54 protein-coding genes, 1 tRNA gene and 2 pseudogenes (1 of these 57 cut by a window edge) are annotated in these 57,445 nt (G+C 55.4%); 29 read left to right on the top strand and 28 right to left on the bottom strand.

Features of this window, described 5'->3' with window-relative positions:
• Window positions 1–17: 17 nt before the first annotated feature.
• From ACR3E7_RS00005 to ACR3E7_RS00015, 3 genes are all read right to left on the bottom strand, one after another.
• On the bottom strand, window positions 18–212 hold the full coding sequence (locus ACR3E7_RS00005) for a hypothetical protein (protein WP_237216012.1): 195 nt from the start codon (window positions 210–212) through the stop codon (window positions 18–20).
• A gap of 165 nt (window positions 213–377) precedes the next feature.
• Window positions 378–998, bottom strand: a complete 621-nt coding sequence (locus tag ACR3E7_RS00010; RefSeq protein ID WP_170787817.1) for a hypothetical protein — start codon at window positions 996–998, stop codon at window positions 378–380.
• Window positions 999–1,555: 557 nt separating this feature from the next.
• Entirely contained in the window at window positions 1,556–2,320 is a 765-nt protein-coding gene (locus ACR3E7_RS00015) for a TetR/AcrR family transcriptional regulator (RefSeq protein WP_480719368.1), read from the bottom strand.
• Window positions 2,321–2,423: 103 nt separating this feature from the next.
• Between ACR3E7_RS00015 and ACR3E7_RS00020 the strand changes: the two are divergent.
• The 5 genes and pseudogenes from ACR3E7_RS00020 to ACR3E7_RS00040 all read left to right on the top strand — a co-directional run.
• Window positions 2,424–2,633, top strand: a pseudogene (locus ACR3E7_RS00020) (MBL fold metallo-hydrolase); the annotation flags it as partial.
• A 20-nt stretch (window positions 2,634–2,653) separates the two neighbouring features.
• Window positions 2,654–3,442: a hypothetical protein gene (locus ACR3E7_RS00025; protein ID WP_480719463.1), complete on the top strand. Its 789-nt coding sequence runs from the start codon at window positions 2,654–2,656 to the stop codon at window positions 3,440–3,442.
• 8 nt (window positions 3,443–3,450) lie between these two features.
• Window positions 3,451–4,572, top strand: coding sequence for a hypothetical protein (locus ACR3E7_RS00030; RefSeq protein ID WP_480719370.1), 1,122 nt, complete (start codon window positions 3,451–3,453; stop codon window positions 4,570–4,572).
• 196 nt (window positions 4,573–4,768) lie between these two features.
• On the top strand, window positions 4,769–5,227 hold the full coding sequence (locus ACR3E7_RS00035) for a hypothetical protein (RefSeq protein WP_480719372.1): 459 nt from the start codon (window positions 4,769–4,771) through the stop codon (window positions 5,225–5,227).
• Between the two features lie 84 nt (window positions 5,228–5,311).
• On the top strand, window positions 5,312–6,535 hold the full coding sequence (locus ACR3E7_RS00040) for a HupE/UreJ family protein (RefSeq protein ID WP_480719374.1): 1,224 nt from the start codon (window positions 5,312–5,314) through the stop codon (window positions 6,533–6,535).
• Between the two features lie 581 nt (window positions 6,536–7,116).
• On the opposite strand, the gene ACR3E7_RS00045 is transcribed toward ACR3E7_RS00040, so the two are convergent.
• Window positions 7,117–8,295 carry a DUF6538 domain-containing protein gene (locus ACR3E7_RS00045; RefSeq protein ID WP_480504769.1) on the bottom strand — a complete coding sequence of 393 codons (1,179 nt, stop codon included), beginning with the start codon at window positions 8,293–8,295 and terminating at the stop codon, window positions 7,117–7,119.
• 547 nt (window positions 8,296–8,842) lie between these two features.
• On the opposite strand from ACR3E7_RS00045, the gene ACR3E7_RS00050 reads away from it, so the two are divergent.
• On the top strand, window positions 8,843–9,478 hold the full coding sequence (locus tag ACR3E7_RS00050; RefSeq protein ID WP_480506672.1) for a substrate-binding domain-containing protein: 636 nt from the start codon (window positions 8,843–8,845) through the stop codon (window positions 9,476–9,478).
• A 200-nt stretch (window positions 9,479–9,678) separates the two neighbouring features.
• Here the strand turns inward: ACR3E7_RS00050 and ACR3E7_RS00055 are convergent, their stop codons facing one another.
• From ACR3E7_RS00055 to ACR3E7_RS00085, 7 genes and pseudogenes are all read right to left on the bottom strand, one after another.
• Window positions 9,679–10,773 carry an MBOAT family O-acyltransferase gene (locus ACR3E7_RS00055; protein ID WP_480504767.1) on the bottom strand — a complete coding sequence of 365 codons (1,095 nt, stop codon included), beginning with the start codon at window positions 10,771–10,773 and terminating at the stop codon, window positions 9,679–9,681.
• Complete coding sequence (locus tag ACR3E7_RS00060) at window positions 10,766–11,896, bottom strand: hypothetical protein (RefSeq protein ID WP_480504765.1); 1,131 nt, start codon at window positions 11,894–11,896, stop codon at window positions 10,766–10,768. The genes ACR3E7_RS00055 and ACR3E7_RS00060 overlap by 8 nt, the downstream gene beginning before the upstream one ends.
• Window positions 11,893–13,407 (bottom strand): AMP-binding protein, encoded by a 1,515-nt coding sequence (locus ACR3E7_RS00065; protein ID WP_480504763.1) that lies wholly within the window; start codon window positions 13,405–13,407, stop codon window positions 11,893–11,895. Before ACR3E7_RS00065 ends, ACR3E7_RS00060 begins: the two co-directional genes overlap by 4 nt.
• Window positions 13,407–13,658 (bottom strand): acyl carrier protein, encoded by a 252-nt coding sequence (locus ACR3E7_RS00070; protein WP_480504761.1) that lies wholly within the window; start codon window positions 13,656–13,658, stop codon window positions 13,407–13,409. The genes ACR3E7_RS00065 and ACR3E7_RS00070 overlap by 1 nt, the downstream gene beginning before the upstream one ends.
• A complete protein-coding gene (locus ACR3E7_RS00075; protein ID WP_480504759.1) occupies window positions 13,648–14,253 on the bottom strand; it encodes a hypothetical protein in 606 nt (201 codons plus the stop codon). The genes ACR3E7_RS00070 and ACR3E7_RS00075 overlap by 11 nt, the downstream gene beginning before the upstream one ends.
• 472 nt (window positions 14,254–14,725) lie before the next feature.
• Window positions 14,726–15,784 (bottom strand): hypothetical protein, encoded by a 1,059-nt coding sequence (locus ACR3E7_RS00080; protein ID WP_480504757.1) that lies wholly within the window; start codon window positions 15,782–15,784, stop codon window positions 14,726–14,728.
• Between the two features lie 2,170 nt (window positions 15,785–17,954).
• Window positions 17,955–19,079: pseudogene (locus ACR3E7_RS00085) on the bottom strand (IS3 family transposase).
• Window positions 19,080–19,162: 83 nt separating this feature from the next.
• Between ACR3E7_RS00085 and ACR3E7_RS00090 the strand changes: the two are divergent.
• Window positions 19,163–20,002, top strand: coding sequence for an AAA family ATPase (locus ACR3E7_RS00090; RefSeq protein WP_480719453.1), 840 nt, complete (start codon window positions 19,163–19,165; stop codon window positions 20,000–20,002).
• A 558-nt stretch (window positions 20,003–20,560) separates the two neighbouring features.
• Window positions 20,561–21,007 (top strand): hypothetical protein, encoded by a 447-nt coding sequence (locus ACR3E7_RS00095; RefSeq protein ID WP_480719376.1) that lies wholly within the window; start codon window positions 20,561–20,563, stop codon window positions 21,005–21,007.
• A gap of 55 nt (window positions 21,008–21,062) precedes the next feature.
• On the opposite strand, the gene ACR3E7_RS00100 is transcribed toward ACR3E7_RS00095, so the two are convergent.
• The 6 genes from ACR3E7_RS00100 to ACR3E7_RS00125 all read right to left on the bottom strand — a co-directional run bounded on the left by ACR3E7_RS00100 (window position 21,063) and on the right by ACR3E7_RS00125 (window position 26,268).
• The gene (locus ACR3E7_RS00100; protein ID WP_480505483.1) at window positions 21,063–21,761 is read right to left on the bottom strand and encodes a hypothetical protein; all 699 of its coding nucleotides are present in this window, start codon (window positions 21,759–21,761) and stop codon (window positions 21,063–21,065) included.
• A 551-nt stretch (window positions 21,762–22,312) separates the two neighbouring features.
• The gene (locus ACR3E7_RS00105; RefSeq protein WP_480719378.1) at window positions 22,313–22,528 is read right to left on the bottom strand and encodes a hypothetical protein; all 216 of its coding nucleotides are present in this window, start codon (window positions 22,526–22,528) and stop codon (window positions 22,313–22,315) included.
• Between the two features lie 91 nt (window positions 22,529–22,619).
• Entirely contained in the window at window positions 22,620–23,852 is a 1,233-nt protein-coding gene (locus tag ACR3E7_RS00110) for a COG3904 family protein (protein ID WP_480719381.1), read from the bottom strand.
• Between the two features lie 517 nt (window positions 23,853–24,369).
• Window positions 24,370–24,792, bottom strand: coding sequence for a hypothetical protein (locus ACR3E7_RS00115; protein ID WP_480719383.1), 423 nt, complete (start codon window positions 24,790–24,792; stop codon window positions 24,370–24,372).
• Window positions 24,793–24,853: 61 nt separating this feature from the next.
• Window positions 24,854–25,303, bottom strand: a complete 450-nt coding sequence (locus ACR3E7_RS00120) for a hypothetical protein (RefSeq protein ID WP_171126927.1) — start codon at window positions 25,301–25,303, stop codon at window positions 24,854–24,856.
• An 8-nt stretch (window positions 25,304–25,311) separates the two neighbouring features.
• Complete coding sequence (locus tag ACR3E7_RS00125) at window positions 25,312–26,268, bottom strand: SEL1-like repeat protein (protein WP_171126926.1); 957 nt, start codon at window positions 26,266–26,268, stop codon at window positions 25,312–25,314.
• Between the two features lie 507 nt (window positions 26,269–26,775).
• Here ACR3E7_RS00125 and ACR3E7_RS00130 point away from each other — a divergent pair.
• Together ACR3E7_RS00130 and ACR3E7_RS00135 are read left to right on the top strand one after the other, a co-directional pair.
• A complete protein-coding gene (locus ACR3E7_RS00130) occupies window positions 26,776–27,078 on the top strand; it encodes a hypothetical protein (protein ID WP_170436918.1) in 303 nt (100 codons plus the stop codon).
• A gap of 455 nt (window positions 27,079–27,533) precedes the next feature.
• Window positions 27,534–28,325: a class I SAM-dependent methyltransferase gene (locus ACR3E7_RS00135; protein ID WP_170758886.1), complete on the top strand. Its 792-nt coding sequence runs from the start codon at window positions 27,534–27,536 to the stop codon at window positions 28,323–28,325.
• Between the two features lie 243 nt (window positions 28,326–28,568).
• Here ACR3E7_RS00135 and ACR3E7_RS00140 read toward each other — a convergent pair whose 3' ends face one another.
• Both ACR3E7_RS00140 and ACR3E7_RS00145 read right to left on the bottom strand, forming a co-directional pair.
• Window positions 28,569–30,062, bottom strand: a complete 1,494-nt coding sequence (locus ACR3E7_RS00140; RefSeq protein ID WP_170660758.1) for a DUF1254 domain-containing protein — start codon at window positions 30,060–30,062, stop codon at window positions 28,569–28,571.
• Between the two features lie 48 nt (window positions 30,063–30,110).
• The gene (locus ACR3E7_RS00145) at window positions 30,111–31,607 is read right to left on the bottom strand and encodes a DUF1214 domain-containing protein (protein ID WP_480719385.1); all 1,497 of its coding nucleotides are present in this window, start codon (window positions 31,605–31,607) and stop codon (window positions 30,111–30,113) included.
• 96 nt (window positions 31,608–31,703) lie between these two features.
• Here ACR3E7_RS00145 and ACR3E7_RS00150 point away from each other — a divergent pair, with 96 nt between their 5' ends.
• Both ACR3E7_RS00150 and ACR3E7_RS00155 read left to right on the top strand, forming a co-directional pair.
• Window positions 31,704–32,726, top strand: a complete 1,023-nt coding sequence (locus ACR3E7_RS00150; RefSeq protein ID WP_480505491.1) for a helix-turn-helix domain-containing protein — start codon at window positions 31,704–31,706, stop codon at window positions 32,724–32,726.
• Window positions 32,727–33,639: 913 nt separating this feature from the next.
• Window positions 33,640–34,161 carry a hypothetical protein gene (locus ACR3E7_RS00155; protein ID WP_170660761.1) on the top strand — a complete coding sequence of 174 codons (522 nt, stop codon included), beginning with the start codon at window positions 33,640–33,642 and terminating at the stop codon, window positions 34,159–34,161.
• Between the two features lie 609 nt (window positions 34,162–34,770).
• On the opposite strand, the gene ACR3E7_RS00160 is transcribed toward ACR3E7_RS00155, so the two are convergent.
• Window positions 34,771–35,814 (bottom strand): helix-turn-helix domain-containing protein, encoded by a 1,044-nt coding sequence (locus tag ACR3E7_RS00160; protein ID WP_480505493.1) that lies wholly within the window; start codon window positions 35,812–35,814, stop codon window positions 34,771–34,773.
• A 190-nt stretch (window positions 35,815–36,004) separates the two neighbouring features.
• Here ACR3E7_RS00160 and ACR3E7_RS00165 point away from each other — a divergent pair, with 190 nt between their 5' ends.
• The 6 genes from ACR3E7_RS00165 (at window position 36,005) to ACR3E7_RS00190 (ending at window position 42,415) form a co-directional block, all read left to right on the top strand.
• Complete coding sequence (locus tag ACR3E7_RS00165; protein ID WP_170343540.1) at window positions 36,005–37,522, top strand: metal-dependent hydrolase family protein; 1,518 nt, start codon at window positions 36,005–36,007, stop codon at window positions 37,520–37,522.
• 51 nt (window positions 37,523–37,573) lie between these two features.
• Window positions 37,574–38,959 carry a metal-dependent hydrolase family protein gene (locus ACR3E7_RS00170; protein ID WP_480505495.1) on the top strand — a complete coding sequence of 462 codons (1,386 nt, stop codon included), beginning with the start codon at window positions 37,574–37,576 and terminating at the stop codon, window positions 38,957–38,959.
• Between the two features lie 73 nt (window positions 38,960–39,032).
• On the top strand, window positions 39,033–39,434 hold the full coding sequence (locus ACR3E7_RS00175) for a hypothetical protein (protein WP_170356696.1): 402 nt from the start codon (window positions 39,033–39,035) through the stop codon (window positions 39,432–39,434).
• Window positions 39,435–39,461: 27 nt separating this feature from the next.
• Window positions 39,462–40,634, top strand: coding sequence for a dipeptidase (locus tag ACR3E7_RS00180; RefSeq protein ID WP_480505497.1), 1,173 nt, complete (start codon window positions 39,462–39,464; stop codon window positions 40,632–40,634).
• 121 nt (window positions 40,635–40,755) lie between these two features.
• Window positions 40,756–41,085 (top strand): DoxX family protein, encoded by a 330-nt coding sequence (locus tag ACR3E7_RS00185; protein ID WP_170356698.1) that lies wholly within the window; start codon window positions 40,756–40,758, stop codon window positions 41,083–41,085.
• A 76-nt stretch (window positions 41,086–41,161) separates the two neighbouring features.
• Complete coding sequence (locus ACR3E7_RS00190; RefSeq protein WP_170356699.1) at window positions 41,162–42,415, top strand: carbohydrate porin; 1,254 nt, start codon at window positions 41,162–41,164, stop codon at window positions 42,413–42,415.
• A gap of 632 nt (window positions 42,416–43,047) precedes the next feature.
• Here the strand turns inward: ACR3E7_RS00190 and ACR3E7_RS00195 are convergent.
• Window positions 43,048–43,123: transfer RNA gene (locus ACR3E7_RS00195), tRNA-Ala, on the bottom strand.
• A 141-nt stretch (window positions 43,124–43,264) separates the two neighbouring features.
• Window positions 43,265–43,591, bottom strand: coding sequence for a TIGR02300 family protein (locus tag ACR3E7_RS00200; protein ID WP_170775209.1), 327 nt, complete (start codon window positions 43,589–43,591; stop codon window positions 43,265–43,267).
• A gap of 100 nt (window positions 43,592–43,691) precedes the next feature.
• On the opposite strand from ACR3E7_RS00200, the gene ACR3E7_RS00205 reads away from it, so the two are divergent.
• From ACR3E7_RS00205 to ACR3E7_RS00215, 3 genes are all read left to right on the top strand, one after another.
• Complete coding sequence (locus tag ACR3E7_RS00205; RefSeq protein WP_480505500.1) at window positions 43,692–44,387, top strand: M48 family metallopeptidase; 696 nt, start codon at window positions 43,692–43,694, stop codon at window positions 44,385–44,387.
• Window positions 44,388–44,417: 30 nt separating this feature from the next.
• On the top strand, window positions 44,418–45,065 hold the full coding sequence (locus ACR3E7_RS00210) for a GntR family transcriptional regulator (RefSeq protein ID WP_170775205.1): 648 nt from the start codon (window positions 44,418–44,420) through the stop codon (window positions 45,063–45,065).
• A 111-nt stretch (window positions 45,066–45,176) separates the two neighbouring features.
• Window positions 45,177–46,304 carry a lytic murein transglycosylase gene (locus tag ACR3E7_RS00215; RefSeq protein ID WP_480505503.1) on the top strand — a complete coding sequence of 376 codons (1,128 nt, stop codon included), beginning with the start codon at window positions 45,177–45,179 and terminating at the stop codon, window positions 46,302–46,304.
• A 269-nt stretch (window positions 46,305–46,573) separates the two neighbouring features.
• On the opposite strand, the gene ACR3E7_RS00220 is transcribed toward ACR3E7_RS00215, so the two are convergent.
• Window positions 46,574–47,536: an acetyl-CoA carboxylase carboxyltransferase subunit alpha gene (locus ACR3E7_RS00220; protein ID WP_170775201.1), complete on the bottom strand. Its 963-nt coding sequence runs from the start codon at window positions 47,534–47,536 to the stop codon at window positions 46,574–46,576.
• A gap of 89 nt (window positions 47,537–47,625) precedes the next feature.
• Window positions 47,626–48,222, bottom strand: coding sequence for a LysE family translocator (locus tag ACR3E7_RS00225; RefSeq protein WP_170787112.1), 597 nt, complete (start codon window positions 48,220–48,222; stop codon window positions 47,626–47,628).
• Between the two features lie 72 nt (window positions 48,223–48,294).
• On the opposite strand from ACR3E7_RS00225, the gene ACR3E7_RS00230 reads away from it, so the two are divergent.
• Together ACR3E7_RS00230 and ACR3E7_RS00235 are read left to right on the top strand one after the other, a co-directional pair.
• On the top strand, window positions 48,295–48,747 hold the full coding sequence (locus ACR3E7_RS00230) for an Lrp/AsnC family transcriptional regulator (protein ID WP_170775197.1): 453 nt from the start codon (window positions 48,295–48,297) through the stop codon (window positions 48,745–48,747).
• A gap of 118 nt (window positions 48,748–48,865) precedes the next feature.
• Window positions 48,866–49,444, top strand: coding sequence for a PA14 domain-containing protein (locus tag ACR3E7_RS00235; RefSeq protein ID WP_170775195.1), 579 nt, complete (start codon window positions 48,866–48,868; stop codon window positions 49,442–49,444).
• A gap of 29 nt (window positions 49,445–49,473) precedes the next feature.
• On the opposite strand, the gene ACR3E7_RS00240 is transcribed toward ACR3E7_RS00235, so the two are convergent.
• Window positions 49,474–50,436 (bottom strand): L-malyl-CoA/beta-methylmalyl-CoA lyase, encoded by a 963-nt coding sequence (locus ACR3E7_RS00240; protein WP_480505506.1) that lies wholly within the window; start codon window positions 50,434–50,436, stop codon window positions 49,474–49,476.
• 295 nt (window positions 50,437–50,731) lie between these two features.
• Here ACR3E7_RS00240 and dgcN point away from each other — a divergent pair, with 295 nt between their 5' ends.
• The 3 genes from dgcN (at window position 50,732) to ACR3E7_RS00255 (ending at window position 53,632) form a co-directional block, all read left to right on the top strand.
• Window positions 50,732–51,733 (top strand): N-acetyltransferase DgcN, encoded by a 1,002-nt coding sequence (dgcN, locus tag ACR3E7_RS00245; protein ID WP_480505508.1) that lies wholly within the window; start codon window positions 50,732–50,734, stop codon window positions 51,731–51,733.
• A 62-nt stretch (window positions 51,734–51,795) separates the two neighbouring features.
• Entirely contained in the window at window positions 51,796–52,761 is a 966-nt protein-coding gene (dgcA, locus tag ACR3E7_RS00250) for an N-acetyl-D-Glu racemase DgcA (protein WP_480505510.1), read from the top strand.
• A 10-nt stretch (window positions 52,762–52,771) separates the two neighbouring features.
• Complete coding sequence (locus ACR3E7_RS00255) at window positions 52,772–53,632, top strand: D-amino-acid transaminase (protein WP_480505512.1); 861 nt, start codon at window positions 52,772–52,774, stop codon at window positions 53,630–53,632.
• Window positions 53,633–53,675: 43 nt separating this feature from the next.
• On the opposite strand, the gene ACR3E7_RS00260 is transcribed toward ACR3E7_RS00255, so the two are convergent.
• The 3 genes from ACR3E7_RS00260 to ACR3E7_RS00270 form a co-directional block, all read right to left on the bottom strand.
• Window positions 53,676–53,990, bottom strand: coding sequence for a DUF1244 domain-containing protein (locus tag ACR3E7_RS00260; protein ID WP_480505514.1), 315 nt, complete (start codon window positions 53,988–53,990; stop codon window positions 53,676–53,678).
• A 73-nt stretch (window positions 53,991–54,063) separates the two neighbouring features.
• Window positions 54,064–54,303 (bottom strand): DUF6868 family protein, encoded by a 240-nt coding sequence (locus ACR3E7_RS00265; RefSeq protein WP_480505516.1) that lies wholly within the window; start codon window positions 54,301–54,303, stop codon window positions 54,064–54,066.
• A gap of 59 nt (window positions 54,304–54,362) precedes the next feature.
• On the bottom strand, window positions 54,363–55,100 hold the full coding sequence (locus ACR3E7_RS00270) for an N-formylglutamate amidohydrolase (RefSeq protein ID WP_170356079.1): 738 nt from the start codon (window positions 55,098–55,100) through the stop codon (window positions 54,363–54,365).
• A gap of 133 nt (window positions 55,101–55,233) precedes the next feature.
• On the opposite strand from ACR3E7_RS00270, the gene pyk reads away from it, so the two are divergent.
• The 3 genes from pyk to ACR3E7_RS00285 all read left to right on the top strand — a co-directional run.
• Complete coding sequence (gene pyk / locus ACR3E7_RS00275; RefSeq protein ID WP_480505518.1) at window positions 55,234–56,679, top strand: pyruvate kinase; 1,446 nt, start codon at window positions 55,234–55,236, stop codon at window positions 56,677–56,679.
• A gap of 210 nt (window positions 56,680–56,889) precedes the next feature.
• Window positions 56,890–57,327 carry a universal stress protein gene (locus ACR3E7_RS00280; RefSeq protein ID WP_170775177.1) on the top strand — a complete coding sequence of 146 codons (438 nt, stop codon included), beginning with the start codon at window positions 56,890–56,892 and terminating at the stop codon, window positions 57,325–57,327.
• Between the two features lie 14 nt (window positions 57,328–57,341).
• A protein-coding gene (locus ACR3E7_RS00285; RefSeq protein ID WP_170787128.1) for an alanine/glycine:cation symporter family protein crosses the window boundary here: on the top strand, window positions 57,342–57,445 show its 5' portion. 1,447 nt of this gene lie beyond the right edge of the window; the window shows 104 of its 1,551 coding nt (coding positions 1–104); its start codon is at window positions 57,342–57,344; its stop codon lies off the right edge, out of view.

A 57,445-nucleotide genomic window follows, 5' to 3' on the forward strand; every position in this document is an offset into this window, starting at 1 on the left:
AACCCTGACACGTGTCATTACAATTTGCCAAGAATGACGTCCTGCGTTGCCATCTCGGCTCCTTCCTTCATTGCATCAATCCAATTGTCCAGATCGCGCTTGTCCCAAAGAACTGTGCCGGGCCGCATTTCAATTGGCTGGACGGGGCACGTTGTTTTAAAGAGCTTTGGAGGTAGCCCAGTATAAACCGCCGCCTCAGACTGTTTCAGCATGCGTTTTTCATTAACGTTGATAGTGAGACTAGCGTTAGCCACTGCTAGTGCCTCCCAAGACGCTCGTTGGTCCATGACGTTGACCAGGAGGTCCGATTGGGGTCAATTTACCCCGAGGATCAATTGACGCTGTTATTTCCGGTTGGTTTTTGATTGCGTGAGGCATCACTCAGTCCCAAACTCTGATGCAATAGCCTCTATCTCTCCAAGCGAGATCTGGCGCATGACATGCATGCCTTCCATTTCAAACAATCCGGCAGGCCCTGAATTTGACCACACGGTCGGGTCGTCTTCGAATTCGTTTATTTTCATTTCGGAAAGATGTACCGCTGTAAAATATATTTCTAATCCGGCGTTTTTGAAAATCACATAAGCTGGTTTCTCATGGACGTTAAATTCTAATCCATTGAGTAATATGTCAGATTCAGAATTGGACCGATGCGACAACACGAAATCAAATAAGTAGACAAGGAAGTCTTCCGCAGTGTTTTCTCGCTTGAAATCGAGACGCTGAATGACCTTTGCAGATTCTATATGCTCGAACTCATCATTCCGGAATTGTCGGTAAATCTCAAAAGTATCGACTATACGGTTTGGCGGAGCGCCTGTCATTAGCGCAAGCGTAAGCCTCGCTGCATCACGCGTTGTCATATCCGGTGCGTTCACGCCACGAGCTCCTGTCGTCAGAAAGCCTGCTTCACGGAGCTTCCTTGCAACAAAGTGAACTGTCGCTTGATCGATACCAAGCGCATTCGATATGACTTTTATCAGATGACCAGACTTCATAGTCTAAATGTGCATTACGCACTTAGGCTATGTCAATACACCTTTTGCCCGTCGTCAGAGTATTTTGGAGAACACAGGCTGTATCGTAGCGGAGGCTCTAGTTCGGTTTCTGTTGAAGTTTAGGTGGCAGCGGCTTGGCTCTGCAACTGCCGTTATCGGATTGTCTGCGTCTTGATCTCTCTCTTACCTTCAGGATTTTCGCACCGCGGCCATGATAGACGTCCACTGGTGTCAGAATCACGAGGCTCTCGTGGTAGCGATGGTTGTTGAGTGAGCGACGAAGGCACCGATCTGTCATTCGGGGCCGCCGGGTTTGTAATAGTTTTCCAATAGCACTGGGTTTTCATGGTCTTCTATACGACTGCTTTGGGGTCGGTGCGGTCGTTCGCTGCGATCTGTCTGAGTGACCGCTCTGCGGACTGAAGCGGACCTTGATGGTCACAGACTGAACGTCGGCTTCTGGCATTGTTGCGTGATCTGTTTCTACAGGGCAATTAAAAATTGTCTGTCCGTTTCGAGCAAACTTACAATGCCGGGCAACTTTCTTGTTCTATCTTCTACTTTCCGACAAGAATTGCATGTTCCCGCTCTATAACCTTTTCCCAATCGCCTTGCGCTTTCAGACCTGTCGAAGAGTCTCCCATTAGCGAAGTAACCATCAATCTTCCACGCGCTTTCGCTTCTTCTTTCGAAAACCCGGCCTGTTCAAACATCCACGCGGCGAACTGGAATCGTTTGCCGATTGTTCTTTGATACGCCTCTCTTACATTCTCATCGGTATTCGCCCACACTGAGACAGCGTGATCTGGCAAGGCGGCGTCCTCTTCTATGACCTTTTTCATAAGAAGAAGAATGCGGTCTTCCGGGGGACCGCCAAATGTCTTTGCCTGTGCGATCACTTTGTCAGTCAGTTCCTGCTCCCAATATCTGAGAACCTCATCCAAAAGCTCTCGGACGTTCTTGAAATGCCAGTAAAAGCTACCGCTTGTCAGGTTCAGTCGCTTTGCCATTGGCACGACTTTTATCGCGGAAACGCCACCCTCGTTGAGGACTTTGTAGGCCAGCAATATCCAGTCTTCCTTGGTCGCGGCGTTTTTGGTGAGTTTCGAGTGATAGATTCTGACATTCAGATTATAGCATTCTTTATTTGACATAGAGCAGTCTATGGATTTACCGTAGAGATGTCTATGGTTAACGAGAGGTTCACGGTTACGTGTTCTCTTACGAGGCGTCGCTTTGAAGGGGGGATCAATGAATAACTTAATGAAAACCGCAGCCGGCACATTGATGGCCTTAGGTATGACACTGGCTGGCACAGCCACGGCGCAAAACGCCTTGCCGACAGGTCGGAGTGCCAGTGCAATCGAAAACGGTGTTTATCCCGCGTCTTACTTTCCTAACACTGAAATCCTCGGCGAGGATGAGATGCGTATCACGGCATTGGGGACGGGGATGCCAAACCAAACCAAGGCAGCCGTTTCGATTTCGTTTTATGTGGAACTTGGGAATGGGGACGTCTTTCTGTTTGACGTAGGAACTGGCGCAACCGGAAACCTGTTCTCGCTGCGACCGGACTTCGCAAAGATCGACAAGGTCTTCTTCAGCCATTTGCATGTTGATCACGTTGGAGACTTCATGGGCCTCCACGTCGGAGGTTGGCTTTCAGGCAGATATACCCCGCCCGCATCTTCGGCCCGTCCGGATCAGAAGATGAACTGGGCACCAAAGCCTATGTTGAGGGCATGTCCAAAGCTTACGCCTGGGACTTGGCCACGCGAACGGGCGCGCTGCCGGATGACGGCGCCAAGCTCGAAGTCACTGAATTCGATTACATGCAGGAAAACGAGATCGTTTATCAGGAGAACGACGTCACGATCCGTTCTTGGCCTGCGATCCACAGTCTAGATGGTTCGGTAAGCTACTCTCTAGAATGGAATGGGCTGAAATACGTCTTTGGTGGCGATACATACCCGAACAAATGGTATGTAGAATATGCCAAAGGGGCGGACCTCGCTTCTCACGAGGCGTTTCTACCTCCGGATGCGCTAGCCCCTTATTTTGGCTGGGATATGAAACAGGCGACTTATGTAGCTACGCGCGTTCATACGGAACCTGCGGCTTTCGGCAAAGTTATGTCCGCTGTCGAGCCACGCATGGCCCTAGGGTATCATTCTGTTCTTTCGCCCGAAAACTATCAGGCAATCCTGGAAGGTGTCCGTTCGACTTACGATGGGCCTCTGACGCTCGCACGAGATCTACAGGTGATCAACGTGACCAAGGACCAGATCGTTGTTCGGGAAGCGAGTGTTGATGACTATGCGTTGCCACCCGCTGTGAGCGACGAGTACATCAATGCCCCGCGTTCAAAAGAAAAAGAGCCGTCTGACAAAGTCAATGCGGGAAAATGGGAGGGTTACACGCCACCGCCAATGCCGGATAATTAACCTTCAGGGTGAACAAAATTCCGATTTGGCAGTACCTGTACCGACTATTCCTGATGCTGGGCCTGGTGGCCTCAGGTGCACAGGCCGTTTCGGCGGATGTCGTTCTGACAAACGGTTCAGAAGTTGCCCCCAATATTGCTGTCCTTCATGTCAAAGAGGATGGGGTCTACGTCGACCTTGAGATCTATGTCGAAGATATTCCGTTTTTTGCGGATATGTTGCCAATAGGATGGTCATCAGATTTCGTCGGGGGTGAGCCGGAGGCTGAACAAGATACCAATCAAGGTTATGCGCAAGCCGAAAGCCGGGCGCTTTCGATTGTTGCAGGCGACGAACGGGTCCTAAACGCTGATATCAGAAAGGTGGAATACCGAACGCGCATAGACCGGGCCGCGCCGCTTGCAGGTCAGCGCGATCCATTCTCGGGGCAAGTTGTTCCCAGCCCGCCAAAAGATCCGCGCGTTTTATTCGCGGAAGTGTTCTTTCCGTTTCAAAACTTAGTTCCCAAGGAGCTGACTATAGTGCCGCCATCGCGGCTTGGTGAACCACTGGCGACTATCGGGATGCAGGTTTTTGACCGTGAGGTTCCGGTCACGGATTTCAGCTTCTTGTCAAAGCCAGCAGAGTTAAAGATTCACTGGCCTGATCCGTGGGATAGCCGCTTTTCTGCTGAAAGCCTGAATCGAAAAGCGCAGGACGGGACATCCACCTTTCTTTACATCGAACCTCGTGAAGTTCGTCATGAAACACTGATCCGCTTGCGTGAACTAGCGCCTTGGATTGATGAAACCACGGAAGTGGGTCAAATGCTTTCGCCACAGCGCAGCGCCTTGATCGTAAACGAAGCGGCGTCCTTCCTGGCGTCTCGTAACCCGGTGACAATTGATGGCAAATTAGTGCAACCGTCAAACGCTACAGCAAAACTCCTGGAGCTAACATCGCAGGGTTATCAGGTTGTCGAGCCTGGAAAGGAAGTGTCTGTGAACAATGCGTTTATCGGAGCTATCCTGTCGTTCTCATCGGCAGACCTTCCCGATCAGGTGACGGTCACATGGGATATGTTTGACGAGGAAATTTCCGCGTTGCGACCATTTCAAACGATATCGCCGGGCCATTCTTTGGAGCTGTGAAACCGGCAGATCCTCAATTTCACTGGCAGAACCACTTGCTCCAATACGAAAGAGCATCTGTTACTCAGATTCCAGTTGAGCAGAAGACACGGCAGAACCCGGCAATGGCTTTGATCTCCGGTATGATCAGTGCCGCATCAATTGGTTTTTCCTTCTGCGCAAGGGCAAAGTTGCAAAGCGCGTCAGTTGCGTAACCATGATTGCCGCAACATCGGCAACCGTCGCATTTTCGGGATATTTGTCGGAGGTACCGTGGAATAAGCCCGAGCCCCCTAAGCCGCAGGTTGCGGAAGATATACTGCGCTCAATGGTCGAGAACTTGAGCACGGTGACTCTGGAAGTTTCGCCGGCCGCAAGAAAGTCAGAGCTGGCACATATTGTGACGGAAGCGTCTCTGAGTGACATCGCAACAGAGGTTGAACGTGGTCTCGCGATCCGAACGCCAGGAGGCAGTCTTGCAACGGTTACTGATATCAGCGACCTGAAATTGGAGCGCATTAACCCGACCCTCAAGCCGGGAGGATTTAGTGCCCTGACCAAATGGACAGTGAAAGCACAAGGCGGTCATTGGGGCACGCCCATATGCGCGCCGTTACGTTTCGGGTGCTGGCGGAGGTCATACCTGAGTCAGGCCATTGGAAGCTGGATGGATTAACTGTAATCGAGGCTCGCGATCCAAATGCATAAGTATTTAAGATCACAGGTTTTTGCTTTTGGTGCTCTGTTTGTCGGAGTGCTCTTGTCACTGACGCTATCAGCCTCGGCGCATTTTTTGCTTAACCTCAACGTTCGAATTTCGCATGTCGAGCATTTCGAAGACGGCCTACGTATCTACATGCGCACGCCTATGCCTTATCTGGTTGCAGATAAGGTCGGTGATCAGAATGGTGATGCCTTGCCGGATGCTGCACCATTCACGACCAATGCCATGAGCGACGGTCAGTTGGTCCACTTTGTCGACTTGCAGGCTGCCATGCGCGATCCCAATGGGCTAGGGCAACTCGCAGAAGGTGGATTACATCTGTTGGTCGACAATCGGCGCCTAAGAGGAACAGTTGAGACCATTCGCTTGCATCGCGTTGGAAATGAGCCCGGATTCGCAACTTTGGCCGAAGCTCAGAAGGCCGTGGAAACCGAAACGGCCCTCCAGCCACCGCTTTTTGTTGGTGACACAATTGTCGATCTCGTCCTGTATTATGACACTATCGGCCCGGTGCAATCGTACAGCATTGCCAACGTGCTGGACCCCGATTTGCCGGATCAGGACCAAACGGCCAACCTCATTCTCGACTACGCGTCAGACACACCTCAGATTTTCCGATCTCGGGGTCTGATGACTGAACCATTGCTGATTCAGAAGAAGGGGTATGGAGGATTCCTGAGTTTCGTCTGGGAAGGCATACGACATATCCTCGAAGGGTTGGATCATGTTTTGTTTGTTGTGTGTTTGGTCATTGGGGCGCAGACACTCAGGGCGCTATTGCTGCGTGCAACCGGTTTTACCTTTGGGCATAGCGTAACGCTGTCGCTGGGGTTTTTCGGGTTTGTACCATCGGGCGCGTGGTTTGTTCCTGCCGTCGAAACCGGGATCGCGCTTTCTATCATTTTTGCAGCCGTCGCGGCGTTTGTGAGTTTTAAGGACAATGCGCGCTCTGAAGCCACGATGGTGCTTCTGACAACGCTGATTGGCCTCTTGCACGGGCTTGGGTTTAGCTTTGTGTTGCACAATATCTTGCAGATCACATCTCCAAACATCTGGCAAAGCCTGCTTGCTTTCAATCTTGGCGTCGAGCTTGGCCAAGTTGCCATTATTCTTGCACTCTGGCCTGCCTTGATAATGTGTCGGCGCGTGAACTCCAGTTTGTGGATGTCCCTAAGAGTGGGCTTAGCCGGTGGATGTGCGGCTATCGCTTCCTATTGGACCTTTCAGCGAGTTGCCGAAGTTTATTCCGCGTTGGCTTAAAGTCATTGCGATGGCGCGTGCCGCGATGGTCACCTGGGAGAAAAGCGGACATTCGGCTGTTCCGCAGCATAAGACAGATTGGGCTCCGAACAGTCGTTCGCTGCAGCTTCTATGAATGGCCGCTTACGTTCGAATGACGTGGCTGGGTAGCGTATGGGTGACACACACCGGTGTGGTTGGGTGTGGCGCGTTGTGGCAGCATGTGGCGGCTTGCACGCCTTAGTTCCAACCAAGCCAAGAAGTTAATGTGGCTGGATGAGGCGGCTTGTGGCGGTATGTGGATTAAACCAGACTGATTGAAAATCCTCGTGTCGGTGGTTCGATTCCGCCCCCGGAACCGCATTGATCCTCAGGGAGTCGCTGAGGGACTCTCACAGCAGCCGTAGACCATTCCGTAGACCATATGGTGCCTGTTGACAGCGACACAGCCCGTCGCATACCCCTTGTTTTGCTGGAGAGACCGGCTGAAGAAGTGCCTGTAACGGGAGAAGAACTACCGCCCCCGGGCACCACTTCTTAAGGTAAACCCTTGGTTTTACTCCAGCTTTTAACAGCAAGTTGGAGCCGTAGACCATGTCAGCTCAGGTTACCTGTTTCATCCACTTTCTGAGAACCTCAAGCGGGTAACCTGTCCCGTAGGAATGGCCTACACCATCTGTACGCCAACCTCCGATCTGATCGACCACGTCTGCTGGACACTCTACGGCTCTCAGACGATCCCGCATTGAGTGCCTGAAACCGTGCATGGTGTATCCCGCTGGGACAAGTTCCTTCATCCACTTGTTCAAGGCGGCACTAGCCGCATTTGCATTTGTGGTATCGGACCTGTTGTATCTTGGGAATGCGAACTGAGACGAGCCAGCTTCTTTGAGTATGCGCTGCGCTGCCCATCTAGCGTTTCCTTCAAGTGGTACATCACGTTCACTGTCCTGCGTCTTCAAACGACGCCATGGATGGTGGCGGACGCGAACTGAGAGAGAACCATCGTCCGCACACATGAAGCCCTCTTTTCCCAGCCCAGCAGCCTCTGCGAGCCGCATGCCTGTGTCTGAAACCAAAGCCACCAACCAGCGCAAGTCGCCATCAAGTTCCCTGCATTTCGCCTGAACGGTCACTATCGCTTCTCTAGGCAATGGGTTGCGGCCAGAGACTCCAGCGGAGCGGTCGTAGTAAACTCCAGAGAAAGGGTTGTGCAGCGAAAGCCCCTGCTCACTCGCTGCGAAGTTGGTAACGGCTCTGACTGTACCGAAAATCCTTGTGAGGCTGCTACCCGCGAGACCACGCGCGATGAGTGCGTCGCGGAACTTGTTCGCGTCCGCTTTGGTATAGACTTCGAGGTGTTTGTCGCCACAGGCATCAATCACGTAGCCACAAGCTCTCTGAGCGCCCCGGTGAAACGTCAAGGGGCGTCCTTGGCCCTTCTGTGTAAGATAAATCTCGACTGCCTCAGACAACAGTACAGAGGCAGCAGAAGTCTCGTTCAGAACAACCGGTGTTACGGCGGAGTTGGCTGCGCCAAGACGCAACATGTGCTTTCCAGGCAGTTCTGTATCCTGCGACCTCAGATGAAACCAATACTCATCCAGTTGATCAGCCGCTCTTCTTGCTCTCGTCGCCGCTACGTTTGCCGAGTGAGTTCGCAAAGAAAATGCGATCCGAGAAGACGAGTAGTAGTGACAAAGCTCCTTGGGGATGCGGCGACTGAAGTAAAAAACACCCTCTTTCACGAAGGTGTACTTGGGTGAAATGGTCTCTGACATGGTCTACGGCTCCAACTTGCTGTTAAAAGCTGGAGTAAAGCCAAGGGTTTAGCTTAAGAAGTGGTGCCCGGGGGCGTACCCACATCGACTGCCTGTAGGCCACTGTGTGAGTCTCTGCGGGCCTCTCCGCGCCCCTCTGTGTTCATCTCAGAATTGGCTGGTTGGTCACCCCGGGAGGGGGATGAGTCAATCACCACGACCCGTAAAAGGCGCAGAGATTTTTTTGCCGGGAAATACAGTGGGTGCTACAGGGTCAGTCTGAGTAGAGACCACGTTGCGTCTCGCGGAAGGCCTGAGAGACAGCTGCTAGGCCTCTCTTAGCGTTAATTCCGCAACTCTCTCAAACATCTGAAACAAAAGATAATTCAATTTCACCCCACCTATGAATACAACAAAACGCTAGGCTTTTCACCCGACATGAGACTGATGAGATGACCGCTGACGAAACCAGAACCAAAACAGCGAAGCCAAAGGCACGTAAGAGCTGCAAGCACTGCAAACGGCGATACACGCCTTACAGAAAGGCCTCCCAATACTGCTCCGACAGCTGTCGAGTTCTCGCATATATGAAGATCTGGAGCGTCGGAAGATTCCCGCTTTGGTCGCGTGGTCGTTTTTGCCTGACGCACAGGTGCCCTCTATCGGCTTTGACAACCGCGCGGCGATGACTGAACTCGCGGATCATGTGATCGGCCTAGGCCACAGGCGACTTGGCATGATTTCCGGCATCAGTGCAGGAAATGATCGCGCCCGGCTGAGGATCGAAGGCGTCGAGGACGCGATCAGGAAAAACGACCTGTCCCCATCGGACCTCACAATCATCGAAACCTCGTACGAGATCGAAAACGGCGCCGAGGCTTTTGCGCAACTGATTTCACAGACCACTCCGCCGACAGCGATCCTGTGCGGCAACGATGTTTTGGCGGTAGGCGCGCTGCATCGTGCGCGGGAAATGGGCTTAAAGGTACCCGACGATATATCAATAACCGGGTTTGACGATATCGAACTGGCGCGGATTGCTACCCCCGCGTTGACGACCGTGCATGTACCGCATCGGGAAATGGGTCGCCGCGCCGCACTGGCGCTGATTGGTATGCTGGAAAGCCAGACGGATGGCACTGGTATGCCTCTGGCTACGCATATCGTTGAGCGTGACTCGCTTGGCCCGCCACCCTGCACTTAGGTGGTTCGCGCCGCCGATGTGTAAAGGTCGCTCTTAACCAGATGGGGTTCGGTTCGGACTTACCCGCGTGTACAAACTCAAGCAGCCAACGCGCAACTAGAAGCCAACATAGGGCGCTTCGGCGGCGTCAAAATTTCCGTAGGCGATCCATAAGACCAAGATCGCCAGACAGGCCGCAATGTAAATGGCACGTTTCATTGTCATGACCCCGACCACACCGCATGAGCAATCGACGAAAGGAATACAACATAGGCCAGAGAAACAACCCGAATGACGAGTGGCGGAACATTCAACCTTTTCGCCGTCGGCAGCACATAGGCCAAAGCAAGCCCATGACCAAGCCCCCAAACCAGAAAGTTGGCCGAGAAATTGTGCCATAGTCCCATGAAGACAAAAGCACAGACCAAGCCCAGTTTCGAGTTACCCGTGGTAACAACCAGCGGCAGGTAAATGTACTGCATAACGAAACCCGCCATAGAACGATGCCATCTTTTCCAGTAATCGCCCAGGTCGCTTGCCAAATGAGGTTTGTTGAAGTTCTCAGGAACTGTGAACCCGAGAACAAGAGCCGTCCCTTCCGCCATCCGAGAGTATCCATAAAATGACGAAAACAGGAAGCCGAAGGCAACAAGCGGCAAAATGAGAAACTTGAAGTAGCCAAGCACGAGCGCGCTACCGCTCCCGTGCAATTGGCTGATCTGACCTTCGGAATACTGAACGGCCAAGCCAAAGAAGCCGGCTATCGCGAACAGGTAAACAAAACCTTCGAAGATGCGATAAAGGCCCTCCGCGTAGCGGGGCTCTTTTCGGTCTTTCAATGTGCCCATTGCATCCAGACCACTGAAAATCGGCCCCGAAGGAATGGATGCAAAGAAGAACGTGGCGAGCGCGAGCGCGGGCAGATACTCGGACAGGCTGACGCTTTTTTTTATAGCCTGCGCAGTGGTCATCATCTGACGCACGATGAAAAACGCGCTTCCGAGCCAAAGAATTGGTGCCTCTTGCAGCAGGTTCAACACGTCCGGGAAAAAGAGCAGAACCAGTATAAGGTAAGGAAGCCGCGCGCTGGCACGGGCGTTGTTCAATAACCGGCATAGGCAGAAAATACAGGTGCTGAAGGCAATTGCGGCCAAGGCGAGCAATAGCGCACCAGGATGCACGACAAACATCAGAAGGCACCCCGGTGCGATGCTCCAGAACATTCTGTTTGTTGAGCTAAAGCGTGCGTTTAGCGTTGCGTGGGAAAGCCCCAGAACCACGAGTATGAACAGCACATACGAAACCGGATCAATCATCTGCGACCTCGGATTCAAGGGCGCGCGCAATGCGTCCGGTCATGATAGCGGTTGCAAGCAAGCTCGCGGGATACTTCTCAAGATGCGCGTCGTCATACCAAAACGTGCTGATGTCAGGACCAATTTGACCGTACAAGTCGAAAACCCGGGTTCCTTCCGGCAAAACTGTTTCCAAGCCCGAGATATCGCTCGGGTCTATGCTGTAGCCGTACAGAGGCAGCGGAACGACAAGGACCTCTGAGCCCCGCGCAGTGACCGCCTCTACCATCTTTTTGAAATAGGCGCGTTCTCCCTGCCGATAGTTTTGCTCGATATCGTAGGGATAGACCTGAACATTATCCGAAGCAGTCTGCCAATCCTTCAACGCACGGCCCTGCGACGACCGGATCAACTCCGCTTCCAACTCTGACACGAGGTCAGAATATCCAAGGTCTGTTTCATGATCGCCATATGTGAAAGAGAAATCTTCTGGCCAATTTGGCTCACGCGTTATGTCCAACTGATCGCAATCATCAAATGTCCAACCCTCAAAGGGGGCCTTGGCAAACTGGTATGCAAGTGCGCCAGCTCTAAGCATCACACCGCGCAAACGAAACTGCCACAGCGTGACAGGGCTTTCGACCTCGGTGAACGGCATGGCAACGGCAGGCTGGGACAACAGTTGTCCAAATGTCATCAGATTGAGGTCCCGACCGAACAGATAGTGTTCTGTCGCCTGGTTGCCCGCAATGCGGGCCAAATGGTTCACGGTGCGCTGCGTCATGAAGGACGCCTCAAGAACAACCAGCTTTGGCGCACCGCGCGATTGCAGATAGGTTTCCAGCAATGCGTCAGAGATACGAAGTGTCATATTCCCCATCGCCAGACGCTCGACAGTTGGCGCGCCGGAGAGTTCGCGGCGCAACAGCCTTTGGATCACCAGCGGATCCAACGCCACACCAGAGCGACTGCTGCCGACAATCAAAACATCTGCCGCAGGCGCGGCATCACGCGCAAGCAACAGGTTGCACCGCGACAGAACAGTGGCCGGCCCGCCACGATTTTGGTCTAGGAAGAACAGCCCACCCAACAACGCCAGAAAGGCGGCAAGCGCCACTGCTGACTTAACGAACAAAGCTTTCACTGCGGATTTTCCAGCATGGCCTGCAGAGCAACTCGGTCGAGTTTTCCATGCGGGGTCGTCGGTAGCGACTCCATCGGCAAAACACGTTTCGGGATCATGTAATTCGGCAGGTTGAGGTCTGCGGTCTTCACGTCCTGTTGTGTTTGTGTGCCCTCAATGAAAAGAACCAGTTCGTTTGGTTGCTGCTTGGGATGCGCCACAACCGCCAACGCGTCGGTTTCGAGTGCCCGTCGCAAATGCCACTCGACTTCCATCAACTCGACCCGATGGCCACCGATCTTCACTTGGTGGTCAAGTCGACCCAGGTGGAAAATCCGGTTATCCCGCCAAAGCACCTTGTCGCCAGTTTTGTAGTACCGGGTCGATTGCGCGTCATAAACGAATGGTTTGGCAATCTTCGGGTCGGTATATCCAGCGAAACACTGATCGGTGCAAAGCAACAGCTCCCCGGAACACTCGGGGGTGCTGCCCTCCAAGGGTACAATTTCGTCCCCGTCCAGAATGGCGACCGAGCACCCCGGAATGGGTCGCCCGATAGACACAACATCAATTTCACTTAGGTCCTTTGCACCGGTCCAAAGCTGGGCGGTGACGGCAACGGTGCATTCGGTCGGCCCATAGGTGTTCCATAGTTCAGATTGTGGCGTCGCTGATTGCCAATCGCGGGCAATCTGTGTGCTCAAAGGCTCACCATTGAAAATTGATATGCGAATGCTTTGCAATGCGCTTGGATCAAACGTCGGAAGCGAGAGCGCAACCCGGGCAAGGGTTGGCACGGATATCCAAACGGAAATGGCATTCTTGGAGACGAACTGAGCCGGGTTGAACAGATCAATCTGCCGGGCAGGACACAGTGTTGCCCCGCTGAGCAGCGCCGGGAAAATCTCTTGGATGCTGACATCGAACGACAACTCGCAGACCTGCGAACAGATGCTTTCGTCTGGATAGGTAACGGTGGCCATCATGTTGTCGATAAAAGCAACTAGATTATCATAAGAAATCGGCACCCCTTTGGGTTTGCCGGTGGAGCCCGACGTGTACAGAATATATGCTGCACCCTCGATGATCGGCCGTGCAGACCAAGGCCGCGCATCCGCGCCACCGATTTCACCTTTGTCACTCAACACCAATATCTGGTGAGATTCGAAGCCCAATCCTGTCGCTCGCTCAACCGTCGAAGGATGGCAGATCACATATTCAATTCCCGCCGAGTCGATGATCGTTTCCAAACGCCCGTTGGGATAGCCGAGGTTCAGTGGAACAAAGGCCCGCCCTTCTCCTATTGCGGCCCACATTGCTGCATAGGCGTCAGACGATCGTTCCAGCAAAAACCCGATTGGCGACACGCCCAGTGGATCACGTTCAGCCAAAAGTTCGCGAAACCCAAAGACCATGTTTCCAAGGTCATGATAGGTGGTTTCTTTGCCAGGTTCTCGAACGGCCACGGCAGCCGAATTGGCCTCCGCCACCGACTGCATTTTTTGCAGCAAAAGCTCCCGGCTACCGGACATCAAGCCGCCTCTTGTTGCAAATATGCAGCCAGCGCGGAAACCGACGTATAGTGTATCGCCTCATCGAAATCGGGTTCGATGTTGAACGCTTCATTGATAGCCAGGAAAACTTTCATGAAGCTCATGGAATCCCATTCTGCGATGGTTTCCATTGTGTCTTCCGGGCGGACGGCAAGATCACTCCGGCCGCTCTCGCCACGCAGCACATCCTCAACGACAGTTATGACCTTGGTCAGAACATCATCTGCCATAAATTTTCTCCTCAAGTGGAAGCGCCATTTTGGTATAAAGCGCCTGCTCGTCGGCACTCCATTCGGACGCGGGGCCAACTTGGTAGGCACTCCGCTGATTTGTTTTTTTGGCCGACATTTCAACGCACCTGCTGAGATTGGCATCCGACAGCAAACCCAGAGCGTCCAGAAACTGCTCCCAGAAAAACGAAGGCTTTTCGGCAAGATCTTCGAAAAGCAACTTACTGCGTCCCGCACCACCGCCTGCAAAGGCGTAGAGGTGCGTGTTGACCGTCGTCCAAAGCCAGATGTTGCGTTGAATGCCGCTCCAGTCGTCCCAATGCGCGGCGTATTCGCTGCCCTTTGACGGCTTCAGCCGACCAACCGAGATAAACTTTTCCCTGTCCGTCAACGGCTTGCTACGGTCTGGCCAACCGGCGGGCTGATCATCCTCGCCTGAAACGATTGTGGCCGACCTGACAAAGCCTTCGCATCGTCTGAAAATAGCGATGATTTTTGCATCCGGGTGCAGTTTCGCAAGGGACTCAAGAAACGGGGTATTATTAAAGGCTACGTCGACCAGATGGGATGCACGCCCTGCCGCCTCGGTCAACACGGGCGCAGACCTCAACTCACCCGCTGTCTTGAAAGCGTACTCGGCGTCCCCCCACGCCTTTCTATTGTGAAAGTTGATTAGGGGCAACATTGGCGAATGCGCGGCATCCAGCAGATGGCCTTCATGCAACCCGGTCACATCGGGCAGCGCGTTAAGTGTCTTGGCCACAAACATCGTGGCCGTTCTGCCCGTGCTTGCGCAAAACGCAAACGAGCAGCCAGACGCCACCTCAAGCCGATGATTCAAATTGTCCACTGCCGCGACCTTTTAGAACGATGCCTCATACATTCTTGTTTTATTCGACACTCGCGACTTAGATAGCACGACGACGACATTTCCGTCCATTGGTTGAGAACACTCTGCGCGGCCGGATAAACCGCCAAAGAGCGCGATCTTGACCCCCGCCGTTGCCCTTCGCCCAACACCTTACGACCAGCATCCACAACCAGCCGTATCGGCAACAGACCCAGCTTCACGCGCCCGAATTGATGTCCAAGGTTTTTTGAAGCTTCGGCTTACGCAGTTTCCAGATTTTGCTGTCCACCATGTAGTGGTGAAAGTTGACGATTTGATAGAGCACGATTGTCGCCGATAGCCCGGCGAAGAACAGCCAGTCGATGGTGCGCAGAACGCCCCAATAGATAACGCCGGTTATCGCAATACAGGTCAGCATATAAAGCCACATCCGACCGTTTTGCGAGATGTAGGACAAGAACTTTGCGTTCGGGTCGATACCATTGCTGAAACGTTTGTTGTTATACATCCAGACAAACAGAATGTACTGGGCGTTGTGCCAGATGTTGATCATCAGCCAGCCTAGCGTAATGTCGCTGGTGGCCACGTAGGCAAGCCAGAAAATCGTGAAATGGCTGAACACGTACATCGTGTGAACGGTGGCAAGACGCCCTTCGCGCCAAGCGATAATGCGCTGCAACAGCCAGTACGCCAGAAGACCAACGGCAACATATCCACTGACGACGGCAACCAATGGTGGCACCGGGAACGACCAAAGTTCCATTCCGATAAAGGTCGGTTGCTGCTCTGCGGAACGGCTCAGGATGCCAAAGACGGGGATCGAGTAGAAGATAGCCTGATCAAGCCAACCGTCTTCATACCGCGCGTCACGATCCTTGCCGCGATATGCCCGTGAAATCCCCCAGCTCTGACGGATGTAGTGGTACCATTGCCAATAGAAATAAATCGTTACGATCACCCAAAGCCCGAATACCCAGGCGACCGCCAATGTCGCTACGACCACAAGCGGAAGCAATCCGATCATCAGGAACTTGTGCTCCTGAAAGCTTTCCTTGTCAAAACAGATCCGGGTGAACGTCGATATCACGTGGTGATATCCCAAAAACCACAAGTCGATTACCAAAATTGGATAAAAAAGGCTGGGTTCGATCATGATAACCAGACCAGTCACACACGACAAAGCAAGAAGCCCAAAGATGAACATTGTGTCAAAACGGGCATTTCGGATCCATGGAAGATCCCAATACGTCTGAGTGGGGCTTGTCGCATCAGTCATTTCTGCTCTCCCAGTCTTCTTGCCTGTGCTCTTTGCGCCATTCTAACGATAAAAATGGCAAGTTATAGGCAAGTGTCTGTCATTTGCTGCTCAAATATCAAACAGCAACATGCTTGTTGCCGGAAAATCACGACAAGTATTGTGAGGAATTCCTTTCCGCCCATGAGTTCGACGGAATTCTCAGGAAATCAACGTGGACACTCGTCGAGTTGTTGTGCGGTTTTCGTCGCTCTTGAAGCTGAAACCGTTCATGAACGCGTCCTGAGAGAAAAAGATATCTTTCTGGCTGAGTAGTGCCTCGGAAGGCTTCGTGGGACACGCCATTCGAAAAATAGATGCTGTTCTTGTTGAACGAAAAGGGGACCAATTTGTCCTACGCCATGTCCTGCACCCGCGCAGTTGCTCCAAGTTAACCGAGGACAATCAATAGGTTCGTATGAGAACGTGGTGCCGGGGGCGTAGTCTTCGCCATCAAGTTCGGCTCTGTCGCGCCGCTCGCTTTCGAGGTCATGCTATACTTGAGGAATAGGACCCAAGATGTCTGCTCTACGTAGTCCAGCTCGTTTGCGATGCCTTCTTCCGCGCGAAGGTCCCGCTCGATCTTGTTGAACGCGTTCTCGTACATGTCTTCCTGCTCATTTTGTTGTCGGCAGAGTTTCACCTGAGGGTGTAAAGATCAACCGCATTCAAATCGGTTCGCGACGGCATTATTACCAAGCGGCAAGCCATCTGAAACGCAGTCTCAAAAAAGGTCGGCAGAGGGACAGAGACCTGCATGGTATCCAACTAGCAATGGTGCCTGGCACGGCTTCCCCCGCCGTGGCAGCGAGGGTCGCATTACTACGCGGCGACCGCGTCACCAATCGAAACACCCCAATTTGCTGTCACAAACCGAGAGGCCTCTTGAGGTAACGTTGGATATGCTCTGGATCCTCGGTAGTTGTAGACCTTACTCCCTTCCTTAGCTTTCAGGAGATACAAGTTGGTCAGAATTTCTTTGACACTGTTGTCGCCATTTCGCGCTCGGTCAATCAGACCTTCTAGGTAGGCTGGGCGGTCTGCAGGAGGCATACCGTAGTAGGTTTTGCAAAGGATCATATGGAGGTTGAACAGTTCGTCCTCTCGACGGCGCTTCGTTGGTGAAGTTGTACGGTTCTCGGGAACGCCTCCTCGTGATGAGGCTTTGCGACAAGTCGCGTCGCAGAACTTTGCTGATGAGCGTTGCGCACAGAAAGACGCCCCGCACTGTTGGCAGGTTTTGGATATCATTGGATGTCCTTTGGAAGTTAGCGTGACGCCACTATAGAGAGAGGACCTGAGGGTTAAGACGCAGGCCTTTTCACGACGTCACTAATGATTAGGGAGTTCATCTGGGTACAATGATCAGGCAATTACCTGATGTTCAGACCAGATGTGGTAGACCAAAGATGAGGTTGTAGGAGGTGGACCCACCACCAACTATGACAATTCAACATAGCGAAATTTCATGATCGAGAGACACCCTGAGAGGTGTGTCTCAGGTATTGTTCGATGTGGAAGACTAGTGTGTCTTTTTTCGACGATGTTGCGACGACCACCTTCTCTATTGTTGCTGAATGGGTATCTGTCATCTTCGTTTGCTACTTTTGACCAGTAGGTTTTGCAGAATTGCGTTGTAGCAGTGTCCGCTTTCGCGTGGTCTCGATCTTTGGGTAAGGTCTACTCTTGTTGGGACCTTGCTTAGTCTTAGAATGCGTTGTCGTCACATTCGCTTCATCAGTCTTGGAAGCTGGTCGGCAACCTTCGAGCTTCTGTCTTTTGTCCTCACCGTGGTCGTTGATACCATGACAAGTGATCACGATTTTCTTTGCCGCTTTCTGGTCTGCGTAACGCTTCTTAGCTGTTATTCTTCTTTTTTGGTCTCTTTCTTTGCGGTCTTGCCACTTAGCTTCTATGAGAACTCTGAGTTCATCATCGGAGAGATGTCGAAGGTGATCCTGTTTGCGATGCCAACGTAGAGAGTTTTGCATTCGCTCTTCGTATCTGACCGATGCGTCAATGGCTTCAGTTTTGCGCTTATTGTGCGCGAGAACTCGACAGCTGTCGGAGCAGTATTGGGAGGTCTTTCTGTAAGGCGTGTATCGCCGTTTGCAGTGCTGGATGGCCTGATTTGACTGGTCCGACTTGATTGTTAGTGCATGACTGGCCTCGGGTCCATCTGGACGATGGTTTCAGGAGCTGGTGGCCGATAGCCGAGAGCGCTGTGGGGCCGCTTAGTGTTGTAGTGTTTCCGCCAGCCTTCGATGATAATCTGAGCCTCCCTCAGCGAGTAGAAGATCTCTCGGTTCAGAAGTTCATCGCGGAACCTGGCATTGAAGCTCTCCACATAGCCGTTCTCCCAAGGGCTGCCCGGTTCGATGAAGGCCGTCCTGGCTCCCACGGCTTCGATCCATGCTCGGACGTCTTTGGCAACGAACTCGGGGCCATTGTCGCTGCGCACAAATGCCGGCGGCCCTCTCAGGATGAAGAGATCGGTGAGAGCGTCGATCACGTCGGTCGAGTTTAGCTTCCGCTTCACTGTGATTGACAGGCATTCCCGGCTGAACTCATCGAGGATGTTCAAGGTACGGAACGCCTTGCCGTCGTCAGTGCGGCAATGCACGAAGTCGTAGCTCCAGACATGGTTGCGGTGCTCAGGCTTCAGGCGGATGCATGATCCGTCGTTCAGCCAGAGACGGCTCTTCTTTGGTTGCTTGCGTGGCACCTTCAGCCCCTCCCGCTTCCATAGCCGCTCAACACGGCCGACGCTGACCTGCCAGCCCGCATCTCTCAGCAGAACGGCGACGCGGCGGTAACCGTAGCTGCCGTATTGCCGGGCCAGTTCAATCATGTCCGCGACAAGCCGGTCTTCGTTTTCCCGGCCTCGGGGAGAGTACCTTTGCGTCGATCGATGCTGCCCCAGCACCCGGCGATCCTGCGTTCTGAAACCTTCATCCTACTTCGGATCAGGTCGATGCAGGCACGCCGGCGGGCGGGGCTCAGAAGTTTCCCGGGCTGCTTCCTTAAGGATTAGCTTGTCCAGGGTCAGATCCGACACGGCTTTCCGAAGCCGTTCATTCTCTTTCTGGAGCCGTTTGAGTTCCTTAAGTTGGTCGGTTCCCATACCGCCATACTGCTTGCGCCATCGGTAATAGGTCTGCTCGGTAATGCGCACTTCGCGGATCGCATCCACGCGCTGCATACCCTGGCCGACAAGCACATCAACCTGCCGTAACTTCTGAACTATCTCCTCGGGCTTGTGCCGCTTGTTTGCCATTCTCTGTCCTCCGTTCACTATACATAACGGTGGACCTAGTCAGATGAGGCATTCCAACGTCTGGACGTGATTTGCACCTGTGTTTGGCACGGATGGGCCGTGATGGGCCAGAAGGGGTACCGGGTATGGTAGACGCTCTTGTGGGCGTGATGCTGGACGCGAAGGTAGACGTGCTGGTTCTGGACCCTTTGGGCGCTATTCACAATCTGCCTGAGAACGACAATAACTCAGCCAATACGCTGATGGGGGCGCTACGCCAGATCGCGGACCGTACCGGCGCGGCAATCGTTCTGGTTCACCACGTTGGCAAAGCAGCTGGCGCAGATATGGGCGCGGCTGGGGCAAGTGCGGCGCGCGGCGCATCCGCCATCGTAGACGGCGCACGCGTTGTCCGCCAGCTGGTCCGCATGACTGACAAAGAAGCCCGCCAGTTTGGTATTGCCGACGATGAACGACACCAATACGTCCGCGTAGAGAACGGCAAGGCCAACCTCGCGCCCGCTGCGAAAGCGCGCTGGCGGCGTCTGGTCTCCGTGAAGTTGCACAACGGTACGTCCGAGTATCCGGCTGGGGACACTGTTGCGGTAGTAGAAGATTGGACACCGCCCGGCCCGACGGTCGGGACACCCAGCGACCTTCACCGCGTCCAAGCGGCCATTGACAGCAGCCCGGCTGCACCCCGCGCGAATTCCCAAGCGCGTAATTGGGTTGGGTGGCTGGTTGCCGAAGTCCTGGGGATTGACGCAGGGGACTACGGGACGAAAGCCGCCGACCGAACCCCGGAACAGGCACGGGGCTACCAAGTCGTTTCGGACATAATCGACGGTTGGCTGGCTGACGGCGGTTTGCGTCGTGAAACTGAACGCGACCGGGAAAAGGGGCGGAACATGGAAGTGATCCGCTCAGGCACCCCGCCGTTTTGAACGAAACGCAATGTGCCGGGGGCGACGACAAATGACACAGCCCGTCCCCTGCCAGTCTCATTTCCTACGCGCGCACAGACCTGTCGCCGTGCATCTGGCAGGCTTCCCCACCTCCCCACCTTGGGTGGGGTTCCGTGGGGAAGCTGGGAAAAACCGTAGCTGGGCAGGGGGTGTGCCCCCTAATAGGGGCACCCCCACCCCACTTGGTTTCCTAAGGGGGGCGGTGGTGGTGGGGAAAGTAAAACGCCTTGTTTTCTTGGGTTTCGTCCCCCTGCCGGAAGTGGGGAAAAATTACATGATCTGACCATCACCCTAGCTGAACGAAAAGGTCGTTCGGGCAGGGGAATGCAGCGATAAGCGTGCGGATAACGCTGCCCCGCAGGAGCGATAAATCAGAAAGTGCGCGCGTAGCGCACCCTCAGACGACGTTCCGGTCTGTGGAAGTGGAAACGAGATACGAAAAGGGACAAGATATGTCTCAGACCCCCGCAGCGTCTAGCGCACGAAATAAGCAGGCCCGTTCCTGCGAACTCCTAACTTACTGCGGCGAGTTGCCGTGTGAAATTCCCGCCAAAACAACAGCACCGGCCAACTATGCTTGGTTGTCCCCCAACTTGCTCAAAAATCGACTTTGACGCCGAACGAAATTGGTTGGAGAAAAACACAAAATTTGCCGCCCACTTGCTTTGCCTGCCCGTGCGATGGCGCGGCTTCATCGCAGACTGCCATGTGGCTGTCTTTCGCGTCGCTGACCCCAAGAAAAAGGGTAAGTGGCGTGTAGGAGTTGTGGAGTTTGACAAAGGCGAACCCGCGTCTTTTCACCCCACTGCTATCGGCTGGCCAGATAAAAAAGGTATGAAAAGCGCCCGCTGGGTGAACGCCTGCGCTTTGGACTTGCTTTGGTGCGAAGCTGAAATCCATCCGCAAGTCGGCGTTCTCTTGAAAAAGATGGTGATCCCCGAACGCTGCACACTGACCGAAGAACTCAGCGTTGACTTCGCCTAGTTGAGTTTCACCCAGCCGACGCACAGCGGCGCAGTCAGCGCCGCTGGCACTCTTGCTAAATCTGCGCCCCCGCAGCAACCAACGCCAGCCAGCGTTTGCACACCTCTGCGTCCGTAGGTCGGGCCAGATAGTCCCGTAGCGTCCGAAGCACCGCCAATTGTTTCGCTTGATCTGTGATCCCCGCCATTATGGGTTCCAACAGACCAGCGTTTTCCCGATAGACCTGAGCCAGCACGGCAAGTTCATCCTCACTGGCGGGTTGCGTCCGGGGACGGCCAGCACGTCCGAAGCCTTTCCCGCGCCGGGCCTTCGGGGCCTTAGGTTTGTCCGGCAGGGTTCGCTTGGACGCGCTGCCCCGCTCTGAGGCATCGACATGCCACGTCCGGGGCTTCGTATCCGGTTTTGAGTCACGTCCGCCAGCATCGGACGGACGTGGCCCCGCATCTGCGACTCGCCGGGGCATGTCCTGCGCTAGCGCTTTGTGCCAAGCCGCCCCGTTCTGCCGGTCAATTTGTGTCCGCCGGTAGTGCCACCGAAGCCAGTCAACCGCCGCTGGCGGCAACGTCGCTGCGTCCAGATCGCCCAGCGCGTCGCGAAATGCGTATTCGTGTTCGCCCAGGTCAATCGTGCTACCTGGCAACCACGGGTTTTTCTTCCACTGATCACCTAGCCGATTGGCAGCGCGGCGGGCTTCGGCGCGGTTCCATTCCTCGGCAGACACGCTGCCCGTTTCAAACCGGCGTTTCTGGCGCACACGGTAGGCCCTCGCGGCGTGAGGTCCGCAATGGCTAAGGCACCGGCCCTGCTTGCTTTCCTTGATTGCGGGGTTGGGGCAAGCGGCCCCTGTTTTCAGTCGCGCGCCGCAAGTCCGCGCTCCGGGGCTACCCATTCGGTAGGGCTCGCCTCGTTCGTGAAACAGGCTTTCGTGTTCTTGCGATGCAAATTTCATGGCTGATGACGATTACTGCTATGCCGCTCATGGGATGTGTTATTTTATAACAAGACTGACGCCATGACACTAAAATACTTGTAATATTTGGCGGTGCAGTTGATCCAAACGAACTCTTGAAGACGGAAGCTTCATCGTTGTCCGCTTTGTGCTGTATTGCGGTCGCTAGCAAAACTTAGGCGAACTTCTGCATCGAGTCCAAAGCGGACGGCTCTCGTTCAACAGTCTTTCCCATTGCGACGCTTGCCAAGAAGAAGACGCGCCGCACAAAAATGCCATTTGCAATGGTTTGTGTTGCTACCAGTTTCTAAGGTGCAGAAACGGTTATCGTAAGCTCAACGCGAAACAGCCATTGGTTAGCCCGGGGCTGCAGCGATGAAGCTAAATTCAAAGGTTTCATCCCGGCCATCTAGGACCAAGCATCGGGAGATTTTGGGTTGGCCGCCGCCTTCAAGCGTAACCTTGGTTCCTTTGGCCTCTCCCGAGATCGCGTAGCTAAGGTCGCCGCAGCTTGTTGTAGGATGATGTACCGTACCGTTCAGCACGCCGTTTTTCAATTTTCCTTCAAACAAGAGATCGCCCGACTGAACCACGCTATCAGCAAGGGATCTCCAGGGGCAAAGTACCAGATCCAGCGGTTGTTGCCCTGACTTTCCCAGGCCATCAACGATCCTTCGTATTCCCAAAGCGAAACTTTGTTCCCACCAAAGCGGGCGCCCACGCGACCTGTTGCTTTTTGACAGTCCGCTTCTCGGGAGTCGGGCTCGAAAGGGTCGCCAGCCGGGTTTCTGCTGAATGCAGCGCAAGGGCGTGTGCTCCGGCATCCGTCGCAAAAGACTCGCCCTCTTCGTCATAGGCAATGGATAAGCCCGGTTCGCCCGAATAATCTGGATGAAAGATACCGAAACTGACATAGCCTTCCGTATCAAGTGAGGCCTCGCAACTCTCGCCGGTGTGAGGATCCATTTCGAAAACTAAACGTATCCTATGCTCTTCGAAAAACGCTTCGCCAATGGGGTAGTTGTGATCATCGCCGAAATGAAGTTCATATGGATTACGTGCGGAACGGGCCTCTGTCCAATACCAATGATTTACGCATCCTTGATAGGCGGTCTTGTAGTTCATTTCTGGTCGAGCTAGCGGATAGACATCGATACCCCAGCGGCCAGCATCGTCAACGGTTTCGATGTAGCGCATCTCCGAAGCCGGTGTGTTGAGCATCGTTTCAATCAATGTGGCATCCATCCAGGTCTCTCTTCCTGAGTAAGCCTCACCCTCTTCGTTTTCACCGACATTCAGAATTCGCAGGAGATCCGCGATCACGTTAACTGATATAGTGAAGGCGTGGTTCACCTGGGCCTTGTTGTAGTCTCCATCTTTAACCACCAGCGCTGGAGCGTGGAAGCCGAGCTGGGCTGTGGGGTGCATCGAACGCGCCGGAATTGGATCTGTTTCCGAAAACTCGCGGGTTCCGGACATGAAGATCAACGCGCATGCCGATGCACAATGGGCGCCCGCTTCGAGACGCGTCACGACAAGAGGAGAGATGCTGCTTTCAGTCCGGGGCCGATCGCGGCGAATTTCTTCGGCAATGGCGAGGCCCTCGGTCATGGACCCGCCCGGACTGTTAAGGCACAACGTTACGATGGGCCATTGCTCTTCCGTGTGTCGATCAATATCGGCAAGTAAGGATCGAAACCTGTCCGCATCACCTGCTTCGATAGGACCGTCCAAACGCATGTTGCATTGGGTGAAAGGAACCCCGGGCTCTAGGTTTCTTTCGATTTGACTGCTGGTGATGCTGATCTCGGCAGCATGCGCGTCCGGAGAAATTGCGAAGACCGCAAGATTTGACACAAGCAAAAAAATGGACACGTGAGAGAAAAGATTTGCCATATGTGGTCCCGCTGTTGTTCATGGGCGCTCGACGTACTCAGAAGCAGAAAAGCCTGAACTGATTTCCTCACACCCTCCGACAGAAGGCTCAGGTTGTTTCACAGGGTCAAGAAAATACTGAAGAAATGTTGGAATATCTTTAAGTTAACTGAGGTTCTACTCAGTGAATGCTTCAATTGAGATCTAAGACAAAGTTGTAAAAAGGTCGAGCTGGCAAAGCTCTTTGTGGCTGACTCTCTTTCGAGCGGTGGGCAAAGCGGGTCACCCCTTGATTTCATGCTGTCTTAGCGATGAAATCGTCCAGCAGTCACCGGTTTCCTCGCCAAAGTACTGTCGTCGGATGGGACCCCAAACAAGATCGTGATGAACAAAAGTGGCGCAAAGGCGGGAAGCATACGAGAAGTGAATAGGATTCTGAAGCGGTCTAATCTGTATCGTCGTCAACCTCTGGATAGTGTTTCTCAGAAATCTCCTCCGTAGTTTGGCTTCTTCCGATGCGCTCCGCGCCGTCCCGCTCTTAGCCCCCTGATCGAGAGGCTTTAATTTTTCGCCACCCGTTGAACTCACACTCTTGATACATCTCTTGCATCTGAGCGGCTAAAGCGTTGATCCGAGCATCAAGCTCCTGTATCTGCCGTGCGTGATTTTCATCCCCCATCACGCCTTTGCAAGCTTTGACTGCACCAGCTTCTATTACTGGCACAAGTTCAATGAACTTGTGGAATCTGTATCGGTCACAACTGTGGAGTGGTAGGATACCACTTGTGTGGATTGCGTTCCGAAAGAGTTCTCTCTCATTGAGGCAATTTAATACGTCCTCAGGGATGTCCTCTGAGGCGTGAGCCTTGGCGTACTGTTCATAGTTATAGATTGCGATGCATCCCAACATCGCCAGAAGAGAACCCTTAATAACTTTAACTGCCTTCGATATATTTTTCATCGTTTAGTTTCCTTAGTGCACTCTGCGCTGCCCTGCTATTGATCGGAACCATTCAGTGGGACTATGGACAGAATATCCGACCCCAAAACTCGCTTATGCGTTTCTGTTCGAAAGACAAGTGCGCAACCTCAACGAGATTTAGGCGCTTTTCGCCGGTGTTCGACAAATGTCCAAAAAGCGTGAGTTCAATCATCACATCGTCTTCGTAATACTGGAAGACTTCCGTTTCGCCGAACACCTGAACCGGGTCGGAACTGATGAACACATACTCACCCGACAGGGGTATGACGACACTCTCGATATAGAAGTCGGCCTCGGGCGCAATATCCAGAATTTCTCCATTCTCTCTATGACCATCCCACTGGACCTCACAGAGCACAGTATCAGCGTCGATCCTCAGAACATGAGGCTCTCGGTCTCGAATGAATGCCTCTGGAGGCCAAGCCTCTTCAGCCTGGGCAGAAGCGCCAATTGAACAGATCAGGGCGCACAACCTCACAATACTTTTCATCTTTTGCCTCAGCAGTGCTCAAAGAAATTTATGATGCAGTCTTTAGCCATTTGCTCGGCTTCTTTGACCTCTTGATATGACAAGGCAGATGCCATCTCATTAAGTAGTCTCACTCTATCCGGATTGTCCTCGCCAAACCGAAGAGAGATGATCATCCACATCAAACCTTTCTGAATATCTCTCTCAACTCCCTTCCCGTTGGCATACATCAAACCAAGAAGTGACTGAGAGTTCGTATCCCCATGTCGCGCGCCAAGAGAGAGCCACTCATGCGCCATAGCATCGTTTTGCTCAATTGTGTCCGTTCCGCTATAAGCACTGGATCCAACGTGGAAAATTGAATTAACCTCGCCGGCGCTGGCAGCCTCTTCATACCAATAAAGGGCCTGTTCAATATCAGGAGTAAAGCCTTCAACTCTGGGTTTCTCGAGTACAGAGGCATAAGCATACATTGCCGGAATGTAGCCCTCTTCCGCCAAGACTTCGAAATAGCGTACTGAAGTAGGGTCCTCACCCAAATGCATTCCAAAGGCGTCTTCCCATCTCTCTTCAAGTTCCGCCCAGCCGCGGATCATATCCGCCACTTCATCGCTCACGTCAGCATTGGCCAAGCCGTACACTTCGGGATTTGTGTTGCCATTAACAATATCGAGTACAGAATATCCGAAATTATCCTCACTGAGCACACTGGCGCCTTCAGCAAGAAACATAGCAACTACTTCCTTCATTGGGCCACCGGCTCGACCCATGTGCCAATGTAACGGAGTTTGTCCACGTTTCTTGTCACGGGCGTGCACGTCGCCACCGGCAAAAAGGAGTGTGGATGTGAAGATGATTGCATCCTCATCGTCCGGGTCCAGCGCGGCCCAGATCAACGGCGTTCTTCCGTCTTCCATATGCCCGTTGGCATGCTCGCCATCTGCGACAAGAGGGATGACATCAAGCCCGGAGTCGAGACTGAACATAAAGTCTCGGGAGCAGAGTCTGTCGCACTCGGGTGTTTGTGAATGCGCAATACCGGCAAGCATAACAAGGATAGAGGAAAGGATCGTTCTTCGCATTCTTGGGCCTTTGGAAAGCTAATCTGAGTTGCGATCATCTTTAGTGACCATAACAGCTCACCCAACAACAAATTCTATTTCTTGAGTGTGATTGCTCTTAAAGTTATTGAAAAGACACACTTGTTCCTGTCATTTGCTCCATGCCGGCTCGCCGAGTAAGTTCCTACTGCTTTTCACGAGCACGGTTGGCGGGCGAAGTTTCAGGGCCGAAAAAGTAATACAACTTGCTGAAGAAAATGCTGGTATTTTGCAAGACCTCGATGTCGCACAGCTTGTGCTTCAACAACGTGTAGGAAGGAAGTTCCGATCGTCCTTGACCGACTGAAAGCGTTCCTGGCAAAGCCACGGAAGCCTGATGCCAAAGAACCGTTGTCGTTAAACGTTATTCTGACGGAAACACACGGTAGACTTTTGGAACTGTCGTTCGCTGAAAGTTCACCGGAGCGGCAGAACGAAGTCGCGTTCTTGCTTGAATTTATGCTCAGCGAGTTGAGCTTGACCCAACCAGAAGCCTTAATCGAACCAAAGAATTTGGCCCATGAATTCATATCAGCAATGATCGACAAACGCGAAGATGATGCAGCTAATCTTGAAAACGCAATTCTTCACTTGGTGCGCGGTGCTGGTCGCAGTGAGGAACAAGTATCGAGGGTCATGATGTTCATGGTTGCTCCAAACAGAGCCAACGATCTCAGCCGGTCTCCTGTCGGATAACCATCCACCTTCTGAGTTTTGCATAAACTGTTGCCGGAAATGCGCAGGAGATCAGAAACCTCATCAGTATTCATTTCGACTTTGCTAGTGTTGCCAGGCTGAATGCCAAAGACAGCCTAGGCGCGTTCAATGCGCGACCTCGAGAGTTGCGCAGCTCGCCCAATGACCATTTGTGAATGCAACTTTAAGCCCCGATAAACAGGATGCTTCATTACTACGGCGGCTATTGAAGTGGTGTCTCAGTTTCGAACCGATGTCAGCTTCGTCCGCAATGCAGTCGTTCAAGCCGAGTGCAGCGAATAGCTGCTTCGAGCCCATTTTGACGGATGCTGCACGGCGCATGAATGTCCGGATTAAGCGACAAGCCTGAACACTACACAATTAAAGGCGGTTTGACCTGAGAAACGGGACGCGCATACGCTGTCGTCGACAAAAAAAGCGACAAAGGTTTTTTCATGACATTTCAATTGGCAGGTAACGGACCCAAAATTTACGAAGAAGTCATGGTGCCCCTTTGGTTTGGCCGGTGGGCTGAAGCGCTTGTTGAACAGGCTTCACTAGGTTCTTCGGAACGTGTCTTAGATGTTGCTTGCGGAACAGGTGTGACGACCCGACTGGCGAAGTCAAAGGTTGGAACTAGCGGCCAAGTCGATGGTTTGGACATCAACGCGCCAATGCTCACCAAGGCACAAGAATTAGCTGTTGATCTCGATATTCGATGGATTGAGAGCGATGTATGCGGGAGCGGACTGCCTTCAGGGTCTTACGATGTCATTCTTTCGCAGCATGGCTACCATTACTTTCCGGAAAAGCCCAAAGCTCTAAGCGAGTTCTTGCGGCTTCTGGTTCCAGGTGGGCGCCTGGCCTTCTCAATCTGGGATGGGCATAGCGCTTACACTGAAGCCCTATGCTCTGCTGTTGCCCACCACATCTCCCCCGAGATTGCAGAAAAGCAAAGGGCTCAACGGCAGACGCCAACAGCGAAAAAATTAAAACAGCAGGTCGCGGATCAAGGGTTTTCGGATGTGGCCGTTCACCGGCAAGAACTGATGATCGATGTTCCGCTTGCGCCCGAATTTGTGCCCATGCATCTGGCGTCTATGCCAATTGCAGGCGCGTTTCTCGCACTCGGAGAAGAGGCGCAAAATGCCTTGATCCAGGAGGTCGCGGAAAAGCTCGACGCATATGTTGTAGGAGATAGACTTGTCTATCCTGACGCGGTGAATGTTGTAACAGGACGAAAATAGCATCCCCGCGTCGCTAATTCCTGTGTGAAGCCACAACCCAGTTAGGTTGATATCCAATCGCAAACTTGCTGCGTCTGGCGCTGAAAGCAGACGTTGGCGGAGTTGTGGCGAAAGTACGCTTTGTCCGCACAGCAGACATTCATGCTTTGGACAGCGAATGTCTTCTTCGAGCCCGAAGCGGACACCGAAAAAATGTCAGACGACGCCAAAAAGTAGCGTCGCCCGATAGTCGCGGTTGTCGCTTTATTCTACCAGTTCCAGATCACCGGGACGCCAGGTCTTGTCGAACCAAGGCTCGAGCGGGCCGTAGAGGCGCATCATCACGTTGAAGCTTTGCCCGGGCATGGTTTGCGCCCAGTTGTTCTCCCAACCTTCTGGGGCTTCTGGACCAAAATAGATGCTGGTACTCCCATCCTCATTAGGTTTTATCCCCGGTCTATTAGAGTCGATACCACCGGATTGCTGGTCAGTTTCAAGGATTGACCGAGTCTGTCCGCTATACAACATAAACGACGCAAAGTTTTTGGCGGGAACCGGCGCCGGTAGCGTTACCTTATAGGTTTTTGAGCCGTCAAGGTACTGTCCGTTGCTGTCTCGCGCTGTCATCGCATAGACAGACCCCGTCCCGACCGGTGGCGAGGTCATCGCAGGCGTTATGCCCGTTGCCATATAGAAAAAGTACGACCGATCATCGAGGATGCGCGCGCCGTCCTCAAGAAAAAGATAGCTCTGGCGTTGGAACGGTGAGTTCCATTGCCGGTCGTCATAAAAGAACACTCCTGGATCGCGCGAGGCATACGTGATCGCTCGCGCCGTGGCGTTTGCGATTGCTGCTGCCTCCTTGAAAATGGCCTGCATACGGGCATCGGGTTCGAAGGGCTCGTCCTTCTTGATCCCTATGGAAGCAAACGTTCCTACAATTTCCGGACTGAACGCACCAATTGGATTGTTTTCGAGTGCGACGTGGATCTCTTCAAAGAAGTCTTCGTTGTTCGCGTGAACAGTGTTGTGTTGAACACCGGAGATATTCAGGAAAGTTTCCGCGGGAGGATTGTCCGCTTCACTAAGCGGATAGATATTCAGACCCGCCTTGATCTCGGCAACAGGGCCAGCCGTATCTCCGTCTGCGTCTGGCGAGCGTCTTAGCAACAACCAGTGCTCATATGTCTTTGTGCGTAGTTCGAAGTAGCCCTCGGGCACCGGCGTTTCATCGTCGTTGTGCAAAAGTAGATACTTGCCACCTTCTCCCTTATCCGCGCCAAGCGCCCCGATATCCGTCACATAGTCAAACGCGGCGTCATCAAGCAACCCAAGCAGGCCTGCCGGAACCTCAATCACCATCGGGCCATCCGAGATATCGACATTCGAACCAATGTAGATTGTGGTTGTATTGGGCGTCAGCCAGATGGACCGCGCGTCCAGCAGGTCTTCTGCAATCACGACGTCATTGGGACTGACGCCCAAGTCTTCGTATCCCTGAAACATAGCTCGAAGCGAAGCGATCTTCATGCCATCCAGGAAAGCCGTCGTTGCTCTGATCAGATCAAGGTTGTCGAAGACTTTCTCCACCGTCTCAGGTGATGGCATACCATCGAAGAATTCCAGATCACCAAGCGTCTGGGTCTCGACCTTGTCTGGTGTAAGAACATTCTCAGGAACGTCGGCTTTGAATTCTTGGGCTGAAGAATGCGATGCGAGTACCAGGGCAGTCAGCACAGCTAACGACTTTGTTTTCATTGTTCGCTCCATTGGGAATTACTGTTTGTTTTGATCAGTTTACTTTTTCTAGATCGCCCAGCATCCAGCCACTCTCCAGCCATCCTTCTTGCGGCCCATATAGACGAAACAAAAGGAAGTACGGCTCTGTGGTTGGTATCCAGTTGCTTTCCATGCCTTCCGGTGCTTCTGGTCCAAAAAGATGTCGTAAGAACCGTCTTCATTAGCCTGCATCGCATCAGTGTCGCGCTCGGACAAACCGACAGGATCAACGTTCCGAATGAAGCTCTTGGTCTCCATCGAATAAACAATCACGGACCAGAAATCGTCGGCAGGTGTATCCGCTGGGACGTTCAGTTTATAGGTCTGATTGTGATCGTACATTTCCCCGTCGCTGTCGCGCAGGCCTGTCAGATAAAATGTACCTCCGCCCAGTTGTTTCGGCAGGTATGTAATCCAGAAATAACTGCCGCCCGCACGCGCATCCACAAGGACTTCGGTCTCAGTCTCATAGGGGAAACCAGCCTCGGGTTGACCATCCGCGAAATCCCAAATCAACCACTGGCTCCTCATCTCGCCGCTATCGTCGACCCAAAGTGGGATCATGGCTTTCCCGGGCGTCACAAAGTAGTTCTGCATCGAGGCGTACGCGAGCAACAATCCCTCGTTCATTGCCTGCATTTGAAATTCACTTGGTTCGAAAGGCTTTCCCTTCTCGATCCCGAGATCTTTCAGAAAATTCACCATAACCTTGTCTTGTGGACGGATCGGGTTGTTTTGAACGTAATCGTTCAGGTCCTGAAAGAATGTCTCGTTGTAGTATGGAAGCGAGTCGTACGGCACTTCTGACGCTTCGAGATAGTTGTTGGGTGGCGGATTGTCGGCCTCGGACAGGTAGTACACTTTGATCGTCTGAGCGTACTCGGCCGCATCGGCGTCCGTTCCGCCATTCGTCAGTTTTGGCCGGAACGAAAAACCATATTCGTAGGTATCTGTTTCAAAGGGAAGGTATCCCGCCTCAGTTAATTCCTCCAGGGACATATCCCCCTCGTAGCCTGGGGGTAGCATGAGGTACTTGCCGCCGGCACCTTCGTCGAAACCATCGGGACCAACGTCCACGATAGGAACATCCCAAGCATTCACGATTGTACCGAAGTAGTTCACCTTTTCGGTGGCAGCGGGCACTTCAATGACAAGGGGACCGGGTTCCGAGGTCATTGAAGCCCAAGCATAGGCCGTAACATCGTTAGCCGTAAGAAACCCATGTTTGGAATCGAACGGCTTATTGAGATAAATGATGTCGTTGTAGTCGCCACCGAGGTCGCGGCGAATGCCCTTCAGAAAATCGATCATACCAGCGGCGGGCATTCCCCAGATTGCAGTCTGAGTGGCGCGCTGCACCATGATCTTGTAATCAATGTCCTCGACTTCGGCTGATCGTGCAAGGATGTCACCCGTGTCATTGAAAGACTGGGAAAGAACTGGCGAGGAAGAAATACCCACAATAAGCGCCACGCCAAAAAGACGCGTCGACAAACCGCTGTGTGATGGCCCAAGTATTTTCATGGCGCAATGCTCCCTGCTGTTTGTGGAAAGCTTGCACATCCGTTCAGCCGATGCGTATCATTTCACGACACGCGGGCGAACAAGCGGGTTGACGGATTGAACCTACCACCGATGATTTCGGCCAAGGCCTTGGGCGCGATGCCCCAGTTTGTGCTTGAGGCCGCTGGGGAAAGACGCCTGTTGCGTGCTTTTGACTCTGCCGATCTTCCTGTTCACTTCATTGAGGAAAGAGGCGGTTACATCTCGGAGCATGCCTTGGCGACCTTTGTGCACGAAGCCGCACGATCCTCGGGACAACAAAACATCGGATTGTTGTGGTCACCGTATCTCACTGTCGCTGACTACGGCGCCTGGGGAAGTTACGTTCTTTCTGCTCCAACGCTGGGGGCAGCGCTAATACGAGCTTCTGCCGTCATGCCATTTCATTCGTCCACGGATCGCGCGTGGCTTGAAACTTCGGGCACTAGCGTGCGCTACTGTTATCGTTTTGGACTTCGCTCGCATTTCGCGTATCCGGACATCGGTTTCTCGGCCGTTGGGGTTTTTCTGAGCATATTCCGCGCGTATTTAGGAAACGACTGGAAGCCATCGGCCGTGCTCTTGGACTTCCCGAAAGTTCCTGGGTTTGTCGAGGCAGAAGACACTTACGCTTGTCCTGTAATCTGGAACGCCACCCGCCTTGGGGTTGAGTTTGAAGCTTCGGCTTTGAGCTCCGAAGCCGCGCCCAAAAAACTTAGCGGAGGCTCGACAACTGTCGGAGATATTTCACGCGAACGATTGGGCGGCCCACCTCAAACACTTAGAGGACAAGTCGAGGAAGTGGTTTGGCAACAACTTCATCGGGAGGAAATGTCGATTGATGCCACCGCGCGTTCGCTCGATCTTGGCGTTCGCACACTACAACGGAAGTTAGCAAGCGAAGGGGTTCGTTTTCGCGAAATCGTCAACGATATCAGGGTAGCAAGGGCCGAGGAACTCCTCATAGATACGCGTGAGACAGTCTCCAGTATCTCCTCCATGCTAGGATATGAAACCGCAAATAATTTCAGCCGCGCATTTAAGAAGGTAACGGGATTGGCACCCTCTGACTATCGCCAAAGGAATTCCGGTCATACTTGAATGGTCGTCTGCAAAAGCAAGCCGCTGGCGTCTGCATTGCTCACAAATTAAAGTTCAGGTTGGATGCGACGAGTAACCGCGTCCAACCCGAGTAGGGCGGGAAGCTAACCTAGTTCGATCACTTTATACGTTTTCTTTTAGGATCAAGAAACAAAGTGAACTGGAACAATGACAAAGTTGCAGACTATTTGCTTGTAGAGGTGATTCTATCTGTTGCCCCGCGTCGATTACCCTGGGATAGGATCAACGCGGGGCTGTAGGAAAGTGCTAGGTAATCAAATGACGCCCGCACTCACTACGGGAAACATTCTGATATTTCGATGCTTGCTCTATTTATGTATCCAATTTGGATATTTGATAGATCCAACTTCTTAAAAGTCGGAGCATGCAATGCGCACACCCCTCGAGATGGAGAGCTTTGGTCGCGAGTTAACCGAGCACCTTCTTAGAATTGTTTGGTTGCTTATGTTGGTTGATACTTTTTTGGAGCTATTCCAAACAATTACTCAAAAAGCATCCACGAGATGGAAAATACTTCTGTAAATGCAGCGACGAGCTTTTGTAGTTCTGTTTTGGGTGCAGCCCCTAGTCATTTCCAGACACGAACCAATGGAATTGGCGAAAAAACCCACGGTCGTTCATGGGATGGGAGACGACCGTGGGTATCAGTTAGGGGTATGATAGGTACGAAGCCATCATGAGTTTGGATCAAAACTCCCACAAAAGATTTGTATTTTGAAAGAGGAGCTTGCGAGTTGTTCAGGCTATAGGTGTTCACCGACGTTCCGCAGTGCTTTTCGAGCAGTTGTTTGCAAACGACGCTTTCACTCGTTGAAATGAATTCACATCGAAATATTTGCTTTTGTTGCGTCGTAGGTAGCTACGCGACGCATCATCTAATTGGGAGGAATACATGAAATATGCTGCCATTTTTGCCGCCGTGGCAATCTCCGCTTATGCAACTGTTGCCGCTGCCAAAGACCCAGTTCCGGCAAGTAGCGACAACTTCGAGATTTACAGTGAGGTTGAAGGCTGGACGGTTTATGCTGACAACGACTCTGGTACATGCCTGATAGAAAAAGTCTTCGAGAGCGGGAACGTCATGCAAATGGGTCTAACCAAAAACCAAAAACACGGTTACTTGGGAGTATTCACGCAAGCTGACATAGACATCAAAAACCGTCAAAAAATAGAAATAGCAATTGACGACTTCGTGTATGAAGGTCGCGCAAAAGGCATAAAAAGCAAGAAGCTAGCGGATGACTACTCTGGTGGCTATATCGTTGTAAAGGACGCAAACATGGCGACTGCCGTGGCCGAAGGACAGACTTTGATCGCATTTCCAAAGAAGTCCGCAAATTTCATTGTGGACCTAACCGGTACAAAGAAGGCTATGGAAGAAGGGCGTAAATGCAACCTTGCACTTGCAAGCTAACTTAGGCCGTTGCTCAACCTCAAAAAAGTTGAGTCGCCTTTTCGTCAAACCCTTTGTGGCCCCGCAGTTTGCGGGGTCATTTATTCGTCATTTTTTGTCTCTTCGCCTCAAGCATCAAGGTTTTGGTTAGCCCGCCGAAACTGGTGCGGGCGTTGTCTAGAAAGCAACGAATTTTGGTTTATCCGAGTGAGTGGCCAGATCGAGTGCGATATTCAAACGAGGCAACGCGGTCTGTTATTTCCCGTGTCTGCTTTGACCGAAACTCTGCCGTTCAGCAGATTTCAAAGAACGTCCAGCGCCGTTCAATGCAGACGTTCAGGCGAAATTTCTCGGAATGACCACCAACAATGACTGCTATCCGTTCCTAAGCCGTCATCTGACTTAACGACTCAGATGACTGACTTGAGCCCGAAGGCGACTTAGAAATTAAGTGCAGCATTTGTCGCTAAGGGCGGCAAACGGAAGTTCGCTGCGGATAGCACGGAGGTCTCCTTTCCCATCGATTGCTCCCGGCGAAGGGCTCGCCGGTTCATGCATCTCTTCGGCATTACCTTGGGCGACCGAGGTCCCAAGAGATTTCGGTAGCTGAAAAGTCGCAGCGGGGTCAGGCTAATCTGCAGGCGCACCGGCAATTTGGGCCTCTTGTGCCTCCTTCTTGCGCCAATCTTTCGGGGACATGCCGAAGTTCCGCGTGAAAGCACGGGTCAGGGCCGATGTTTCGGATAAGCCGACCAATTGGGCAATCTCTTTGATCGAGTGATCAGACCCGGTGAGCAACTCCGAGGCCCGTTCCATCCGGAGTCTGTTGATCACCTTGGAAGCCGTTGTCCCGTAGGAGGACAAGCGCTTGTTGAGCACCTTGGTGGTGATGCTGCACATCCGGGCGGCCTCGCTCACCGTCAGCGCCGGATCGGACAGCCTTGATCGCACGAGAATTTCGAAGCCTTCGAGGTAGTCCAGGGGCACATCGACCTGAACCGGTTCTTCGATATCATTGTCGTGGTTCACGAGGAGTTCGGGGTTGATTGGAAGCGACAGCCAGGCCGCCGGAAAGCGGATGGAGAATCCCCTGTTGTTGCACTTGATGCCCCGCACGCCATGAAACTGCTCCGGCAGCAGGGTCGGATCGCAGAGGCGCAGAACAACCTGGGTTGGATCCCATCGGAAATCGAGAACACGGTGCAGCAGGGAGATCCAGATCCCGACGAGAAAGGCGTCCGAATGGCCCGGCGACACCTCGGGTTCGAAATTGCGACTGGTGGTGAAGTAGGCGTGTTCCTCCTCGATCACGAGCCGGAAGGACACCGCGTTGCTTTCCTTCGAGACGATCTGGGTGAACCGGGTGAAGAAATCGCCAAGGGTCACCGACTGGCCGAGGAGCGCCCCACGCGGCAGGAACTTCAACAGGTCTGTCTGTTGTCCCGCCAAGGCGCAGATATCCGGCCGGGTGATGTCGGCGATGGAGGCCAGCGCCGCATAGACCGTGTCATGCGGGATGAACTCGGCCGGGTTCAGGACCTGTTCCTCGCTCAATCCATGCAGCCCGAGCGCAAAGGCCGGATCCGCATCGAGCCGCCGCATCATCGCTACGACGGGGCCGAGGACCGTAGCACGTACGAGGGACAAACCGTCCTTTTGTTCTCCTTGCGGCATCCACATCACCCTTTCGCTCTCCGACACGCTACGGGCGCGGGCGCCTGACGGCCAAGCAGAAATTGGCTGAAATTGACCGGATCGGGTCAGAAAAATGCACCACGGGATCAGCGGGTCAAAGAATCTCGGGGCACATGTGCATAGTGGGAGGATCGGTCCGCAGGAAGACCGACCCCTGGGAGGACACCGAATGACAACACTCAACCTGAAGGCGTTGCTGCCGGCCATGTCAATGGCAATTGCGCTCACGACGCCTGCCATTGCGCAGGATATCCCCAACATTCCATCAGAGGTCACGCTGTTCAAGAACGTGATGGTCTTCGACGGGGTGAATGACGGCTTGAAAGATGTCGACGTGCTCGTCGTCAAGAACAAGATTCACAAGATTGCAGAGGACATTCCCGAATCCGGCACGTGGGAAGTCGAAGTTCGAACGGGCGGAAGCAAGCGCCTGCCCGATCCTGTTGGCGGTATCGACGGCTATTCTTTCACCATCCAGACCGAACGCGGTATCGAGACCAAAGAGGTCGAGGTCAATGTGATCGACGGCGGCGGACGCACCTTGATGCCGGGACTGATCGACAGCCATGTGCATGTGAATATGTACAAGGATGGCACGATCCCGGGCCTTCAGGACACGACATGGGAGGAGATCGGCGCACGTTCTGCGGCCTTTGCGCAGGAAATGCTGGCGATGGGCTTCACAACCGTGCGCGACATGTGCGGTGCACATGGTGGACTTCGTGCGGTAATCGACGAGGGTTCGCTTCCCGGCCCGCGGATATACTCGTCCGGCGCCTGCCTCAGCCAGACCGGTGGTCATGGCGACTGGGGGATCGCCGGGCAACGCAAGAACGAAAGCAATCTTGAACGGCTGGAGATCACGCGGCTTGTCGACGGCCCTGCCGAAGTGCTCCACGGCGCGCGGCGGAACTTTGCGCTTGGGGCCAACTACCTCAAGATCATGGTCAGTGGTGGTGTGACCTCCATCAAGGACCCGATCTACCAGTCCGCCTTTACAGACGAAGAAATCGCCGCTGCCGTCGAGGTGGCCGGGGACATGGATTCCTATGTCGCCATGCATGTCTTCATGGATAGCGACCTGTCGCGCGCGCTCGATCTCGGGGTCAAAGTGGTGGATCACGGCCTGACCATAACGGAACCGACGATGCAGAAGCTGGTAGAGAAGGAAGCGTTCTTCTCGCCCAACCTGACCGCGTTGGCGCCCGAGGCGCTTGAGCATCCGATGCACCAGGACCCGACCTTCCCGCCGACGGCGAAGTTCCTCTGGTTGCGGAAAAACAGCGAGCAGTTGTTTGATCTGGTGCGGAAGTACAAGCCGAAGATGGTGTTCGATTCCGACTACGTGCTGCTGACCGGTGTGCCGTACCGGCAGTCGATGGACTTCACCAAGGCTTTCATGGCGCGTGAGTTCGGCAACCTCTGGGCCTTGCAGATGATGACCTCGAATGGCGGCGAACTGGCCGCACTGACGGGACGCGGAAACCCCTATCCCGAAGGCAAGCTCGGCGTGATCGAGGAAGGTGCCTATGCCGATATCCTCATCGTTGACGGAAACCCGCTCGAAGACATCACTGCCATCGGCGCTGTCGATACATGGTTCGATGCCGAGCCACGCGGGCAGGACGTGCCGAGCATTCGCGTCATCATGAAGGACGGCAAGTTCTACAAGAACACGTTGAACTGAACTTTCGGCGGGGCGCTGGCCCCGCCGTCAACATTGCGGAAGGGCAAACTTATGAAGCATCTTTTCAAGTCCACATTACTGGCGGGCGTGGTGTCGCTCGCTGCCGGCATGTCCTCTGCGCAGGACGAAGCGCTGCCGCAGACCCTGTTCACCAATGTCCATGTTTTTGACGGCGTGAACGAGGCGCGGATCGAAAACGCCAGCGTTCTGGTCGAAGGCAACCTGATCAAGGAAATTTCGACGGACGGGATCGAAGCGCCCAACGCAACCATGATTGACGGCGGCGGGCGCACGCTCATGCCGGGGATGCATGACCAGCACGTGCATTTGCTGGTGTTCAACCCGCTCAGTGACGGGTTGCGCCAGAACATCACGCCCTTCCATCTTGGTGGCGTTGCAACGATCCGGTCCGAGCGCATCCTGATGAACGGGTTCACGACGGTTCGTGACCTCGGCGGACCGGCAAAGTCCATCGCGCGGATCATCGATACCGGTATGTTCCCCGGCCCGAGGATCTATTCCTCGGAGGCCTTCATCACGCAGACATCGGGCCATGCCGATTTCCGCAAGCTGAACGACCGGCATCCAACCCTGTCGGGGCAAGGCCCATCGCATTGGGTCGACACGGACATGAGCTTCATCGCGGATGGCCCGGAGCAGATCCGCATGGCGGTGCGCGAGAACCTGCGCCGCGGCGCAACCCAGATCAAGATCATGGTCAGCGGTGGTGTGACCTCGGAATTCGACCCTCTGCATTCACTGCAATATCAAGACGACGAAATCCAGATGGCGGTGAAAACGGCCGAGCAATGGGGCACCTACGTGACCTGCCACGTGTTCACCGAACAGGCGATCCGCAACTGTATCGACAACGGGGCAAAAACCGTCGAGCACATCCCGTTTCTGACTGCCGAAGTGGCCGAAGAGATGGTCGACAAACAAGTCATGTTCGCAACTGCGGTAGCACCGGTCTACTCGGTTTCAACCGAGCAGGCAGAGGCGTTTTATACGCCAGCCTCGTTCGCCAAATGGAAGAGCGTCCGTGACGCCGCCGCCAACATGATCGAGGTGATCCAGACGACACCGGGCATGATCGACCTCTACACGCTAGGCACCGATCTCATCAACAACTGGGACCAGACACTTGAGCAGGACAAGAAAATGAACGACGAGTTCAAATACCTGCACGAGGCCAAGTTCAAACCCTTTGACATTCTGCGGATGGCCACATCGAACGGCGCCCGCATGAACCGGCTTACGGGCCTGAACAACCCGTACCAGGATGGCCCGCTCGGCGTGGTCGAGGAAGGCGCTTACGCGGATCTCCTGCTGGTCGATGGCAACCCGCTCGAAGACATCCTGCTTCTGGCCGATCCTGATCCCAACCTGAAGGTCATCATGAAGGACGGCGTGATCTACAAGAACACGCTGGACTGAGGTGAGCACGGGGCGGTCTCCCTCGTCCGCCCCGCGTTTTCATCCGACACAAGTATCCGGGAAAGGACAGACTGTGAAACATCTCGCCTTTGGTACTCTCATGGCCCTCTGCGGCTCGATGGCCACCGCCGAAGACGCTGCAAACATGCGCACCTTTCTGTTCATCGGCACTTCCAACAGCGCCGCCTGGGAGATGCAGATCGCCAATCCCGGAGACCGCGCGGCCTCGGTGAAAGGTGGGATCGAGGCGCTCGGTGGAGAGCTTCTGAGCTACTACTGGGGGCTGGGGAACGGGAAGAACTACATCACCGTGGCCCTTCCGGACGACCCGACCTTCATCCAGGCCTTTTATGTCAGCCGCCTCGGCGACGGGCTGCTGACCGAATACCAGATGATCGAGTTGATGAGCAGCGCCGACATGGCCGAAGCCCTCGAGCGGGTGCAGGAGATCAAGGCGCAGGACGATCTCAAGTAACCGAAAGACGACGGAGAGGACGACACAATGAAACGAACAACAGGGCTTGCTCTTGCAGTGGTGGTTCTGGGTGGCCCGGCAATTGCTCAATCCGCGCCAAGCGACGAGGAGATCGCCGCCCGCATCGATAAACTGGTCGAGATGGCCGACCCGCGCGGCGATGAGGCGCGTAGGGGCGATCTGGCATATCGGGAGCGCTATGCCGACGCCTTCATGATCGACGCGTTGGCGGTCGGATCGCCGGGGTTCGAGAGTATTGCTTTCCTGCTGAAGGATTGGGAGAGCCTTGCGGATCATTACGAGGGGTCCGGGTTCGCGGCCTTCAGCACGACAATTTCGAACGGCTCGGAAGGCGCGCTCGCGGTGCTGGAACGTATCGACGTGATGCAGAAATGGGTCGAGGAGAACGCTGAGCGCTTCGTGATTGCCACGACCGTTCAGGATCTGCGGGATGCCAAGGCTGCCGGAAAGGTCGCGATCATGCTCAATTCCCAGAGCATGGACATGCTGGATGAGAACCTCGAAAACGTCCAAAGATACTGGGATCTCGGCATCCGGCAGATGAACTTCAGCTACAACCAGACCGGCGCCTATTCCGCCGGCATGGTCGCCAACGATCCGGCTATTCCCGATAACGGCGTGACCGAGTTGGGCTACAAGGTCGTCGCCGAGATGAACCGTGTTGGCATGATCGTCGATTGCTCGCATTCCTCCTGGCAGACCTGCCTTGACGCCGCCGAGATCACCGCGAAGCCGATGATGATCTCTCACAGCAACTCTGATGCGCTCTTTGGCAATTTCCGAAACGTCACGGACGCGGCCATCCGCGCGGTTGCGGCAACCGGCGGCGTGGTGTGTGTCAATTTCCTTGGCGGCTTCCTGAATCCGCAAGGGGACGCCACCCCCAAGGCGATAGCCAAGCATATCGACTATATCGGCCAGATGGTCGGCAAGCAGGCGACATGTTTCGGTGTTGACTACGTGGAGAACTACGGTGTCGCCCTCGGTCCGATCATCAGCAACCCGGAGAAATACCCGCCGGCGCAGGGCTATGGCCTGCCGACGCAAATGGCGCCGCCCGCCGATGCCTGGGCTGTCGCGCAGGTTCTGGAAGACGAGCATGGTTGGAGCGAGGCCGAGATCCGCGCGTTGATGGGCGAAAACCTCATGCGCGTCTACGAGGCCAACTGGGGCGGGTAGGTCTTCTCCAAGGCTGCGAAAGTGTTGCGTTGGGCGGTCAATTGATCGCCCGAGCAGGGGACGAACAGGGAATGGAACACCAGATGATATTCAACCATGCCCGCAGGGGCCGGCGACACTCATGTTGATGATCGCAATTGGCCTGCTGTCCGCGTTCTTCTTGTTCGCCAGTTCGATCAAGATCCTTGGCTGGCAGAAACTCATCTTCGAAACGCAACTGGCGATGTTCGTCAAATACGGGCTGAATCGTCAGATCATGGCGCTTGTCGGGGTCGTCGAGCTGTTTGGGGCGGTGGCGATCTGGTTTCAGGGCAGCCTGCTCGGGCCGCTCGGGGCCGCCGCCCTTCTGGGCACGTCGCTTGGCGCAATCGGCTGCCACCTGATCTGGGACACATGGAAAGACGGCGTGCCCGCCATGATTACCGCCACCTTGTCGGCCTTGGTTCTCTAGTCCGGTCGGGATGTGGTTCTGGCGATACTTGCATAAACAGGCCGAAGAAAACCAAAAGCAACAAGAGAGAACTGATATGGGACAGGCAAGGCTTCTCGGTACGGTCATCGTTGCTGGCTTCTGGGTCTCAACCGGAGCCATCGCGCAGGAAAGCCCGCCACCCTCCGCCCTGGAGGCCGCCGCCGCAGTCTCGCTGGGTGGCCCGGCCTCCACGCAGGCCCAACTGGAGCAGGACCGGATCCGACGGTTGCAGGACTCTCGCTGGCCGGGGCTGGATGCCGCATTGGACCCCTTGGAGGCATCGCGACAAAGCTTTGCCGAACGCACCGGCCTGAACCTTTCCTTCGATTACCAGGCCTATTATCAGTCTGCGACCGAGAGCCTGACCGATATCGAAGAAGCCGCTTTGGGCCAGGCCCGCATTCTTGGCCAGTGGACGCTGCTCAACCGCGGTGGTGAAAACCCCGGGCAACTTGTCTTCTCATTGGAGAACCGCCACCTGCTTGGCACAGACATTGCGCCCGGAGGGCTTGCCGGAGAGATCGGCTATGCGGGCGTCACCGCAACGACTTTCAGTGACACCGACACGACCCTCTCCGTCGCCTACTGGTCCCAGACTCTCGCCGGCGGGCGGGCCGGCTTCGTGGCCGGCCGGATCGATCCGGGAGACTACTCGGACATCCTCGGCTACGTGAACCCACGCACCACGTTTTCCAATTTCTCGATCCTGTTCAGCCCGGTCCTGCCGCTCCCCGATCCCGGCTTCGGAATCGCGGGGGGCGGTTTCCTGACCGACCAGATCTATGCCCTCGGTGTCTTGTCGGACGCGAACGGCTCGCTGACCGATGTCGAGTGGTTCCCCGGTGGCCCCGAATTCTACAAATACGCCGAGATCGGATGGACCCCCGAACGCTCGAAGCGTTTTCTAACCAACGTTCACCTCGGCGTGTTTCACGTCGACGAACGCGCAGAGGCGGGCCTGCCGGAAAGTTACGGGGCGATCCTGTCAGCCAACCACACGATAAACGAGGAGTTCATGATCTACGGACGTTTCGGCTGGTCGGAGGGGGAGGCGCCGATCGCCCGGCGTGCGGCCAATGCCGGTCTTTTATGGCGGCCGGGCCTCTATGACGACCTGTTCGGGTTCGGCGCAACGGTCGCTGCCCCGGTGGATGAAACACTCGACACCCAGACGACGATGGAAGCCTTCTACCGGTTGGACCTGTCGGACAATGTCGCCCTGACGGCGGATGTCCAGCACCTGATCAACCCGGGCTTCAACGATCAGGACCCGACCGTGTTCGGCCTGAGGCTGCGGATCAATCTTTGACCCGCAATGACTTTCGGCGCGCATTCCCGATGCCCGGCGTCCGTGCCGGTTGTCGAAGCGGTGCCTGGTCAGGCAGTGAATTGACCTGCCTGGTTACAACAGTCTGCGGCTTGATGAACAGAAACCTGCGTGTTCAGCGTATGTAGCTCAACTTGCCGACTTGCTGTGTTTCCGAAAACTGCCGTTCCCGGTGTGTGACCCAAGAGTCCGCTAAGGGCCGATTGCGACCTCTTGCACTAAGAGACCGATTGGCGGCTTCGTCCGCATTGCGGATAATCATCGGAATGGATCGGGTGTCTGCGTGGACTTCAAAGCGGTCTTTCGTGCTAAGTGCACCAAATGGCCAAGCAGCTGATGTACTCTCGGCGTAACGAGTTTGTAGCCGCGCGGGGGTGGCCATATCTCACCTGACTTGGCAGTCAAAAAGTCCAGATACCCCGCGCTTGGTGTGCGTGGGGTATAAACAAAACTACGCCGCGTCCGGGTGAGGCCGGGGGGTGGGGTGCGACATTCCGACTCGGTTGGGCCTCGGGGATACGACGCTGGAAGCCTCGGCAAGCGGCGTGAATTTAGGGTCAGAATAGGGGCAGACGCGCAATGACGCGAAATAGTTCAATAAAATCAATGGATTTTGGTGGAGCCTAGGGGAGTCGAACCCCTGACCTCTTGCATGCCATGCAAGCGCTCTCCCAACTGAGCTAAGGCCCCATCAAGGTACTGCTTAAGCAGTGGGCGGACATTTATGAGACGGCGGCGATGAGCGCAAGTCCAAAAAAGGAATTCTGGAAAAAACTTTCGCCCCAATATCCGGGATGGTTCGAGGCGACGCAGGGTCGCCTCTGAACGGGATCAGTTTTCGTCTTCCGACGACATGTCGGTGATGTCGTCCAGCGAAACATCATCATTGCTGTCGTCATCATCATCCAGCAGGTCATCGTCCAGATCGACATCGACATTGTCGTCATCGTCCAGAACCAGATCTTCGTCCGACGCTTTCTCGCGCGCTTTGGCCGATGCCGCATCTTCCGCGTCAGCAGCAATCATCCGGCTTTTGCCGGTGTCCAGTTCCACGATCTCGCCGGTATAGGGGCTGACGATCGGGTCCTTGTTCAGGTCGTAAAACCGCTTGCCGGTTGTCGGGCAAACGCGCTTTACGCCCCATTCTTCCTTGGGCATGTGAAATCCCCTTGATATCAGGTGAGTCGTAATAACGATTCAGGTCACGTGCCACATGCAGCGGGCACTGTCAAAGCCTTTGAGCAGGAGAAACCGACCCATGGGGGATCACGCCTTACCGGGAACGCCTCGGGTCCCGTTGACGTTACGAAAATCGGCGCGTGCGCGGCGGATCAGCCTGCGGATTTCCCAACTGGACGGGCGGGTTACGCTGACCTACCCGCGAGGGGTGCCCGAGGCCGAAGCGCTGAGTTTTGCGCGCGCCAAGGAGGATTGGATCAGGCAGCACCTGCAAGACCGTCCTGACACCGAACAGGTTCAGATCGGCCAGAGCATACCGGTAGAAGGGGTCGACCGGCGAATCGTTGCTGCACAGGGACGCCGTGTTACCTTGATGGGCGGTGAGATCGCGGTGCCCACAGGGTCGGAAGGGCGCAGGCTGGCTCGGTTCCTCAAGGAATTGGCACGCGACCGGCTGACAGAGGCCTGTGATGACTATGCGGCAATGCTGGGGCGGGACTATTCCAGCCTGACCATCCGGGACACGCGGTCGCGGTGGGGTTCATGCAGTTCGGCGGGCGGGTTGATGTTTTCCTGGCGTCTGATCCTCGCCCCGTCCGAGATCCTGCATTATGTCGCCGCGCACGAGGTGGCACATTTGGTCGAGATGAACCATTCTCCAGCGTTCTGGGCGCAGGTGGAAAGGATTTTCGGCGACTACCGGGATCAAAGGCGCTGGCTGCGCGACAACGGGGCGCAGCTTCATCACTATAGATTTGATAGCCCGCCGAGTTGACGGCGGGGCTGGATGTGATCACATGGGCACATGCAGAGCCCTCGTTCCTCCGACTCGCAGACCGCGACACATGACCGGATCTATCGGGCGCTGCGCGCGCGGATCATGCATGGCGAGATTGCACCGGGCCACGCGCTGACCTTGCGTGGGATCGGCAAAGAGTTTGGTGTATCCATGACGCCCGCCCGCGAGGCGGTGCGGCGGTTGGCAGCCGAAGGGGCGCTGTTCCTGTCCTCGTCCGGGCGCGTTTCGACGCCTGAGTTGACCAATGACCGGATCGAAGAACTTGCCGCCCTGCGCGCACTGCTAGAGGTCGAATTGGCTAGCCGCGCCTTGCCGCGTGCCCATATTGCCCTGATCGACCGGTTGCAGAGCATCAACATGACCGTGGCCGAAATGGTCACGAAAAGGGACGCGGTAGGCTATATTCGCACCAATCTGGAGTTTCACCGCACGCTCTACCTGCGCGCACAGGCCCCCGCGATGCTGGCGATTGCAGAAACGGTCTGGTTGCAGCTGGGGCCGACCATGCGGGCGCTTTACGGGCGTTTGCGCCGGACCGAGCCGCCGCATTACCACAAGCTGATCATAGCCGCGCTGAAAGCGGGGGACGAGCCGGGATTGCGCTTGGCGGTGCGGTCGGACGTGACCCAGGGACTGCGGATGCTGGTCAGCTAGGCGGCTTGCCGCCGAAGGGCCTGTCGCCGTGTGAATGGACGACACTTTGCTGGCTTGGGGCCGGCCGCTGCTGTAGTCTGGTTCCAATCAAAACAAGAGCAGATTTCAGCCATGATCAATCGTCGGGTATTTTCCATCGGCCTCGGGGCGTCCCTTTTGACAGCTTGCACGGAAGGGGCGCAGATAACCGCCCCCGCATCGCGGATGCGTGCGGTTCCGAATGCAGGTTGGGACGCTTGGGTCGCAAGCTTCAAAAACCGCGCTGCGGCGCAGGGCATCTCGCAAAGCACGCTCAACCGGGCCTTTCAGGGGGCGGGCTATTTGCCAGGCGTGATTGAGCGCGATCGCAATCAGGTCGAATTCAAACGCTCGCTCGAGGATTATCTGGCCATCGCCGCTTCGGACGAACGGATCGAGACCGGCAAGCAAATGATGGTGCGTCACGCTGGAACCCTGTCGCAGATTGAATCGCAATATGGTGTTGACAAAGAGGTTGTGGTCGCGGTTTGGGGGCTGGAGAGCCGCTATGGCGCACGGCGAGGCAATATACCCGTGATCTCGGCGACGTCAACGCTGGCCTATGACGGGCGGCGGGGTGCCTTTTTTGAAAAGCAACTGATCGCGGCGCTTCAGATCATACAAGAGGGCGACACGACACCTGCCAACATGACCGGCAGTTGGGCCGGGGCGATGGGGCACACGCAGTTTATCCCGACCTCGTATCTGGCCTTCGCGGTGGATCATACCGGCGATGGACGGCGTGATATCTGGTCTGATGACCCGGCAGACTCATTGGCTTCGACCGCAGCCTACCTTGCCCGTTCGGGTTGGGTGCGTGGCCAGCCTTGGGGGGGAGAGGTTGGGACTGTGTCCGGCACGCCAGTCGCGGAGCTGCAACCGCAGGTGCCGGGGCCGCGCATTGCTGTGTTCCGCAATTTTCAGGTGATCAAGCGCTATAACAACTCGGATAGCTACGCGATCGGTGTTGGGCACCTGTCCGACCGGATTGCCGGCGGCGCACCCTTTCAGGCCTCATTCGGCCCGGATGAGACAGGTCTGACATTGGAGGATCGGAAAGAGTTGCAGCGTCGCCTGACCGCGGCGGGCTATGACACGCAGGGCGCGGATGGAGTGGTTGGAAATAACACCAAAACCGCCATCAGCGCCTATCAACGCGCCAACGGCCTTTCGGTGACGGGCACGCCCTCGGTCGCGTTGCTGCGTCGGTTGGGGGGCTAGGGTCAGGACCCACTAATCTTGCACCACTGGCGCGCGAACGGCAAAAAAAGCAATGGTTTTTGGGCGCGCCGGGACTGGCGGTGTCAGTTCCAAGCGATCAAAGCCGCTGCTTTGCAGCGGTTCACGCGTCCGAAGGATTTGACTGATTTTGCCTCTGAACTGCGTTACATCCTTTAGAAATAGAAACACCATTCCAGCAAGAATGTGCCTTGTCAGAACCAATATCAGTCAAACCAGTGGCGCAAGATTAGTGGGTCCTGACCCTAGGCCTACGCGGCTAGCCCTTTCGCGCCGATATCTAGGAATTTCTGGCGGCGGTGCTGAATCAGCGCGGCGGCATCCTTGCCGTCCAGCTCTTTCAGCATGTCCGTGATGGCTGCGCGCACCGATTCCACGGTGGCCGGACGATCGCGGTGGGCACCGCCCTTAGGTTCCGAGATGATCCGGTCGCATACGCCCAGCTTATACAGATCCTGCGCCGTCAGGCGCAGTGCTTCAGCCGCTTCGCGCATCTTTTCAGCGTCCTTCCAAAGGATCGAGGCGCAGCCCTCGGGCGAGATCACCGAATAGACCGAGTGTTCCAGCATCGCCACCTTGTTGGCCGTCGCAAAGGCAACCGCACCGCCCGATCCACCTTCGCCGATGATGACCGAGACCAGCGGTACGCCGATCTTCAGGCACATCTCGGTCGACCGCGCGATAGCCTCGGACTGGCCCCGTTCCTCGGCCCCTTTGCCGGGGTAGGCGCCAGCGGTGTCGATCAGGGTGATCACCGGCAGGCCAAAACGCCCCGCCATCTCCATCAGGCGCACGGCTTTGCGATAGCCCTCGGGGCGCGCCATACCGAAATTCCGTTCGATCCGCGATTTGGTGTCGGACCCCTTTTCGTGACCGATCACCATGACAGGCTGGTCGTTGAAGCGGGCCAGCCCGCCGATCACGGCCAGGTCGTCGGCAAAGTTCCGGTCGCCCGCCAGAGGGGTGAATTCCGTAAACAATTCTTTGACATAGTCCTGACAATGGGGGCGTTCGGGGTGACGCGCCACCTGGCATTTCCGCCAGGGGGTCAGATCGCTGTACAATTCATCCAGCAGTTTGACGGCCTTGGCGTCCAGCGCGGCGGCTTCTTCGGCCACGTCCATCTCTTCGTTGGCGCGGGCCAAGGCGCGCAATTCCTCGGCCTTGCCTTCGATCTCGGCCAGGGGTTTTTCGAAATCCAGATATTGGGTCATGACGCCTCTCAACGCGGAAATTCATTGCTATATGACCTGACGTCGCGAGGGATGCAACTCAACAGCAGTTTTCCGCACCAAAAGGCTGTCTAGCCCGGCCACAGGATCGGGTAGAGCGACAGGACCAAAAGCGCGGCCATTGTCCAGTTGAACACCACCAGCCTTCGTGCGTTTGTCAGCAGCCGGGCCATCTGCTGTCCCAGTACTGTCCATGTGCTGACCGAGGGGAGGTTCACCGCACCAAACACCAAAGCAACAGTGATGATCGCGCCCATCGTGTGGTTGGGCGTGTAGACCGTCGTCGCCGTCAAGGCCATTGTCCACGCTTTGGGGTTGACCCACTGGAAAGCGGCGGCTTGCCCAAATGTCATTGGCGTTCCTTCGGTTTCGCCCCTGGTCGCTGGCGCGGCGTGGGCGATTTTCCATGCAAGCCAAAGCAGATAGGCGACGGACAGAATTTTCAGTGCGCTGTGCAACAGGGGTACCCGCATAAAGACCTGCGCCAGGCCGGCTCCCACCAATAGAACCATAACGGTGAACCCGATCCCGATGCCCAGCATATGCGGGACGGTGCGGCGAAACCCGAAATTCGCACCCGAGGCCATCAGCATCAGGTTATTCGGCCCTGGCGTGATGGACGAGACGAAAGCAAACATCATCAATGCGAAAAGCAGATCATAGGTCATTGCAGGATAATTGTCCGATCCACAGCAAATGAAATTGCGAAATCGCGCAAGTTTTTCTAAGTTTCGCAATGAATGGCGAAGATTGACCAAATAAACCAACATTTATTGCGTGAGCTGTCACGCGACGGGCGTATCAGCAATCTGGAGCTTGCCGACCGGGTGGGCCTGTCTCCCTCGGCCTGTCTGAGGCGGGTGCAGGAGTTGGAGCGCGTGGGTGTCATCCAAGGCTATCGGGCGGTTCTGAACCCAGCGGCATTGGGTGTTGGGTTCGTCGCCTATATCGGAGTTGGGCTGGGCGAGCATACCAAAGCTGCACAAGAAGGGTTCGAACGCGCTTTGCAGCGTGCCCCTGAAGTGGTGGAATGTCACAACATTACCGGAACGATTGAATACCTGCTGCGGGTGGAGTGCGCGGACCTTGCCTCGTACAAAACGTTCCACACCGAAGTGCTGGGTACATTGCCGCATGTGACCTCGATCACGTCCTATGTGGTGATGGATTCGCCCAAGGATTTGCGTGCCTAACAGCGCAAATGTGAATTTTAACTGTCTTGCGAGGTTAATTCTCACATCCTAGTGTTTATCCAATGTTCTGACCAAAATGGGGGTTAACCCCAATGGGACCACACTCAGGGAGAAGACCATGAAATTCGCTCAGACCGGAGCGCTGGCCGTGACCCTGGCGATGATCGCCGGGATGGCTGTGTCCGCGCCGCTGAAATTGCAACCTGCCAATCCTCAGCCAAGCCCAAAAGCGGGTTTGAATGTGAAATATGCGTGGGAGGGGAACCCGCCGCGCAAAATCCAGAACCTGTCAAAAGTTGAGTTTTTGTTGAAAAAGGCCGAGCCTGGCCCGCCTTTAATTGGGCTCGACTATCGCGACACGAATGAAGGGGACCCGGTTCTGACTTACAATCAGGCGTTCAATGTGGCGGCTGAAGTCACCGGTTATATCAAGTTCGATTCGCCTGGAATCTATGAATTGGAAACATGGTCCAATGACGGCATTGACGCTTGGGTCGGCGGTCAGCAGATCGGCTATGTGAATGGTCGACAGGGCTGTGAAGCCAATCAACGCACAGAGGTTGAGGTGCCCAAGGCCGGTTGGTATCCGCTCAACATCAAGTATTTCCAGAAATACGGAACCTCTTGCCTGATGATGAAATGGGGCAAGCAGGGCGAGCGGTTCACCTGGACGCCAAACAACGTGTTCGGCAGGTAAGAAAGGCGCCCCGCGGGGCGCCTTTTTCGTCAGCCATTTGCAGCGATCAGCTCGGCCTGTGCCACGATCACCTCGGCCTGCTTGATCGAGGCGATATCGACCAGACGTCCTTTGTAAACGGTTGCGCCTTCGCCATTGGCCTTGGCCTGTTCCATTGCCGCCAGTATCTCGCGGGCCTCTGTAACCGCCTCGTCCGAAGGGGTGAAGACCTGATTGGCCAGAGGGATCTGCTTGGGGTGGATCGCCCATTTGCCCACCATACCCAGCGTGGCCGAACGTTTGGCCTGCGCGATATAGCCCTCATCATCCGAGAAATCGCCGAACGGGCCGTCAACGGGCAGCACGCCATGGGTGCGGCAGGCGGCGACGATGGCCGCCTGTGCCCAATGCCACGGATCGGACCAGTGCTTTTCGCCCTCGCGCAGCATGTAATAGTTTTCCTGCGTGCCGCCGATACCGGTGGTCTGCATCCCCATCGAGGCCGCGAAGTCTGCCGCCCCAAGGCTCATGGCCTGCAGGCGCGGGGATGAGGCCGCGATGGCTTCGACATGGGCGATACCAGCCGCGGATTCGATGATGACCTCAAAGCTGATGGGCTTGGTGCGGCCCTTGGCGCGCTCGATCGCCGTGACCAGCGCGTCAACGGCATAGACGTCCTCCGCACAACCCACCTTGGGTATCATGACTTGGTCCAGACGGTCGCCGGCCTGTTCCAGCAGATCAACCACGTCGCGATACCAGTAGGGCGTGTCGAGGCTGTTGATGCGGACGGACATGTATTTGCCGCCCCAGTCGATTGTGTTCAGCGCCTCGATCACATTGGCTCGGGCCACATCCTTGTCAGTGGGTGCAACGGAATCCTCAAGGTCCAAGTTGATCACGTCGGCGGCCGAGGCGGCCATTTTCGGGAACAGCTTGGTGTTCGAACCGGGACCAAACAGCTGACAACGGTTTGGGCGGGCAGGGGCGGCGGGTTGAAGGCGAAAGCTCATCTGGACCTCGTGCGGGAAAGGAAATTGCGATTTTGTTGGCTTATCTGGTATTAAATTGCGCAACGCTGCGCAAGCGTCTTTGTGCAGGCGCGGCAATGCATTCGCAGCATTCCCCAAAATACGCTGCGTCGAGGGCGGTTAAAGTTTAATCACTTTGGAAACTTGAAAAGTCTTTGCGCATTTTCGGCAAACTGCGCAAAATTCTCCCAACCCAACTGACGTTGACAGAAGGATTCGCGAAACTCTCGCCTGCCGGCTCCACTAGCCTGCGTCGGAATCAAAGGAGTGCACCGCAATGATCGAGACACCGTATCTGTTGTTTTTGGGCGATGCGCCCGACCAGTTGGCCGCAAAAGTCGCCATCGGCATCCGGGACTGGCGTCCCGAGAACGCCGTGGGCCAGTACCGGATGGAGGGTTGCAAGGCCGATCTGGGTATGACCGACCTGACTCTGGCCGAGGCCAAAGCCGCCGGCGCGAAAACGCTAGTCATTGGCGTTGCCAACCGGGGCGGTGTGATCAGTGCGGCGTGGAAGAAAGTGCTGATCGGGGCGCTCGAGATGGGGTTTGATCTGGCCTCTGGCCTACATAACCTGTTGCGCGATGAGGGCGATCTGGTGGCTGCGGCGCAAACCCACGGCTGCACGTTGCACGACGTGCGTGTGCCGACTGTTGGCTATCCGATTGCCAATGGTAAAAAGCGCAGCGGCAAGCGGTGTCTGGCCGTGGGGACCGATTGTTCGGCAGGCAAGATGTACACCGCCATGTCGATGGATGCCGAGATGCGCAAGCGGGGCATGAAATCCACTTTCCGCGCCACGGGGCAGACGGGCATTCTGATCACCGGGCAGGGGGTTCCGCTGGACGCGGTCGTGGCCGATTTCATGGCCGGTGCGGTCGAATACCTGACGCCAGAGAATGACGCCGATCACTGGGATCACATCGAAGGGCAGGGGTCACTGTATCATGTGTCCTATTCCGGTGTGACTATGGCGCTGATCCACGGCGGTCAGCCCGATGCGCTGATCCTGTGCCACGAGCCTACGCGGACGCATATGCGTGGCTTGCCTGAGTATTCCCTGCCGTCGCTGCCGGATCTGCGTGACGCGGCGCTGCCGCTGGCTCGGATAGGCAACCCGGCCTGTCAGGTTGTCGGTGTGTCGATTAACACCCAGAACCTGAGCGAAGACGACGCGCGTGCCTATATCGCCGAGGTTGAGGCCGAGTTAGGCTTGCCCGCCACTGACCCGTACCGCTTTGGCGCGGGTAAGCTGGTTGACGCGCTGGCGGCGCTGTAACACGGTCTGGCAAAGATTTTTCGTCGAAAAATCTTGGTCGCTCTGCTGGGGAAAGGTGTGTGATGCGGATAGACATTTCGCGGGATGTGTTTCGGTTGGCGCAGGTGTTCACCATCTCGCGCGGGTCGCGGACCGAGGCCAAGGTGCTGACCGTTCGGATCTCGGACGGGGTGCATCAGGGCTGGGGAGAATGCGTGCCCTACGCGCGCTATGATGAAACGCTGGAGTCGGTTGAAGCCGAGATCGCGGGCCTGCCGGCAGACATCACCCGGCAATCGCTTATGGACCTGCTGCCCGCTGGGGCGGCGCGAAATGCCGTAGACTGTGCGCTGTGGGATCTGGAATGCAAGCGTGCGGGCAAACGGGCGTGGGACTTGGCCGGTTTGCCAGTTCCGGGCCCCGAGATCACCGCATATACTCTGTCGCTGGACACGCCCGAGGCGATGCAGGCGCAAGCAACCGCCAACGCGCATCGTCCGCTTCTCAAGATCAAGCTGGGCACACCGGACGACATGCCCCGGCTTGAAGCTGTGCGCGCGGGCGCGCCGAACGCACGGATCATCGTCGACGCGAATGAGGGTTGGTCGGCCGCTGTTTATGCCGACCTTGCCCCGCATCTGGTGCGTTTGGGTGTGGCTCTGGTCGAGCAACCCTTGCCTGCCGGTGAAGATGACGCGCTGATCGGAATGGAACGTCCGGTGTCTGTGTGTGCCGACGAGTCCTGCCATGATCGCAGCAGCCTACCCGGTCTTAAAGGCAAGTACGACGTCGTCAACATCAAGCTCGACAAAACCGGCGGTCTGACCGAGGCGCTGGCATTGCGGGAACAGGCACTGGCCGAGGGCTATAAGGTCATGGTCGGTTGCATGGTTGGCAGCTCGCTTGCGATGGCCCCTGCGACCTTGTTAGCACAGGGTGCGGTGGTAACGGACCTTGACGGCCCGCTTCTTCTGGCCGAAGACCGCACCAACCCGCTGATTTTTGATGACGCCGGAGTGCATCCGCCAAAAGCGGCGCTCTGGGGCTGAGGAGAGTGACATGACCCGCACCGTTTACGTGAACGGAGAGTACCTGCCCGAGACCGAGGCCAAGGTTTCGATCTTTGACCGTGGTTTTCTGATGGCCGACGCCGTTTATGAGGTGACCAGCGTGCTGGACGGCAAGCTGATCGACTTTGAAGGCCACGCGGTGCGTCTGAAACGCTCGCTGGACGAGCTGCAGATGGCCGAGCCATGCAGTAAGGATCAACTCCTGGCTATTCACCGCAAACTGGTCGAGCTGAACGGGATCGAAGAAGGCCTGATCTACCTGCAGGTCTCGCGTGGCAGCGACGGGGACCGGGATTTTGTATTCCCTGCGGCTGACACCAAGCCGACGCTGGTTTTGTTTACGCAGAATAAGCCTGGCCTGGCCGACAGCCCGGCTGCGCAGAAGGGGGCCAAGATCATCTCGATCGACGATATCCGCTGGGGCCGCCGCGATATCAAGACAGTGCAGTTGCTGTACCCGTCGATGGGCAAGATGATGGCCAAGGCTGCCGGGTGCGATGATGCGTGGATGATCGAGGATGGCTATGTCACCGAAGGCACCAGCAACAACGCCTATTTCGTCAAGAACGGCAAGATCGTGACCCGCCCGCTGTCCAACGACATCTTGCACGGGATCACCCGCAAGGCTGTGTTGCGTATGGCTGCCGAGGCGCAGATGGAAGTCGAAGAACGCCTGTTTACGATCGATGAGGCGAAAGAGGCGGATGAAGCGTTCACCACCTCGGCCAGCGCCTTTGTCATGCCGGTAGTTGAGATTGATGGGGTTTCGCTGGGCGACGGCACGCCGGGGCCGATTGCCAAACGCTTGCGTGAGATTTATCTGGATGAAAGCCGCAAGGCGGCGATCTAAGCAAAAGGCCCGCCAAACCGGCGGGCCTTTTTGATTTCAGCGTTCAACCTTTTTTGGTGACGTTTTCGTCAAAGGCGACCTCGAAGGCGGCCTGTTTTTCGGCACTGGCTTCGGTCTGATAATTGGCTTTCCACTCATCCATGGTCATGCCGTAGAAAATTTGACGGGCTTCGTCTTTGCCCATCTCGATGCCCTTTTCACTAGCAGCTTCCTGATACCAGCGCGACAGGCAGTTGCGGCAGAACCCGGCCAGATTCATCATGTCGATGTTCTGCACGTCGGTGCGGTCTTCCATCAGGTGCTTTTGCAACCGGCGGAAGGCTGCGGCCTGAAGTTCGATTTCGGTTTGCTTGTCCATGCGCTGACTCCGGATGACAGTATCGTTGTCCTTGACCTAGCGGTCCGGAGGCGATGTTTCAACAAACAGGATGTCAGGCCAGTTTAAAGGCCAGCCAAGGTACGATGCAAAAGATCAATGTAAGGATCTTGTAGTTGGCCAGATACCGGAAATACGCTCGTTTCACTTCCGACCGCTCCATCTGGAATAACTTGCTGTGAATGCCCGCAATCTGCTCCTGCAGCAACAGGACCATTAATGCTGTAAACAACAGCACCGCGATGTTCAGCGCGGCCATCCAACCAAAAACAGAGGTTGCGAATTCCTGGGTCATGGCGATCCCCTTTCGACGAATATATGGCGATCAGGTGGTATACTCACAATGACGTGTGATCAAAGGTCGCTGGTATCCAGTGCGTCCTGTAGCACAACGGCCAAACGTTCCGCCCAAGCCCGTTGTCCAGCGTGATCGGCGATCAGATCATTGCGCAGCTCGATCAGGGCATTGGGGCGACCAAAGGCGGTGCAGTGCTTGTCGATAGCATCTCCGGGCAGGACACCGGTATAGGGTTCGTTTACGCCGACGCACAGGTCGTCTTCTGCCTGCAACCGGGTGATCAGCGGGCGCGCAAAACGCTCGTCCGGGGTGTGCAAAACGCCCACATGCCACGGGCGTGGGTCGCGCCCCCGCAGCTGTCGGGTAAAGGAGTGCATGGACACAATCACCGCATGGGGTAAGGCCGCCAGCTCGGCCAAAGCATTGTGATAGGGGCGATAACACATGTTCAGCCGCCGTTCCCGCTCGGCTGCGTCGGCGTGACGATTGCCGGGGATGATCGACCCATCATACAGCTTCATCAGCAGGGTCGGGTCATCCTCACCCCGGTTCGGGTCGATCACAAGACGCGAGAAATTGGCCGCGACCACAGGCGCGTTCAGGATTTCTCCAAGATGTTTCGAGACCTCGTACGCCCCCACGTCATAGGCGATGTGACGCTCCATATCCTCGCGCGGCAGGCCGAGGTCTCCGCCATTGATGTCGTGCGGGACGGTGTTAGTGGCGTGGTCACATGTGATTAGCCAGCGCGACGGGCGATCAGCGCCGTGGATAAAAAACGGAGAATACGTCATAAGCCTGTCATCTTGTTTGTCGCAGGTGTAGGGCAGTTGCTTTGAAAAGGGAATTGCGCAATAAGCAGCTTGAAGTGATGTTTGCGGTAACATTTACGCGACACCTAAAGAAAACGTGAGGAGAGCACCACCAATGCGACGCCTGAGAAATGTGAAAATCGTGGCGACGCTGGGTCCGGCGTCGAATGACTATGACATGATCCGAGCTCTGCACGAGGCCGGGGCGGATGTGTTCCGCCTAAACATGAGCCACGGTAGCCATGATGAAATCCGCGAGCGGCACAGGATCATCCGTCAGGTTGAAAAGGATCTGGACAGCCCGATCGCCATTCTGGCCGATTTGCAAGGACCGAAACTGCGTGTCGGCGTCTTCGCCAACGACTCTGAAGAATTAGAAGAAGGCGCGGCCTTCCGGCTGGACCTTGACCCCGAGGCCGGGGATATCAACCGCGTTTGCCTGCCGCACCCCGAGATTTTCGCGGCGCTGGAACCGGGCGCGCGTCTGCTGGTCAATGACGGTAAAATCCGCCTGATCGTACAGGATTGCGGTCAGGATTTCGCCAATTGCACGGTTGAGGTCGGGGGCACGATCTCGAACCGTAAAGGGGTGAACGTGCCCGATGTGGTGCTGCCGCTGGCGGCCTTGTCGGCGAAGGACCGTGACGATCTGGAATTTGTCTGCCAATTGGGCGTCGACTGGTTGGCGCTGAGCTTTGTGCAGCGTGCTAAGGATGTGTTCGAAGCCCGCGGGCTGGCGGATGGGCGCGCTTCGATCCTGACGAAGATCGAAAAGCCAGCGGCGGTTGAGGCGTTTGACGACATCCTCGATGCGTCTGACGGGATCATGGTCGCGCGCGGCGATCTGGGGGTCGAACTGCCGGTATCGGCCGTGCCGCCGATCCAGAAACGTTTAGTGCGCAAGTGCCGGGGCGCGGCCAAACCAGTGATCGTGGCCACGCAGATGCTTGAAAGCATGATCGAAAGCCCCATGCCCACGCGGGCCGAGGTCTCGGACGTGGCGACGGCGATATATGAGGGCACTGACGCTATCATGCTCAGTGCGGAATCGGCTGCGGGCTCTTACCCGGTCGAAGCGGTCCAGACCATGAACAAGGTCGCCATCGAGGTTGAGGCCGACCCGACCTATACGCAGATCATAGCGTCATCGCGGACCGCGAAAGGCACGACAATTGCAGACGGTATCGTGGCGGCGGCCCGCGAGATTGCGGAAAAGACGGATATCAAAGCGATCTGCTGTTTTACTCAAAGCGGGACCACGGCCTTGTTGACAGCGCGCGAGCGTCCTGGAGTGCCAATCATCGCCATGACCCCTGCGAAGGGCACGGCCCGCCGCTTGTGCCTTAGCTGGGGCTGCCACTGCGTCATGACACCAGAATTGGAGCGGTTCAAAGGCGCGGTTGTGAACGCGGCCCGCGCCGCTCGGTCGGGTGGGTTCGCAGCTGAAACCGACCAGATCGTGGTCACCGCAGGGGTGCCATTCAACGTTCCGGGCACGACTAATATTCTGCGGATTGCACCGTGTGATGAGCGTTTGATCTATAACACGGATCCCGGGTGATAGGTGGTTTGCCTTGATTTTGGGCAAAAAAAGAATACAAAAAACATATATATAGAAAAATAGGAGGGGAAACTTTCAGTTTCCCCTCTATTTTTTGGTGTTTTTCTCGGATACTGGTTCGCGTGGGCGGTCAATTTAAAAAGTTCCAGACTCCGACTGCCCGGCCGGGGGCACGGGCCTCGGTATAATCAACAAAATTGGAGGAACACCATGACAACCAAGATTGTCATCGGACTGGACGGGACAGAAACCGGAGAACGCGCGATCGCATTTGCCAAAGATTTGGCTGAGCGGATCGGGACGTGTGAATTGCTGGTGGTTTATGTCATCGAATGGTCCCCGTTTACATTTCAGACACCGGAAGAAAACGCCCTGCGTCACAAGCGCCGCGAGGAAGAGGTTGAACTGGCCACGACGCGTATCATCGCGCCTGCGGTCGATGCGCTCAAAGCCGCCGGGTTCGAGGCACATGGTATCGTGCGTCACGGCGACGTTGCAGAAACGCTCAACAAGATCACCGTCGAAAACGGCGGCACACAAATCATCGTAGGACGCGCCTCCGCCGATGGGTTCAAGAAACGCCTGTTTGGCAGCTCGACCCAAAATCTGGTCATGCATGCCGATGTGCCGGTCACGGTCGTGAACTGAGGGGAGAGACAAGAATGAGAATGCTCAAACAATTTGGCGCTTTCGCCGCTGGAGCCTTTGCCGCTGGTCCTGCCCTGGCGCAAGAGGCTCCGGGTCTCGACGAAAAGATCAATCAGGC

Source organism: Ruegeria sp. BK1, assembly GCF_056535645.1.

Coding starts and splice junctions, on each gene's coding strand:
- ACR3E7_RS00120 (WP_171126927.1), bottom strand. CDS start 25,303: ATGAAAAGTATTGTGAGGTTGTGCGCCCTGATCTGTTCAATTGGCGCT.
- ACR3E7_RS00230 (WP_170775197.1), top strand. CDS start 48,295: ATGGCGAAGATTGACCAAATAAACCAACATTTATTGCGTGAGCTGTCA.
- ACR3E7_RS00155 (WP_170660761.1), top strand. CDS start 33,640: ATGAAATATGCTGCCATTTTTGCCGCCGTGGCAATCTCCGCTTATGCA.
- ACR3E7_RS00270 (WP_170356079.1), bottom strand. CDS start 55,100: ATGACGTATTCTCCGTTTTTTATCCACGGCGCTGATCGCCCGTCGCGC.
- ACR3E7_RS00240 (WP_480505506.1), bottom strand. CDS start 50,436: ATGAGCTTTCGCCTTCAACCCGCCGCCCCTGCCCGCCCAAACCGTTGT.
- ACR3E7_RS00210 (WP_170775205.1), top strand. CDS start 44,418: ATGCAGAGCCCTCGTTCCTCCGACTCGCAGACCGCGACACATGACCGG.
- ACR3E7_RS00190 (WP_170356699.1), top strand. CDS start 41,162: ATGGGACAGGCAAGGCTTCTCGGTACGGTCATCGTTGCTGGCTTCTGG.
- ACR3E7_RS00205 (WP_480505500.1), top strand. CDS start 43,692: ATGGGGGATCACGCCTTACCGGGAACGCCTCGGGTCCCGTTGACGTTA.
- ACR3E7_RS00135 (WP_170758886.1), top strand. CDS start 27,534: ATGACATTTCAATTGGCAGGTAACGGACCCAAAATTTACGAAGAAGTC.
- ACR3E7_RS00170 (WP_480505495.1), top strand. CDS start 37,574: ATGAAGCATCTTTTCAAGTCCACATTACTGGCGGGCGTGGTGTCGCTC.
- ACR3E7_RS00065 (WP_480504763.1), bottom strand. CDS start 13,407: ATGTCCGGTAGCCGGGAGCTTTTGCTGCAAAAAATGCAGTCGGTGGCG.
- ACR3E7_RS00070 (WP_480504761.1), bottom strand. CDS start 13,658: ATGGCAGATGATGTTCTGACCAAGGTCATAACTGTCGTTGAGGATGTG.
- ACR3E7_RS00255 (WP_480505512.1), top strand. CDS start 52,772: ATGACCCGCACCGTTTACGTGAACGGAGAGTACCTGCCCGAGACCGAG.
- ACR3E7_RS00225 (WP_170787112.1), bottom strand. CDS start 48,222: ATGACCTATGATCTGCTTTTCGCATTGATGATGTTTGCTTTCGTCTCG.
- ACR3E7_RS00145 (WP_480719385.1), bottom strand. CDS start 31,607: ATGAAAATACTTGGGCCATCACACAGCGGTTTGTCGACGCGTCTTTTT.
- ACR3E7_RS00140 (WP_170660758.1), bottom strand. CDS start 30,062: ATGAAAACAAAGTCGTTAGCTGTGCTGACTGCCCTGGTACTCGCATCG.
- ACR3E7_RS00185 (WP_170356698.1), top strand. CDS start 40,756: ATGTTGATGATCGCAATTGGCCTGCTGTCCGCGTTCTTCTTGTTCGCC.
- ACR3E7_RS00265 (WP_480505516.1), bottom strand. CDS start 54,303: ATGACCCAGGAATTCGCAACCTCTGTTTTTGGTTGGATGGCCGCGCTG.
- ACR3E7_RS00260 (WP_480505514.1), bottom strand. CDS start 53,990: ATGGACAAGCAAACCGAAATCGAACTTCAGGCCGCAGCCTTCCGCCGG.
- ACR3E7_RS00280 (WP_170775177.1), top strand. CDS start 56,890: ATGACAACCAAGATTGTCATCGGACTGGACGGGACAGAAACCGGAGAA.
- ACR3E7_RS00125 (WP_171126926.1), bottom strand. CDS start 26,268: ATGTTCAGTCTCGACTCCGGGCTTGATGTCATCCCTCTTGTCGCAGAT.
- ACR3E7_RS00010 (WP_170787817.1), bottom strand. CDS start 998: ATGAAGTCTGGTCATCTGATAAAAGTCATATCGAATGCGCTTGGTATC.
- ACR3E7_RS00115 (WP_480719383.1), bottom strand. CDS start 24,792: ATGAAAAATATATCGAAGGCAGTTAAAGTTATTAAGGGTTCTCTTCTG.
- ACR3E7_RS00215 (WP_480505503.1), top strand. CDS start 45,177: ATGATCAATCGTCGGGTATTTTCCATCGGCCTCGGGGCGTCCCTTTTG.
- ACR3E7_RS00160 (WP_480505493.1), bottom strand. CDS start 35,814: ATGCCGCAAGGAGAACAAAAGGACGGTTTGTCCCTCGTACGTGCTACG.
- ACR3E7_RS00045 (WP_480504769.1), bottom strand. CDS start 8,295: ATGTCAGAGACCATTTCACCCAAGTACACCTTCGTGAAAGAGGGTGTT.
- dgcA (WP_480505510.1), top strand. CDS start 51,796: ATGCGGATAGACATTTCGCGGGATGTGTTTCGGTTGGCGCAGGTGTTC.
- pyk (WP_480505518.1), top strand. CDS start 55,234: ATGCGACGCCTGAGAAATGTGAAAATCGTGGCGACGCTGGGTCCGGCG.
- ACR3E7_RS00080 (WP_480504757.1), bottom strand. CDS start 15,784: ATGACTGATGCGACAAGCCCCACTCAGACGTATTGGGATCTTCCATGG.
- ACR3E7_RS00005 (WP_237216012.1), bottom strand. CDS start 212: ATGCTGAAACAGTCTGAGGCGGCGGTTTATACTGGGCTACCTCCAAAG.
- ACR3E7_RS00235 (WP_170775195.1), top strand. CDS start 48,866: ATGAAATTCGCTCAGACCGGAGCGCTGGCCGTGACCCTGGCGATGATC.
- ACR3E7_RS00035 (WP_480719372.1), top strand. CDS start 4,769: ATGATTGCCGCAACATCGGCAACCGTCGCATTTTCGGGATATTTGTCG.
- ACR3E7_RS00110 (WP_480719381.1), bottom strand. CDS start 23,852: ATGGCAAATCTTTTCTCTCACGTGTCCATTTTTTTGCTTGTGTCAAAT.
- ACR3E7_RS00200 (WP_170775209.1), bottom strand. CDS start 43,591: ATGCCCAAGGAAGAATGGGGCGTAAAGCGCGTTTGCCCGACAACCGGC.
- ACR3E7_RS00180 (WP_480505497.1), top strand. CDS start 39,462: ATGAAACGAACAACAGGGCTTGCTCTTGCAGTGGTGGTTCTGGGTGGC.
- dgcN (WP_480505508.1), top strand. CDS start 50,732: ATGATCGAGACACCGTATCTGTTGTTTTTGGGCGATGCGCCCGACCAG.
- ACR3E7_RS00220 (WP_170775201.1), bottom strand. CDS start 47,536: ATGACCCAATATCTGGATTTCGAAAAACCCCTGGCCGAGATCGAAGGC.
- ACR3E7_RS00055 (WP_480504767.1), bottom strand. CDS start 10,773: ATGATTGATCCGGTTTCGTATGTGCTGTTCATACTCGTGGTTCTGGGG.
- ACR3E7_RS00165 (WP_170343540.1), top strand. CDS start 36,005: ATGACAACACTCAACCTGAAGGCGTTGCTGCCGGCCATGTCAATGGCA.